At 62.6% G+C, this 42,663-nt stretch carries 37 protein-coding genes; 18 read left to right on the top strand and 19 right to left on the bottom strand.

The window, feature by feature from the left end; translation table 11 throughout:
• Nucleotides 1-164: 164 nt before the first annotated feature.
• From sucD to sdhC, 8 genes are all read right to left on the bottom strand, one after another.
• Nucleotides 165-1,037: a succinate--CoA ligase subunit alpha gene (gene sucD, locus PG896_RS11605; protein ID WP_005300222.1), complete on the bottom strand. Its 873-nt coding sequence runs from the start codon at nucleotides 1,035-1,037 to the stop codon at nucleotides 165-167.
• The gene (gene sucC / locus PG896_RS11600) at nucleotides 1,037-2,203 is read right to left on the bottom strand and encodes an ADP-forming succinate--CoA ligase subunit beta (protein ID WP_005300220.1); all 1,167 of its coding nucleotides are present in this window, start codon (nucleotides 2,201-2,203) and stop codon (nucleotides 1,037-1,039) included. Before sucC ends, sucD begins: the two co-directional genes overlap by 1 nt.
• A gap of 106 nt (nucleotides 2,204-2,309) precedes the next feature.
• Nucleotides 2,310-3,503 carry a 2-oxoglutarate dehydrogenase complex dihydrolipoyllysine-residue succinyltransferase gene (gene odhB, locus PG896_RS11595; RefSeq protein ID WP_221366465.1) on the bottom strand — a complete coding sequence of 398 codons (1,194 nt, stop codon included), beginning with the start codon at nucleotides 3,501-3,503 and terminating at the stop codon, nucleotides 2,310-2,312.
• 87 nt (nucleotides 3,504-3,590) lie between these two features.
• The gene (gene sucA / locus PG896_RS11590) at nucleotides 3,591-6,401 is read right to left on the bottom strand and encodes a 2-oxoglutarate dehydrogenase E1 component (protein WP_039040079.1); all 2,811 of its coding nucleotides are present in this window, start codon (nucleotides 6,399-6,401) and stop codon (nucleotides 3,591-3,593) included.
• Between the two features lie 114 nt (nucleotides 6,402-6,515).
• Nucleotides 6,516-7,232: a succinate dehydrogenase iron-sulfur subunit gene (locus PG896_RS11585; protein ID WP_010674497.1), complete on the bottom strand. Its 717-nt coding sequence runs from the start codon at nucleotides 7,230-7,232 to the stop codon at nucleotides 6,516-6,518.
• Between the two features lie 17 nt (nucleotides 7,233-7,249).
• Nucleotides 7,250-9,016 (bottom strand): succinate dehydrogenase flavoprotein subunit, encoded by a 1,767-nt coding sequence (gene sdhA, locus PG896_RS11580; protein WP_029314421.1) that lies wholly within the window; start codon nucleotides 9,014-9,016, stop codon nucleotides 7,250-7,252.
• 1 nt (nucleotide 9,017) lies between these two features.
• Nucleotides 9,018-9,362: a succinate dehydrogenase, hydrophobic membrane anchor protein gene (sdhD, locus tag PG896_RS11575; RefSeq protein ID WP_010674495.1), complete on the bottom strand. Its 345-nt coding sequence runs from the start codon at nucleotides 9,360-9,362 to the stop codon at nucleotides 9,018-9,020.
• Nucleotides 9,356-9,745 carry a succinate dehydrogenase cytochrome b556 subunit gene (gene sdhC / locus PG896_RS11570; protein WP_029314418.1) on the bottom strand — a complete coding sequence of 130 codons (390 nt, stop codon included), beginning with the start codon at nucleotides 9,743-9,745 and terminating at the stop codon, nucleotides 9,356-9,358. The genes sdhD and sdhC overlap by 7 nt, the downstream gene beginning before the upstream one ends.
• A 423-nt stretch (nucleotides 9,746-10,168) precedes the next feature.
• Here sdhC and PG896_RS11565 point away from each other — a divergent pair, with 423 nt between their 5' ends.
• The 3 genes from PG896_RS11565 to PG896_RS11555 all read left to right on the top strand — a co-directional run bounded on the left by PG896_RS11565 (nucleotide 10,169) and on the right by PG896_RS11555 (nucleotide 12,485).
• Nucleotides 10,169-11,455, top strand: coding sequence for a citrate synthase (locus PG896_RS11565; RefSeq protein WP_010674492.1), 1,287 nt, complete (start codon nucleotides 10,169-10,171; stop codon nucleotides 11,453-11,455).
• A gap of 93 nt (nucleotides 11,456-11,548) precedes the next feature.
• Nucleotides 11,549-11,863 (top strand): DUF4377 domain-containing protein, encoded by a 315-nt coding sequence (locus tag PG896_RS11560; RefSeq protein WP_045524724.1) that lies wholly within the window; start codon nucleotides 11,549-11,551, stop codon nucleotides 11,861-11,863.
• Between the two features lie 97 nt (nucleotides 11,864-11,960).
• Nucleotides 11,961-12,485, top strand: a complete 525-nt coding sequence (locus PG896_RS11555; RefSeq protein ID WP_161470006.1) for a GNAT family N-acetyltransferase — start codon at nucleotides 11,961-11,963, stop codon at nucleotides 12,483-12,485.
• Between the two features lie 83 nt (nucleotides 12,486-12,568).
• On the opposite strand, the gene fabB is transcribed toward PG896_RS11555, so the two are convergent.
• The gene (fabB, locus tag PG896_RS11550) at nucleotides 12,569-13,780 is read right to left on the bottom strand and encodes a beta-ketoacyl-ACP synthase I (protein ID WP_161470007.1); all 1,212 of its coding nucleotides are present in this window, start codon (nucleotides 13,778-13,780) and stop codon (nucleotides 12,569-12,571) included.
• Between the two features lie 90 nt (nucleotides 13,781-13,870).
• On the opposite strand from fabB, the gene mnmC reads away from it, so the two are divergent.
• The gene (mnmC, locus tag PG896_RS11545) at nucleotides 13,871-15,886 is read left to right on the top strand and encodes a bifunctional tRNA (5-methylaminomethyl-2-thiouridine)(34)-methyltransferase MnmD/FAD-dependent 5-carboxymethylaminomethyl-2-thiouridine(34) oxidoreductase MnmC (RefSeq protein WP_270835738.1); all 2,016 of its coding nucleotides are present in this window, start codon (nucleotides 13,871-13,873) and stop codon (nucleotides 15,884-15,886) included.
• Nucleotides 15,887-16,004: 118 nt separating this feature from the next.
• On the opposite strand, the gene PG896_RS11540 is transcribed toward mnmC, so the two are convergent.
• Nucleotides 16,005-16,610, bottom strand: a complete 606-nt coding sequence (locus PG896_RS11540; RefSeq protein WP_045524720.1) for a DUF922 domain-containing protein — start codon at nucleotides 16,608-16,610, stop codon at nucleotides 16,005-16,007.
• Nucleotides 16,611-16,933: 323 nt separating this feature from the next.
• On the opposite strand from PG896_RS11540, the gene dcuC reads away from it, so the two are divergent.
• The 5 genes from dcuC to PG896_RS11515 all read left to right on the top strand — a co-directional run bounded on the left by dcuC (nucleotide 16,934) and on the right by PG896_RS11515 (nucleotide 23,417).
• Entirely contained in the window at nucleotides 16,934-18,286 is a 1,353-nt protein-coding gene (gene dcuC, locus PG896_RS11535) for an anaerobic C4-dicarboxylate transporter DcuC (RefSeq protein ID WP_010674486.1), read from the top strand.
• Nucleotides 18,287-18,376: 90 nt separating this feature from the next.
• Complete coding sequence (locus PG896_RS11530; RefSeq protein ID WP_270835737.1) at nucleotides 18,377-20,026, top strand: bifunctional metallophosphatase/5'-nucleotidase; 1,650 nt, start codon at nucleotides 18,377-18,379, stop codon at nucleotides 20,024-20,026.
• A gap of 279 nt (nucleotides 20,027-20,305) precedes the next feature.
• Nucleotides 20,306-21,949, top strand: a complete 1,644-nt coding sequence (locus tag PG896_RS11525) for a hypothetical protein (RefSeq protein WP_270835736.1) — start codon at nucleotides 20,306-20,308, stop codon at nucleotides 21,947-21,949.
• A 131-nt stretch (nucleotides 21,950-22,080) separates the two neighbouring features.
• Nucleotides 22,081-22,584 (top strand): M48 family metallopeptidase, encoded by a 504-nt coding sequence (locus PG896_RS11520; protein WP_010674483.1) that lies wholly within the window; start codon nucleotides 22,081-22,083, stop codon nucleotides 22,582-22,584.
• 83 nt (nucleotides 22,585-22,667) lie between these two features.
• Nucleotides 22,668-23,417, top strand: coding sequence for a DUF2927 domain-containing protein (locus tag PG896_RS11515; protein WP_010674482.1), 750 nt, complete (start codon nucleotides 22,668-22,670; stop codon nucleotides 23,415-23,417).
• Between the two features lie 216 nt (nucleotides 23,418-23,633).
• Here PG896_RS11515 and PG896_RS11510 read toward each other — a convergent pair whose 3' ends face one another.
• Complete coding sequence (locus PG896_RS11510; RefSeq protein WP_010674481.1) at nucleotides 23,634-23,888, bottom strand: DinI family protein; 255 nt, start codon at nucleotides 23,886-23,888, stop codon at nucleotides 23,634-23,636.
• A 225-nt stretch (nucleotides 23,889-24,113) separates the two neighbouring features.
• On the opposite strand from PG896_RS11510, the gene PG896_RS11505 reads away from it, so the two are divergent.
• The gene (locus tag PG896_RS11505; RefSeq protein WP_010674480.1) at nucleotides 24,114-24,383 is read left to right on the top strand and encodes a type B 50S ribosomal protein L31; all 270 of its coding nucleotides are present in this window, start codon (nucleotides 24,114-24,116) and stop codon (nucleotides 24,381-24,383) included.
• Nucleotides 24,380-24,505: a type B 50S ribosomal protein L36 gene (gene ykgO / locus PG896_RS11500; protein ID WP_010674479.1), complete on the top strand. Its 126-nt coding sequence runs from the start codon at nucleotides 24,380-24,382 to the stop codon at nucleotides 24,503-24,505. The genes PG896_RS11505 and ykgO overlap by 4 nt, the downstream gene beginning before the upstream one ends.
• Before the next feature lie 68 nt (nucleotides 24,506-24,573).
• Here ykgO and araC read toward each other — a convergent pair whose 3' ends face one another.
• From araC to PG896_RS11475, 5 genes are all read right to left on the bottom strand, one after another.
• Complete coding sequence (gene araC / locus PG896_RS11495) at nucleotides 24,574-25,485, bottom strand: arabinose operon transcriptional regulator AraC (RefSeq protein WP_010674478.1); 912 nt, start codon at nucleotides 25,483-25,485, stop codon at nucleotides 24,574-24,576.
• A 132-nt stretch (nucleotides 25,486-25,617) separates the two neighbouring features.
• A complete protein-coding gene (locus tag PG896_RS11490) occupies nucleotides 25,618-26,052 on the bottom strand; it encodes an ABC transporter permease subunit (RefSeq protein ID WP_270835735.1) in 435 nt (144 codons plus the stop codon).
• On the bottom strand, nucleotides 25,988-26,626 hold the full coding sequence (locus PG896_RS11485) for an ABC transporter permease subunit (protein ID WP_270835734.1): 639 nt from the start codon (nucleotides 26,624-26,626) through the stop codon (nucleotides 25,988-25,990). Before PG896_RS11485 ends, PG896_RS11490 begins: the two co-directional genes overlap by 65 nt.
• A 48-nt stretch (nucleotides 26,627-26,674) precedes the next feature.
• Complete coding sequence (gene araG, locus PG896_RS11480) at nucleotides 26,675-28,171, bottom strand: L-arabinose ABC transporter ATP-binding protein AraG (RefSeq protein WP_201956142.1); 1,497 nt, start codon at nucleotides 28,169-28,171, stop codon at nucleotides 26,675-26,677.
• A 66-nt stretch (nucleotides 28,172-28,237) separates the two neighbouring features.
• On the bottom strand, nucleotides 28,238-29,221 hold the full coding sequence (locus PG896_RS11475; RefSeq protein WP_045524711.1) for an arabinose ABC transporter substrate-binding protein: 984 nt from the start codon (nucleotides 29,219-29,221) through the stop codon (nucleotides 28,238-28,240).
• 360 nt (nucleotides 29,222-29,581) lie between these two features.
• Between PG896_RS11475 and PG896_RS11470 the strand changes: the two genes are divergently transcribed.
• The 3 genes from PG896_RS11470 to araA are packed head-to-tail and all read left to right on the top strand — an operon-like array spanning nucleotide 29,582 to nucleotide 33,467.
• On the top strand, nucleotides 29,582-31,258 hold the full coding sequence (locus PG896_RS11470) for a ribulokinase (RefSeq protein ID WP_103858737.1): 1,677 nt from the start codon (nucleotides 29,582-29,584) through the stop codon (nucleotides 31,256-31,258).
• Entirely contained in the window at nucleotides 31,255-31,953 is a 699-nt protein-coding gene (locus PG896_RS11465; protein ID WP_045524707.1) for an L-ribulose-5-phosphate 4-epimerase, read from the top strand. The genes PG896_RS11470 and PG896_RS11465 overlap by 4 nt, the downstream gene beginning before the upstream one ends.
• A 14-nt stretch (nucleotides 31,954-31,967) precedes the next feature.
• On the top strand, nucleotides 31,968-33,467 hold the full coding sequence (gene araA / locus PG896_RS11460; protein WP_010674472.1) for an L-arabinose isomerase: 1,500 nt from the start codon (nucleotides 31,968-31,970) through the stop codon (nucleotides 33,465-33,467).
• Nucleotides 33,468-33,562: 95 nt separating this feature from the next.
• Here the strand turns inward: araA and PG896_RS11455 are convergent, their stop codons facing one another.
• Nucleotides 33,563-34,453 carry a LysR family transcriptional regulator gene (locus PG896_RS11455; protein ID WP_010674471.1) on the bottom strand — a complete coding sequence of 297 codons (891 nt, stop codon included), beginning with the start codon at nucleotides 34,451-34,453 and terminating at the stop codon, nucleotides 33,563-33,565.
• 115 nt (nucleotides 34,454-34,568) lie between these two features.
• On the opposite strand from PG896_RS11455, the gene PG896_RS11450 reads away from it, so the two are divergent.
• The 3 genes from PG896_RS11450 to PG896_RS11440 are packed head-to-tail and all read left to right on the top strand — an operon-like array spanning nucleotide 34,569 to nucleotide 37,368.
• A complete protein-coding gene (locus PG896_RS11450; RefSeq protein WP_270835733.1) occupies nucleotides 34,569-35,720 on the top strand; it encodes a methionine aminotransferase in 1,152 nt (383 codons plus the stop codon).
• A gap of 8 nt (nucleotides 35,721-35,728) precedes the next feature.
• Nucleotides 35,729-36,544 (top strand): carbon-nitrogen hydrolase family protein, encoded by an 816-nt coding sequence (locus PG896_RS11445; RefSeq protein ID WP_270835732.1) that lies wholly within the window; start codon nucleotides 35,729-35,731, stop codon nucleotides 36,542-36,544.
• A gap of 53 nt (nucleotides 36,545-36,597) precedes the next feature.
• Nucleotides 36,598-37,368, top strand: a complete 771-nt coding sequence (locus tag PG896_RS11440) for an ABC transporter substrate-binding protein (RefSeq protein ID WP_139737327.1) — start codon at nucleotides 36,598-36,600, stop codon at nucleotides 37,366-37,368.
• A gap of 92 nt (nucleotides 37,369-37,460) precedes the next feature.
• Here the strand turns inward: PG896_RS11440 and PG896_RS11435 are convergent, their stop codons facing one another.
• Nucleotides 37,461-38,174: an AcvB/VirJ family lysyl-phosphatidylglycerol hydrolase gene (locus PG896_RS11435; protein WP_113070404.1), complete on the bottom strand. Its 714-nt coding sequence runs from the start codon at nucleotides 38,172-38,174 to the stop codon at nucleotides 37,461-37,463.
• Between the two features lie 10 nt (nucleotides 38,175-38,184).
• Complete coding sequence (gene mprF / locus PG896_RS11430; protein WP_270835730.1) at nucleotides 38,185-40,740, bottom strand: bifunctional lysylphosphatidylglycerol flippase/synthetase MprF; 2,556 nt, start codon at nucleotides 40,738-40,740, stop codon at nucleotides 38,185-38,187.
• A gap of 219 nt (nucleotides 40,741-40,959) precedes the next feature.
• On the opposite strand from mprF, the gene PG896_RS11425 reads away from it, so the two are divergent.
• On the top strand, nucleotides 40,960-41,670 hold the full coding sequence (locus PG896_RS11425; protein WP_270835729.1) for a metallophosphoesterase: 711 nt from the start codon (nucleotides 40,960-40,962) through the stop codon (nucleotides 41,668-41,670).
• Nucleotides 41,671-42,663: the final 993 nt, after the last annotated feature.

The raw sequence follows: 42,663 nt of genomic DNA, 5'->3' as shown, positions 1-42,663 counted from the left end.
TGCCGATGTGGAGCGGGTGATGTCACTTTGTAGCCGAGATTGGATAAAACTGACCTAATGTTTAATCCGATTGGTATTACGCAGGCGAAAAAGCAAACTATCCCCATAAAAAATGCCGCCCCAAAGGGCGGCATTTTGCTATCCGAGATAACAGGCTAAAGAACTTACCAGCCAGTTACTTCACGCAGGGCCTTGCCGATATCGGCCAGGGAGCGCACGGTTTTCACGCCGGCATCTTCCAGGGCGGCAAATTTCTCTGCGGCAGTGCCTTTACCACCGGCGATGATGGCGCCCGCATGCCCCATGCGCTTGCCAGCCGGGGCGGTGACACCCGCGATGTAGGAGACCACCGGCTTGGTGACGTGAGCCTTGATGTAGGCCGCCGCGTCTTCCTCGGCGTTGCCGCCGATCTCGCCGATCATCACGATGGCTTCGGTCTGCGGATCGTTCTGGAACATCTCCAGAATGTCGATGAAGTTGGAACCCGGGATGGGGTCGCCACCGATACCGACGCAGGTGGACTGGCCGAAGCCCTCGTCCGTGGTCTGCTTGACCGCTTCGTAGGTCAGGGTGCCGGAGCGGGAGACGATGCCCACCTTGCCCGGCTTGTGGATGTGGCCCGGCATGATGCCAATCTTGCACTCACCCGGGGTGATGACACCCGGGCAGTTGGGGCCGATCATGCGCACGCCGGTTTCCTGCAGCTTCACCTTGACGTCCAGCATGTCCAGGGTAGGGATGCCTTCGGTGATGGTGACGATGAGCTTGATACCGGCATCGATGGCTTCCAGGATGGCGTCCTTGCAGAACGGGGCCGGTACATAGATGACGGAGGCGGTGGCGCCGGTGGCTTCCACGGCGTCACGGACGGTGTTGAACACCGGCAGGCCCAGGTGGGTGGTGCCACCCTTGCCCGGGGACACGCCACCAACCATCTGGGTACCGTAGGCAATGGCCTGTTCGGAGTGGAAGGTACCCTGACCGCCGGTAAAGCCCTGGCAGATCACCTTGGTGTCTTTGTTGATCAGAACGCTCATTATTTGGCCTCCGCTGCTTTTACCACTTGCTGAGCTGCGTCAGTCAGACTCGTTGCGGCGATGATATTGAGGCCGCTGTCGGCCAGTTTACGGGCACCCAGTTCGGCGTTGTTGCCTTCCAGACGCACCACCACGGGCACTTTCACACCCACTTCCTTGACGGCGCCGATGATGCCTTCCGCGATCATGTCGCAGCGCACGATGCCACCGAAGATGTTGACCAGCACGGCTTGTACCTTGCTGTCGGAGAGGATGATCTTGAAGGCCTCGGTCACGCGCTCCTTGGTGGCGCCGCCGCCGACGTCCAGGAAGTTGGCCGGGGAACCGCCGTGCAGGTTGACGATGTCCATGGTGCCCATGGCCAGGCCCGCGCCGTTGACCATGCAGCCGATGTTGCCATCGAGGGCCACATAGTTCAGCTCCCACTGGGCGGCGTGCGCTTCGCGGGGGTCATCCTGGGACGGATCGTGCATCTCGCGCAGTTTGGGCTGACGGTACAGGGCGTTGGCGTCGATGTTGATCTTGCCGTCCAGGCAGTGCAGGTTGCCCTTGTCGGTGATGACCAGAGGGTTGATCTCCAGCAGGGCGAAGTCGCAGTCCAGGAACATCTGGCCCAGGCCCATGAAGATCTTGGTGAACTGCTTGATCTGATCGCCGACCAGACCCAGCTTGAAGGCCAGCTCGCGGGCCTGATAAGGCTGCGGGCCTACCAGGGGATCGATGGCAGCCTTGTGAATGAGTTCCGGGGTTTCGTGGGCGACTTTCTCAATCTCCACACCACCTTCGGTGGAAGCCATGAAGACCACGCGGCGAGAGCCACGGTCGACCACGGCGCCCAGGTACAGTTCCTTGGCGATGTCGGTGCAGGACTCCACCAGGATCTTGGTAACCGGCTGACCATTGGCGTCAGTCTGATAGGTCACCAGGTTCTTGCCGAGCCAGTTCTGGGCAAAGGCGCGGATCTCGTCCTTGCTCTTGGCCAGCTTGACGCCGCCCGCTTTACCGCGGCCACCGGCGTGGACCTGGCATTTGACGACCCAGGTGTTGCCGCCAATCTTGTCGGCCGCTTCGGCCGCTTCCTGCGGGGTGGCACAGGCATAACCTTCGGAGACCGGCAGGCCATACTCGGCAAACAGCTGTTTTGCCTGATATTCATGCAGATTCATAGATGCTCTATCCGTGTTGTAGGTATTTCCGTCCGGGGCTCGTGTTTCTCAATCCCCTGTGAATGGGGGCCTGGGCGGCCCCTCGTTATCTTTCAGTCACGCTTGCTCAGACATCCAGCAGCAGACGGGTCGGGTCTTCCAGGAGCTCCTTGATGGAGACCAGGAAGCCCACGGACTCGCGGCCGTCGATGATGCGGTGATCGTAGGAGAGCGCCAGGTACATCATCGGCAGGATCTCGACCTTGCCGTCGACGGCCATGGGGCGGTCCTGGATCTTGTGCATACCCAGAATGGCGCTCTGGGGCGGGTTGATGATGGGGGTGGACATCAGGGAGCCGAACACGCCACCGTTGGTGATGGTGAAGTTGCCGCCAGTCAGTTCATCCACGGTCAGCTTGCCGTCACGGCCCTTGCCGGCCAGATCCTTGATGGCCTTCTCGATGTCCGCCAGGCTCATGTTGTCGCAGTCGCGCAGCACCGGGGTCACCAGACCACGGGGGGTGGAGACGGCGATGCTGACGTCGAAGTAGTTGTGGTAGACGATGTCGTCACCGTCCAGCGCCGCGTTCACTTCCGGGTAGCGCTTGAGGGATTCGACCACGGCCTTGACGTAGAAGGACATGAAGCCGAGCTTGATGCCGTGCTTCTTCTCGAAGATCTCGCCGTACTGCTTGCGCAGCTTCATGATGGGCGCCATGTTGATCTCGTTGAAAGTGGTCAGCATGGCGGTGGTGTTCTTGGCCTCCAGCAGACGCTCGGCGATGCGCTTGCGCAGACGGGTCATGGGCACACGCTTCTCGGTGCGACCGGCCAGCGGGGCAACCGGTGCGGCAGCCACGGGAGCGGCAGCAGCCGGCGCAGCCACGGGAGCCTTGCCCAGATTCTTGATGAAGGCTTCCACGTCTTCCTTGGTGACACGACCCCCCTTGCCGGTGCCGGTCAGCTTGGCGACGTCGATGTCGTGCTCGGCCACCATGCGGCGCACGGACGGGCTCAGGCCATCGGCAGCGTCATCGGCCACGGCTTCCACCGGCTTCTCGCTGGTCGCTTCACCGGCAACGGGGGCCGGCTTGAGCATGGCGATCAGCTGGCGGGAGAGCACGGTGGCCCCTTCGCTCTGCAGGATGTCGCCCAGTACGCCGGCTTCCGGCGCGGGCACTTCCAGCACGACTTTATCGGTTTCGATGTCAACCAGCACTTCGTCACGGGCAACCAGATCACCCGGTTTCTTGTGCCAGGTCGCGATGGTGGCATCCGCCACTGATTCCGGCAGGTCCGGTACCTTGATCTCGATAGTCATGTAATCAGTTCCTTGTTACTTCTTGGCCAGCAGGCTTGTTCCAGGTCAGAGAGGGTCCCGACACGGGCCCTCTCATCCACAACTCGTTCATTCCAGGGTAAGGGCGTCTTCCACCAGGGCTTTTTGCTGCTTGGCGTGGACGGACATGTAACCGACGGCCGGTGAGGCCGACGCCGGGCGACCGGCATAACGCAGACGGGCATGGCTTGGCAGCACGCTGTCGTAGTGATGACGGGTGCTGTACCAGGCGCCCTGGTTCTGCGGCTCCTCTTGACACCAGACGAAGTCGGTGACGTGGGCATAGTCGGCCAGAATGGCGCGCACTTCCTCTTCCGGGAAGGGGTAGAGCTGCTCGATCCGTACCAGGGCCACGTCCTGCTGCTCGGCCTTGCGACGGGCATCGAGCAGGTCGTAGTAGACCTTGCCGGAGCAGAAGACCACGCGCTTGACGCCTTTGGGATCCAGCGCATCGATTTCGCCGATGGCGTTCTGGAAGGTGCCCTCTGCCAGCTCTTCGAGCTTGCTCACCGCCAGCGGGTGGCGCAGCAGGGATTTGGGCGTCATCACGATGAGCGGACGGCGCATGGGGCGCACTACCTGACGACGCAGCATGTGGAACACCTGCGCCGGGGTGGAGGGCACGCACACCTGCATGTTGTGCTGGGCGCACATCTGCAGGTAACGCTCCAGACGGGCGGAGGAGTGCTCCGGGCCCTGGCCCTCGTAACCGTGGGGCAGCAGCATGGTCAGGCCGCACATCCGGCCCCACTTCTGCTCGCCGGAGGAGAGGAACTGATCCACCACCACCTGGGCGCAGTTGGCGAAGTCACCGAACTGGGCTTCCCAGATGGTGAGGCCGGCCGGTTCCGCGCTGGCGTAGCCATATTCAAACGCCAGGACCGCGTTCTCGGTCAGCACGGAGTCATAGACTTCAAACGGACCCTGCTCGTCATGCAGGTTGCACAGCGGGGTGTAGGTGCTGGCATCGGTCTGGCTGTGCAGCACGGCGTGGCGATGGAAGAAGGTACCACGCCCGGAGTCTTCCCCGGTGAAGCGGATGCGGGAGCCCTTGTCCACCAGGGTGGCGTAGGCCAGAGTCTCGGCAAAGCCCCAGTCCACCAGCTTCTCACCGGCGGCCATCAGGCGACGGTCTTCGTAGATCTTCTCGACCTGGCGTTGCAGCACATGGGTGGCCGGGTACTGGCTGATGCGTTCACCCAGGGCCTTCAGATGATCCATGGGCACAGTGCTGTCATAGGCCATGGCCCAGTCGTGACCCAGATACGGCGTCCAGTCCACGGAGTGCAGCTCCATGGGGCGCCACTCCTTGCTCACCCGCTCGCCCCGATCCAGGGTATCGCGATAGTCGTTGACTAGCGTGGTGGCCAGCTCCGGCGCGATGGCTCCTTCGGCGATCAGCTGATCGGCGTAGATCTTGCGCGGGGTCGGGTGCTGCTTGATCTTCTGGTACATCAGGGGCTGGGTCGCGCTCGGCTCGTCGGCCTCGTTGTGACCGTGACGACGGTAGCAGACCAGCTCGATCACCACGTCGCGCTTGAAGGTGTTGCGGTAATCCAGGGCAATCTGGGTCACCAGCACCACGGCTTCCGGGTCATCCCCGTTGACGTGCAGCACAGGGGCCTGCACCGCCTTGGCGATGTCGGTGCAATATTCGGTGGAGCGCAGGTCACGGATATAGGAGGTGGTGAAGCCTACCTGGTTGTTGATGACGATGCGCACCGTGCCACCCACGCCATAGGCACGGGTCTGGGACATGTTGAAGGTCTCGGCAACGACCCCCTGCCCCGCGATGGCGGAGTCACCGTGGATGGTGATGGGCAGGACGCTGGAGCCGTCCTTGTCACCGCGGCGGTCCATACGGGCACGCACGGAGCCGATGACCACGGGGTTGACGATCTCGAGGTGCGACGGGTTGAACGCCAGCGCCAGGTGGACGTTGCCGCCCGGGGTGGCGAAATCGGAGGAGAAGCCCATGTGGTACTTCACGTCCCCTGTGCCCCAGGATTCGCCGTGCTTGCCGGCGAACTCGTCGAACAGGTCCTGGGCGCGCTTGCCCAGTACGTTGATGAGCACGTTGAGGCGACCGCGGTGGGCCATGCCGATGACGGCTTCCTTGCAACCCTGCTCACCTGCGCGGCGAATAAGCTCTTTGAGCATGGGCACCATGGCATCGCCCCCTTCCAGGGAGAAACGCTTGGCCCCCGGGAACTTGGCACCCAGGTATTTTTCCAGCCCTTCGGCGGCGGTCAGGCTCTCGAGGAAGCGGGTCTTCTCTTCGAGGGTATAGTTGCCCTTCCCTTCGATGGATTCCAGCCTGTCTTGCAGCCAGCGCTTCTCCTCGGTGGAGGTAAGGTGCATGTAGTCGGCGCCGATGCTGCCGCAATAGGTTTTCTTCAGCGAGGCATACAGATCGGAGAGCACCATGGTCTCGCGACCGATGGCGTAGGAGCCCACATTGAAGGTGGCCTCCATGTCTGCACCTTGCAGGTTGTGGAAGGCCGGATCCAGCTCGGCGACCGGCTCGCGCTGCCACAGACCCAGAGGGTCCAGGTTGGCGTTCTGGTGACCGCGGAAGCGGAAGGCGTTGATCAGTTGCAGTACGCGAACCTGTTTGGCATCCACCTGGGGATCGGAGACGGGAGCGCTGTAACGGGAGGAGTCCTTGGCCAGGCGGCGGAAATAGTCGCGAACCTGGGAGTGGGGTTGTTCTACTGCATGTCCGTTGACCTGGGGCAGCGACTGGAACAGGCTGCGCCATTCGTCGGCAACGGAGTCGGGGTTTTCCAGGAAGGATTCGTACAAATCCTCAATGTAGCTTGCATTCGCACCAGCCAGGTGAGATGACTCCAACCAGGCCTTCATCACGCCGTTATGCATTTCTATCCCTTGTACATCTTGTTCGCTGCACTGCAGCTTGTAGGGTCATAGCCATCCCGGGGCGGGATGGCTATCCAGAGGTCGGGCCCGGCGCAAGGCGCCCTGGCCCCGATACTACACGGCCCGGTTGAGCAACATCGACTTGATCTGACCGATGGCCTTGGTCGGGTTCAAGCCCTTGGGACAGACGTTCACGCAGTTCATGATGCCGTGGCAGCGGAACACGCTGAAGGCGTCATCCAGGTTGCCCAGTCGCTCACTGGCCGCAGTGTCGCGGCTGTCCGCCAGCCAGCGATAGGCGGCGAGCAGGCCGGCCGGACCGATGAACTTGTCCGGGTTCCACCAGAAGGAGGGGCAAGAGGTGGAGCAGCAGGCACAGAGTATGCACTCGTACAGGCCATCCAGCTTGGCGCGCTCTTCGGGGGATTGCAGGTGCTCACGCACGGGCGGCAGTTTTTCGTCGTTGATGAGGAAGGGTTTGACCTTCTCCCACTGGGTGTAGAACTGGGTCATGTCGATCACCAGATCCCGGATCACCGGCAGACCGGGCAAGGGTCGAATGACGACCTTGCTGCCCTTCTTCAAGAGATCGGAGAGCGGCGTGATGCAGGCCAGACCGTTCTTGCCATTCATGTTGAGACCGTCAGATCCACAGACCCCTTCGCGGCAGGAGCGGCGGAAGGCGAGCGTGGGATCCAGCTCCTTGAGCTGGATCAGTGCGTCGAGCACCATCATGTCGGAACCTTCAGGAATATCAAGACGATAATCCTTCATATACGGGACGTTATCAACGTCCGGATTGTATCTGTAGACAGAGAATGTGACGTTCATTGTGCTTGGCTCCGCAATCAGTAAGTCCGGACCTTGGGCGGGAACGCCTCACGGGTCTTGGGTGACATGTTGACAGCGCGACGGGTCATGGACTCGGTGTCCGGATGATAGAGGCTGTGGCACAGCCAGCTCTCATCGTCACGCTCCGGGAAGTCGAAGCGGCTGTGGGCGCCACGACTCTCGGTACGGAAGTTCGCCGCCACCGCGGTGGCATAGGCGGTCTCCATCAGGTTGTCCAGCTCCAGGCACTCGATGCGCTGGGTATTGAACTCCTTGGAGGTGTCGTCCAGACGGGCGTTCTTGAGACGCTCGCGGATGAGTTTCAGCTCGGCCAGCCCTTCTGCCATGGCATCCCCTTCCCGGAACACGGAGAAGTTGTTCTGCATGCAGCGCTGCAGATCCTTGCGGATCTGGGCCGGGTCTTCCCCGTCACGGTTGTTTTCCCAGCGGTTGAAGCGCTCCAGCGCCTTGGCGATGTCGGCGTCGGTGGCTTCCACACCGTGCTCCATCGAACCAAGGGTCTCCACCAGGTGCATGCCGGCAGCACGACCGAACACCACCAGATCCAGCAGGGAGTTGCCGCCCAGACGGTTGGCACCGTGCACGGAGACGCAGGCGATCTCGCCCACCGCGAACAGACCGACCACCGGCACGTCGTTGCCATCCTTGTCCTGGGTCAGGCACTGGCCGTTCACGCTGGTCGGCACGCCGCCCATCATGTAGTGGCAGGTCGGGATGATGGGGATGGGCTCTTTGACCGGATCCACGTGGGCGAAGGTGCGAGAGAGCTCGCAGATGCCCGGCAGGCGGGATTCCAGCACCTCTTTGCCCAGATGATCCAGCTTGAGCTTGATGTGCGGGCCCCAGGGACCGTCACAGCCACGGCCTTCGCGGATCTCGATCATGATGGAACGGGCCACCACGTCGCGACCGGCCAGATCCTTGGCGTTTGGTGCATAACGCTCCATGAAGCGCTCGCCGTCCTTGTTCAGCAGGTAGCCGCCTTCACCACGGCAACCTTCGGTGACCAGTACCCCTGCCCCGGCGATACCGGTGGGGTGGAACTGCCAGAACTCCATGTCCTGCACGCCGACCCCGGCACGCAGCGCCATGCCGACGCCGTCACCGGTGTTGATGTGGGCGTTGGTGGTGGACTGGTAGATGCGACCGGCGCCGCCGGTGGCGAGCACGGTGGCCTTGGCCTTGAAGTAGACGACCTCGCCGCTCTCCATGTCGATGGCGGTACAGCCGACGATATGGCCATCCTGGTTCTTCACCAGATCTAGGGCATACCACTCGGAGAAGACGGTGGTCTTGTTCTTGACGTTTTGTTGATACAGGGTGTGCAGCAGGGCGTGACCGGTACGGTCGGCTGCCGCCGCGGTGCGGGCAGCCTGCTCGCCGCCGAAGTTTTTGGACTGACCGCCGAACGGACGCTGGTAGACGGTACCGTTGTCAAAGCGGGAGAAAGGCAAGCCCATGTTCTCCAGCTCATAGATGGCCTCGGGGCCGGTCTTGCACATGTACTCGATGGCTTCCTGATCACCGATATAATCGGAGCCCTTGACGGTGTCATACATGTGCCACTGCCAGTTGTCGTCGTGGGCATTGCCCAGGGCGACCGTGATCCCGCCCTGGGCGGAGACCGTGTGGGAACGGGTCGGGAAAACCTTGGATAACAGGGCGCAGCTCTTGCCGGACTGGGCAATCTGCAGCGCGGCGCGCATACCGGCGCCACCGGCACCGATCACGACCGCATCAAATTCACGAGTTGGAATAGTCACCTTACACACCCCACAGCACGACGAAACCAGTCATCACATAGACAAACAGCACCACCACCAGCACAAACTGCAGCGCACCGCGCAGTCCGACCGGCTTGATATAGTCGGTCAGCACCTGCCACAGACCGATCCAGGCGTGGATCAAGACGCATACGAGCGTCAGCAGGGTGAAGACCTTGGTGAAGGTGTTGGAGAAGAAGCCGGTCCACACCTCGTAGGTGATGTCGTTGAACGCGACAAAGCCAACCAGATAGAGGACGTAGCACGTCATGATGAGGGCGGTGGCGCGGATCAGGATGTAATCATGAACACCGCTGCGCCCGAAAGTTGCAGAATTGGTTACCATACCAGCACCCCCGCCAATACCGCCAAAACCGCGGTGATCACGAAGGCCACACGGGCACTCTGATTACCGGATTCCAGCTCTTCCCAATAGCCCATGTCCATGACCAGGTGCCGCAGACCGCCCACGATGTGGTAAGCCAGCGCGGTCAGGATCCCCCACAGCACGAACTTGACCAGGAAGTTGTCCATGATGGCAACGACCGATTCAAATCCTTCGGGAGAGGCGAGTGAAGTACCAAGCATCCACAGCAAGATGGCCAATGCCACAAAGGTGATGACCCCTGAGACACGATGCAAGATGGAAGCGATGGCGGTGACAGGAAAGCTGATCGTCTGTAGGTCGAGGTTTACAGGTCTCTGTTTGTTTTTCACGGCTTTGCCCACTCAGCTCCATTGAGCACGTTAGTTATTGTTTTCACACGCTTTGAGGGCGAGGAGTGGCATTTGTTAGGTTTTTGTTACCAAAACAACTCAGGAAAGCCAAAAATAACATTTTCGATATCACATCTGGCTTTGCGAAAGCGTTTCAAACACCGACGACCATCACCCACGTGGCGCAGTATATCGGCGGCCTTAACCAATGACAATCAAATAGCTACACAGAAAATCCAAAACCGTAAACCAGATCTCACAACAGCTTTAACAAGTCATTAATGATCATCCAGCAAAATTGACAAAGACATGGTTCTCTGGTTCAAATAAGGCGCTCCAGCCGCCGTGGTACGGGTAAGAACCTTTGCCAGCGTCATAACAGTCGTAATAAAGTAGGGCTGGAACCAAATTATAAAAGAGCAAAGGAGACGTGCTATGGCTGATAAGATAGCCACCCTACATCTGCCCGGAAAAGAGCCGGTTGAATTGCCGATCCTCTCCGGTACCGTTGGACCCGATGTGATCGATGTCAGAAAGCTGGGCACGCAAGGATATTTCACCTTCGACCCCGGTTTCATGGCCACCGGTTCTTGCAAATCATCTATCACCTACATCGATGGCGACCAGGGTGTCTTGCTGCACCGCGGTTACCCCATCGCCCAGTTGGCCACCCAGGCCAGCTACCTCGAAGTCTGCTACATCCTGCTGTACGGCGAGGCCCCCACCAAGACCCAATATGCGGAATTTGAACGTCTGGTCACCCGCCACACCATGGTGCACGAGCAGATCGCCTTCTTCTTCCGCGGCTTCCGCCGCGACGCCCACCCCATGGCCGTCATGTGCGGCGTGGTCAGCGCGCTGTCCGCTTTCTATCACGACGCCCTCGACATCAACAACGAGGAGCATCGCGAGATCTGTGCCTTCCGTCTGCTCTCCAAGATGCCGACCCTGGCCGCCATGTGTTACAAGTACTCCATCGGTCAGCCCTTCATGCAGCCGCGCAACGCCCTCTCCTATGCAGGCAACTTCCTGCACATGATGTTTGGCGTGCCGACCGAAGAGTACAAGGTCAACCCCATCGTCGAGCGCGCCATGGACCGCATTTTCACCCTGCATGCGGACCATGAGCAAAACGCCTCCACCTCCACCGTGCGTCTGGCCGGTTCTTCCGGTGCCAACCCGTTTGCCTGTATCGCCGCGGGGATCGCCTCCCTGTGGGGCCCGGCCCACGGTGGTGCCAACGAAGCCTGCCTCAAGATGCTCGAAGAGATTGGCTCCGTGGATCGCATCCCCGAGTACATCGGCCGCGCCAAGGACAAGAACGATCCGTTCCGTCTGATGGGCTTCGGTCACCGGGTCTACAAGAACCACGATCCCCGTGCCACCGTGATGCGTGAAACCTGCCACGAGGTACTGACCGAGCTGCAGATCAAGGATCCGCTGCTGGACGTGGCCATGGAGCTGGAGCGCATCGCGCTGTCCGACCCCTACTTCATCGAGAAGAAGCTCTACCCGAACGTGGACTTCTACTCCGGCATCATCATGAAGGCCATCGGCATCCCCATGTCCATGTTCACCGTGATCTTCGCCATTTCCCGCACCATCGGCTGGATTGCCCACTGGAACGAGATGCACTCGGACCCGGATCAGAAGATCGGCCGTCCCCGTCAGCTTTACACCGGTCAGCCCCTGCGCGAATTCGTGCCCCTCGACCAGCGCTGAGCCCGATCTGTCATGGTTTGTTACAAAGGCGGTCATTGACCGCCTTTTCTTTTGCAGGTTTAATCGCGCCCTTTTACGCCAAGGACATTCATCATGAAATCTCCCCTGCTCCTCAGCTCCGCCCTCCTGCTCAGCGCCTGCCAGAGCGCCCCGACCACCGAAACCCTCTATATCCAGGACAAGCTGGCAGACTGCGTCGGTGTCGCCCCCATGAAGTGCATGCAGGTACGCAGTCAGCCGGGCGAGAGCTGGAGCCTCTTCTATCAGCAGATCGAAGGCTTCACCTTCGAGCCGGGCTACCGCTACCAGCTGGAAGTGACCAGGGAGCAACTTGCCGATGTGCCGGCCGATGCCCCTTCCTTGCGCTACCAGCTGGTCAAGATCGTGAGCAAGGAACCGGTTCGCTGACGAGTCGCTGACAGGTGACCCGGTTTCGTTTGTGTGCTCTCTGGGGTATGCTGTCACCCCTTTTTGCCACGGTTTGAGTACGGACCCGACCCGCATCATGATCACGATCCGCACCATCCGCACGCCAGACTGGCCCGCCATCATGGCCATCCAGCACGAGTGTTATCACCAGTTTGAACCCGAGTCCCTCGAGGTGATGCAGAGCAAGACCCAGCTGGCCCCCGCCTCCTGCTGGGTGGCCGAGCGTCAGGGCAAAGTGCTGGGTTACCTGCTCTGCCACCCCTGGCGTGCCCACCAGCCCCCGCCCCTCTCGGTGCCGATGAAGGCGCTGGCCGGCCACGACGAGTTCTATCTGCACGATCTCGCTGTCTCGAGCAAGGCACGCGGCCTGGGTGTCGGACAGCGGCTGCTGGCAAGGGCGCTCGCTTTCGCGAGCCATGCAGGATATCGCCATGCAGGCCTGGTGGCGGTTCAGGATGCCCCCGCCTTCTGGCGCAAGCAGGGGTTTGTGCCCGCCGACACCGGCAAATCGCTGGTGGAGTATGGTGACGGGGCTGTCTATATGCGGTTGCCCTTGGCAGACAGCGGTCCAGAACCGGGAACCATCAGCAGAGTTCAATAAAAAGAATTCAATAAAAAGAGTTCAATAAAAAAGGCGCCTTTCGGCGCCTTTTTCTATTTCGCGTTGCGCTCCCCACAGGGAGATCAAGCCTTGAACTTGCTGAACACCAGAGAGGCGTTGGTACCGCCGAAGCCGAAGCTGTTGGACATGACGGTATTGAGATCCGCGGTTTCGTACTCGCGTACGATGGGCAGGCCCACGGCCTTCTCGTCCAGGTTCTCGATGTTGATGCTGGGGGCGATGAAGCCGTGTTCCATCATCAGCAGGGAGTAGACGGCCTCGTGCACGCCGGCGGCGCCCAGGGCATGACCGGTCATCGCCTTGGTGGCGGAGAGCTTGGGTGCATTGCTGCCAAACAGGGTCTGAATGGCTTCCAGCTCCTTGGTGTCACCAACCGGAGTAGAGGTACCGTGAGTGTTGATGTAGTCCACCTTGTCGACACCCTGCATCGCCATCTTCATGCAACGCACGGCGCCTTCACCACTCGGGGCCACCATGTCGTAGCCGTCGGAGGTCGCACCGTAACCGGTGATTTCGGCGTAGATGTGGGCACCACGGGCCAGGGCGTGTTCCAGCTCCTCGACCACCAGGATGCCGCCGCCACCGGAGATGACGAAGCCGTCGCGGTCCGCATCATAGGTGCGGGACGCTTTTTCCGGGTTGTCGTTGTACTTGGTGGAGAGCGCGCCCATGGCGTCGAACTGGATGGTGGAAGACCAGTCCAGCTCCTCGCCGCCACCGGCAAAGATGATGTCCTGCTTGCCAAGCTGGATCAGTTCCAAGGCATGACCGATGCAGTGTGCAGAGGTCGCACAGGCGGAGCTGATGGTGTAGTTGACACCTTTTATCTTGAACGGGGTGGCAAGACAGGCGGAGGTGGTGGAAGACATGGTACGTGGCACCATGTAGGGACCCACCCGCTTGACGCCCTTTTCACGGGCGATATCGGCAGATTCGGAGGTGTTCTTGCCGGAGGCGCCGCCGGAACCGGTCACGATGCCGGTACGCTCGTTGGAGACCATCTCTTCCGGCAGGCCGGCATCTTCGATGGCCTGCTGCATGGAGAGGTAGGCGTAGGCCGCGGCGTCACCCATGAAACGCATGACTTTACGGTCGATCAGTTCAGACGGATCGAGTTTGATGTTACCCCAGACACGGCTGCGCAGGTTGTACTGCTCGAACTGCTCGGAATAGGTGATGCCGGATTTGCCTGCTTTCAGGGAGGCCAGCACCTCTTCCTTGTTGTTGCCGATACTGGAGATGACGCCGATACCGGTGATCACTGCTCTTCTCATTAATTCATCTCGTCTGGAAAAACTGGCACCGAGTCTACCCGCTTTCGGCTGCCAAACTGGTCTGCTTTCACGTAGAATGCCCGCGATTTTGTGACGCGAGCCGAGGAAAACGTGAGTCAAACATCCTTACATCATGCCCGATTGGACTGGAACGAAGCGGGAACTCCAGTCTCCAGTGAGTTCGGGGATGTGTACTTTTCCAATGATAACGGTCTAAGTGAAACCCGCTACGTCTTTTTGCAGCAAAATCGACTGCCAGAGCGATTTTCGCACCACGATAGTGACAGTTTCGTGATTGGTGAAACAGGTTTCGGTACAGGACTTAACTTTCTGGCCACAATGGCCGCCTTTCTGGAACAGGCCCCCCTGTCCGGCAACGGATCCCGGCTGCACTTCATCAGCGTCGAGAAATACCCTCTTACCCAGGCCGATCTGCGCAAGGCCCTGGCCGCCTGGCCCGAGCTTGCCCCCTTGAGCCAGCCTCTCATCGACCAGTGGCCGTTGCCGGTCTCCGGCTGCCATCGCCTGCTCTTTGCCGATGGCCGCATCCGCCTCGACCTCTGGTTTGGCGACATCAAGGAGATGCTGCCCCAGGTGCCCCATCCGGCAACCGGTCTGGTGGACGCCTGGTATCTGGACGGTTTCTCCCCTGCCAAGAACCCAGAGATGTGGACCCAGGATCTCTTCGACGATCTCGCTCGCCTCGCCCGCCCCGATGCCACCCTCTCGACCTTTACCTGCGCCGGTTTCGTGCGACGGGGGCTGATTGCCGCCGGCTTTGCCATGAAGAAGGTGAAGGGCCACGGCAGCAAGCGGGAGATGCTGGCGGGTGTTCGGGAAGGCAAAGTGCCGCAGCAGAGCATCGCACCCTGGTATGCCCGCCCCGCAGGGCGGGAGGGAGAGGTGCTCATCATCGGTGGTGGCATCGCTTCCGCCATGACGGCGCTCTCTCTGGTGGAGCGGGGTCGGCACGTCACCTTGCTGTGCGAAGATGGCGAACCGGCCAGCGGCGCCTCCGGCAATCGGCAGGGGGCGCTCTACCCCCTGCTCAACGGCGAGCACGATGCCCTGTCGCGCTTCTATTCGCTGGCCTTCGGCTTTGCCAGAAACCGGCTGCTGGCCCTGGCAAAGCACCACCCCGTCGCCTTTTCCCTGTGTGGCGTCACGCAACTCGGCTACGACGACAAATCCGCCGCCAAGCTTGCCAAGATGAGCCAGGGCCCCTTCCCCCCCGAGCTGATGCACCCACTCTCGGCAGCGGAGGTTGAGCAGGTGGTCGGCCTGCCCTGCGATGCGGATGGTGTGAGCTATCCCCTGGGGGGCTGGCTCTGTCCGGCGGATCTCACCCGCGCCGCCATCAGGGAGGCGCAGGCCAGCGGGCGGCTGGAAGTGGTGTTCAATGCCGCTGTAACGCGTATTGCCGAAGAGGCCGATGGCTGGCACCTGGAGAGCCGGGATGGCCGCCAGTGGCGTGCCCCCAATCTGGTGGTGGCAGCCGGGCATCAGTTGCCAGCCCTTCTCCCCTTTGCCGAGCTACCCCTCTACCCGGTGCGCGGCCAGGTGAGCCATGTGCCAACCACGGCTGGCTTGAGCCAGCTCAAGACCGTGCTCTGCTACGACGGCTACCTCACCCCGGCCCACAACGGTGCGCACTGCATCGGGGCCAGCTATGGCCGCAACCAGACCGATCTTGCCTACCGCGCCGACGAGCAGGAGCAGAACAGGGCGCGGCTGCAAGCCTGTGTGCCCCATCAGCGCTGGCCTGCCGAGGTGGATGTGAGCGGCAACCAGGCGCGGGTGGGGGTGCGCTGCGCCAGCCGGGATCACCTGCCGGTCGCCGGACCCGTCGTCCGGTTGGCGGCGCTGGTGGATCATGACGTCAACGCCCCCGCGGATCAGCAGAGCGCGCTGCCCCTGCACGCCGGCCTCTACGTGCTGGGGGCGCTCGGCTCCCGGGGTCTGTGCTCGGCGCCCCTGTGCGGCGAGCTGGTCGCCAGCGAGATCTGCGGCGATCCCCTGCCGCTGGCCGCCGATCTGCTGGAGGCGCTCCACCCCGCCCGCTACTGGGTGCGAAGACTGCGCAGGGGCAAACCGCTGCGCGACTAGCCACCCAGGAGCCGGGGCTGCCCGCCTCCACCCCATTGGCGCACCAACAAAAAAACGGGCTCAATCAGCCCGTTTTTTTATGTTTCCCATGAGTGGCCATGGGCCTGTACACGTGTTATCAGCCAGCCCTGGGCCAGACGACCCCCAGCTTGCGCCCCTGATCGGTCTGGCTGGCCAGGGTGTCGAACCGCGCCCGGGTTGCCTCCAGCACCGCCTGCCCTGCCTGCCAGCCCTGATGCTCCAGGGTTGGGCAATCCCGGGTCACCGGCAACTGGGCGAGGCGCGTGCCAAGCTGGCTCACGCTCTCCAGCAGAATATCCTTGTGACGGCTCTCGTAGTCAAACATGGCGGCCACCAGCTTGTCCCATTTCTGGCGCTCCTTCGCGGGCGCACGGGCCTTGTCCATCCAGTTGGGCACCCTGACCTGGATGCGGGCACGAACGCTGGCCTGCTCCAGCTCGCAGCGTGTCGCCGTCGCCTTCGTCTGCAACTGCCAGGAGAGCTGATAGCTGGCCTTGCCGATGTGCCCGTCCGCCTGGGTGGGCGACAAGGCGGTGATCTGGCGCATCACGGCCCCCACATCGGCCCCGGAGACCCGATAGAACTGGAAGTCGACCTTGATATCGGGGGCGACCTTCACACCGGCATAGTGGGAAGGTACAGCACCGATTGAGGCGGCATAAATGAGGGCCACCGTCACCCCTGTCTTGCTGAAGAGTCCCATCTGTCCGCGGCTTTGCTCCTTGTGAGTCCCGGCTTAATTTCAATTAATAATCAATGAATTAATAACCCGATAGGGAGATTACCCCTGATCCAGCCCCCTGTCATCCGCTCTTGGCACCCGGTTACTGCAAACGTGCGAGTCATCACCCCGGCTCAGGCGGGGATTTGCAGTCGAGATCACAAGCTGCCATCGAATGGATGGTGAAATACTCCTTAGTGGGTAATATCCGCAGTGTTTTTGTTGGCCAATGTCGGTTAGTCCAGCGCAACCCTCTGGTGAGCCCTGGCAGGCCACCCCCTCACTTCAACTCTTGGGAAGGTTTTATGATAGAACTCCTGATCGGCACCCTAGTCACCCTGGCCGTGGGTCGCTACATCTTCAAGGGCTACTCCGCCACCGGGGTACTGCTCAGCGGCGGCCTGCTGCTGCTGGCGATCACCGCCCTGATGGGCAAGGCGGTGCTGCCGGCGAGCGTCCCCTCCACCGGCCACATGGCCACCGACATCTTCGAATACGTGCGCTTCCTGCTGGTCGACAGGGGGGGTGGCCTCGGCATGCTCATCATGGTGCTGTGCGGCTTTGCTGGCTACATGAGCCACATCGGCGCCAACACCATACTGGTGAAGCTCGCGAGCAAGCCCCTCGGTGTCATCAAGTCCCCCTACATCCTGCTGGTGGCCGCCTATCTGGTCGCCTGCGCCATGTCGCTGGCGGTGAGCTCCGCGACCGGCCTCGGGGTTCTGCTGATGGCCACCCTCTTCCCGCTGATGGTCAACATGGGGATCTCCCGTGGCGCGGCAGCGGCGGTGTGCGCCTCGCCGGCCGCCATCATCCTCTCCCCCACCTCGGGGGACGTGGTGATGGCCGCCCAGGCCGCGAACATGGAGCTCATCGAGTTTGCCTTCAAGCTGACCCTGCCCATTTCCCTGGTGGCCATCGCCGCCATGGCGGTGACCCACTTCTTCTGGCAGCGTTATCTGGATCAGAAGGCCGGGGAGCACAACGCCGCGGTCGCCCCGAGCGATCTCGTCACCGACGCCCCCGGCTTCTACGCCATCCTGCCCTTCACCCCCATCATCGGTGTGCTGCTGTTTGACGGCAAACTGGGGCCCAAGCTCGACATCGTCACCATCATCGTCATCTGCCTGGTGCTGGCCGCCCTGCTGGAGCTGGTGCGCAAGCGCAACGGCCGCGAGCTGCTGGACGGACTGCAGGTGTGCTGGCGCAACATGGCCGACGCCTTCGCCGGCGTGGTGATGCTGCTGGTGGGTGCCGGGGTCTTTGCCCAGGGTCTGATGGGGCTTGGTTTCATCGCCAACCTCCTTGATCTGGCCCAGAGCTTCGGTACCGGCGGCATCGTCATCATGCTGGTGCTGGTGGTCATCACCACCCTGGCGGCCTTCACCACGGGTTCCGGCAACGCCCCCTTCTACGCCTTCGTGGAGCTCATCCCCCATTTGGCCACCAGCCTCGGCGTCAACCCGGCCTATCTGGTGATCCCCATGCTGCAGGCATCCAACCTCGGCCGCACCATCTCGCCGGTCTCCGGGGTGGTGGTCGCCTGTGCGGGGATGGGCAATCTCTCTCCGTTCGAGGTGGTCAAACGTACCTCGCTGCCGGTGGCCGTCGGCCTGCTGGTAGTGATCCTCGCCACCCAGATCATGGTTCCCGCCTGACTCTTTACCGGCCCGGCTGCCGCCGGGCTGGTATCCCCCCCACCCCATGCAGTAGACTCGGTGCTCTTTTTTCCTAAGGAGGACCGAGCCTTGAGTATGACGGTTCAACTTGCCCACTTCAGCGACTGCCACTCCCATTTCGATGGCGCCCCCATGCGCTTCTCCCCCGATGGCGAGTCCGAATGGCGCACCCAGTGCGGCGGCTATGGCCGCATCCTGACCCGGCTCACCGCCCTGCGCCAACAGGCCGAGGCAGCCGGCCAGACCTGCCTGCTGCTGCATGGCGGCGATACCTTCCAGGGGTCACTTTACTTCAATCGCTTCAAAGGGCGGGCCAATGCGGACCTGCTGGCCCTCTTGCGACCGGATGCCATGGTGATCGGCAACCACGAATTCGATCTGGGCAACGGGCCGCTGGTGGAGTTTTTGCGCCAGCTCGATTTCCCGGTGCTCGCCGCCAACATCGACAACCGTCAGGAGCCCGCCGATGCCCCGCTGCGGCTGCAGGGACTGCCGCAGCTGTTTGACGCAAGCCGCCCCTGGCACAAGCGCGTCATCGACGACGTGCCCTTCGCCCTGCTCGGCATCACGCTGCCGCAGATGGCCGCCATCGCGAGCCCCGATCCCCACACCCGTTTCCACGGTATCGAAGAGACCTTGAGCCGTGCCCTCGGCGAGATCAAGTCCGCCGGCATCCAGCACATTATCCTGCTCAGCCACCTGGGTCTGGCGCAGGACAAGCGACTGGCGACCCGCTTCCCCGAGCTCAGCCTCATCGTCGGCGGACACACCCACAGCCTGCTGGGGGATCTGGCGCCGCTCGGGCTCGACAGCGAAGGCAGCTATCCCCTCATGGTGAACGGGGTGGCCATCCTGCACGCCGCCCACAGCGCCCTCTGTCTCGGGGTGTGCGAACTCACCTTCGACGAGCAGGGACGCGTGTGCCAAAGCCGCGGCCAGCTGGAGTGGTTACCCTGGGATCCCTGGCCCTTTGCTTCCCAGCCTCCTGCGGGGCTGCACTTCTGCGAACCGGCCCCCGAGCTCGAGCAGCATCTGGCCAGACGCTATCGCCCCGAGCTCGAAACCATGACCCGGCGCGTGGTGACCCGGCTCGCTGATCCGCTCCATCACCAGCGCCTGCCCGATGACAGCCTGCCCGCCGGCAGCCAGGTCGCCCCCCTGGTAGCGAGTGCCATGCTGGCCAGTGCCCGCGAACAGGTGGGTCAGGTGGACTTTGCCCTGCACAATGCCGGGGGCGTACGCTGCTCCCTCGAGCCCGGCCCCCTGACCGAAGCAGACGTTGCCGGACGCCTGCTGCCCTTTGCCATTCCCCTTACCCTCTACCGGGTGCACGGCCATGAACTGGCCGAGGCACTGGAGGGGGCCATCGACAACGCCACCAACAACGGGGTGACGGGCAATGGCAGCGGCAGCTTCCCCTACACCGCCGGGGTGCGCTTCTGCTATCAGGCCGACAGGCCCAAAGGGGAGAGGATCACTCGCCTGGAATGGGAAGCCAGCCCGGGTCAGTGGCAGCACGTCGAGCCGGATGCCATCTATCGCGGGGTCTCCAGTGCCTATACCGCCTCCGGCAAGGAGGGCTACACGGCCCTTGCCCGCACCCTGACCCAGCACAATCAGGAGCTCGGCATTACCCTGGCGGATGCCTTCCTGCGCTGGGCACGCCACCTGCCGGAACTCAGCCCCCTGCCGGCCTTGGTGGAGTATCACGGCCAGTGAATCTGGCACCGGCCCATCCCGGGTCGGTGCCGCCTTTCCCCCGCATAGGGGAATCCTGGTCCGCTCCCAGGCGCAGGCCCCCTACCATGCAACCTCAGGCTGTGACGCCCGACTGCGCCTGCCCTGTCTTGTGATGGGGCCTGCCAATGCAGCCAGAGGCGTGAAAACGATACTTTTACGAATTATTTCAGGTGCCTACACTTCTTCCATTGCATCGTGCAGCCCGGCTCGGCAAGATAAGCCCGCTTTTTCAGTCTTTCCCGCAGGAACAGGTCACCCATGAATCATGCCATCCGCTTTACCCCGCACCGCCACAATCCCGGGATCAGGCCGTCGGTCATCTTGCTCACCGCCCTGATGGCTCTGCTGTTCTGTCTGCGCAATCCGCTGTTCCACGGCATGGCCCCGGGATTTGATGCCTCCCTGTTTGCGGTGATGGGCAAGATGTGGAGCGAGGGGGGCGTACTCTATCGGGACATGATCGACATCAAGGGTCCCATGATCTTCGCCCTCGATGCTCTGGGCTATGGCCTTGGTGGCTTCTTCGGGATCTGGCTGCTGGAGTGGGTGCTCTGCTGGCTGGGCCTCATGGCGAGCTGGCAGGCTTTTTCGCAGCTCGGGCTCTCGGTGCGGGCGCGACTTGGCAGCATGCTGGCCCTGCTGGCGCTCTACAGCACTCGCTACTACTACGGCAACATGACTGAGGACTGGACATTCCATCTGGCCCTCATCGCCCAGTGGGCTTTCATCACCATGCTGCTGAACAAGCGATTCAGCTGGGGACCGGCCCTGGTCGCCGCACTCACCTTCGCCATCGTGGCCTGGATGCGCACCAACAACGGCGCCTTCTGGGGTGCCTGGTATCTGGTGCTCTTCTGTCACTGGTGCCTGCGCGAGCAGTGGCGCTGCGCCTTTGCCCTGCTCTTTTCCAGCCTGCTTGGACTGGCTCTCGTCGGCGGCCCGCTCTATGCCTACTTCCAGCACCACGACGTGCTGGCAGAGTTCAAATACTACGCCTTCGGCATCTTCTTTGAAGGGAGCTACGGCAACGGTTTCTCTCCTGAGGTAGGCGCCGTCGGTCTGCTGCGCACCGGCCTCATCATGCTGCTGCCCGCCTTCCTCGTCCTGATGCTCGGGCGCCGCCAGGAGTGGTATCTCCCCGCGCTGTGCGCCACCCTGCTGGGGGTGCTGTTCACCCTGATCGCCAACTCGGTCTCCGGCCATGTGTTCGATCACTATGACGTGCTCTATCTGCAGCTTGGCCTGCTGCCGCTCGCCTGCCTGCTGGACAGAAGCGAGCAGCGATCCGATGCCCTGGGGCTACTTTGCATCTCCCTGGTGGTGCTGACCGCCAGCTGGTTGCTGGCCCAGCAGCTCGGCTATGGCTGGAGCACCAAGGAGTGGTCTCTGGAGCGGGTGCGCGAGGTGCTCGGCAACAGCCTGCTGTGGGCCTTGCCCGTGCTCATTCTGGTCCCGCTCTGGCGCGCCTGGGACGTGCGAAGCGCCACCCCCTGGCTCGCCTCGCTGGCCATGCTGGCGCTGCTGGTCAACAACGCCTGGGAAGGCAATCTCAAGGGCAGGCCGTTCAATCCCCCCGCCCAGGTCAGGGTCGATCGTATCCTGGCCGAGACGGCGCCCACCGACAAGATCTGGGTCGATGGCATCCAGCCGCAATACTACCTCTGGACCGATCGCCAGCCGGCCTCCGCCTATCTGTTCTTTGCCAACGTCAACCCGCCCTACGATGTGCGCGAGCGGGTGCTGGCTGACATCCAGCGCCAACAACCCAAATTCATCATCGCCAAACCGGAGCGGGTGGCACAGGAGCTCAAGACTCCGACCTCCCCCTCCCACCTTGCCTTCTACCAGTATCTGGCAGCCCAGTATGAAGAGGTGGACCCGGGCCTGTACCGGCGCCGCTAATCAGGCACACAGAAGGGGCCATCCTGGTGGTGGCCCCTTTTCGTTGTCGTCATAAAGAGGGGGGCCGACCATGTTCAAGGGGCCCCATCCTGACTACAATGGCGCTCTTTTTTGCGGCAGAGGGAAGAATCATGGCGGAGCTGACTTATCTGGGGGGCTATCCGGAGCCACTCAAGGCTCAGGTACAGCAGTTGATTGCGGCGGGCAAACTCGGCGAGATGCTGGCCAAGCGCTACCCGCAAACCCACCTCGTCCAGAGCGACAAGGCGCTGCTCGCCTATACCATGGAGCTGAAGAACCGCTACCTGAAAAGCTCCGCGCCGCTTTCCAAGGTGATCTTCGACGGCAAGATCAACGTGATCAAGGATGCCCTGGGACTGCACACCTATGTCAGCCGGGTGCAGGGCAGCAAGCTCAAGGCCAAGAACGAGATCCGCATCGCCGCCCTGTTCAAGGAGGCCCATCCCGCCTTTCTCAAGATGATAGTGGTGCATGAGCTGGCCCACCTGAAGGAGAAGGATCACAACAAGGCTTTCTACCAGCTCTGCCAGCACATGGAACCGGACTATCATCAACTGGAGTTCGATCTCAGGCTCTGGCTCACCTGGCGTGATATCGAGCGTACCGCCCGCTGATCCCCTTGCAAGGAGGCAAGATGCGCCCATGGCACACACCTGTCCAGCCCGTTCGCCATGGGCACTGGTTGCTCCCGGGGCTGATGCTCTGGCTCTTCTCCCTGCCGCTGTCGGCCACCGAACGCTGGCAACGTGATGACTACCTTGTCCAGAGCTTCATGGAAATCGCCATGAAACGGGAGTATGGCCATGAACAACAGGAGCACTTCTCCCGCTGGCCGGGCCCCGTGCGTCTCAAGCTCGTCAACGAATTCGGCGACAAGCCGCTACAGGCCGAGGTCGTCAAGGTACAGACCCGTCACCTGAGCAGGATCACCGGTCACCCCATCGAGATTGTCAGCGACAACCCCAATCTCACCCTCATCATGACCCGGCACAAACAGATGGCGAGCTGGGCTGCACGCACCATGCGCCAGGACGAGTCGGTGCGCATCGCCCTCAAGGAGGGGATCTGCCTGGCCAATTTCGCCACCAACGCTCGCTACGAGATCACCCGTGCCACCATCATCATTCCGGTGGATTACAGCCGGGCAAAGGGCCGTTTTCTGGATTGCGTGGTGGAAGAGCTGAGCCAGGTGATGGGGCTGCCCAACGACTCGGACAAGGTGTTCCCCTCCATCTTCAATGACAGCAGCATCGACAGCTTTCTGACCGGGCTCGATTACGTGTTGCTCAAGCTTGCCTACCACCCGGCATTGCAACCGGGCATGACGGCGGACGAGGTACGCACGGCGCTCCCCACCGCCCTCAAGGCACTGCGTGCCAATGGCGACATCGCACAGGCCACCCAACGAGTGCAAGTCGACAGCCTCAAGCGTTGGGCGGGACTCTGAGCGCAGCCAGAAACATTACTCTTTCGCCTTTCGCCTTTCGCCTTTCGCCTTTCGCCTTCATGGTCATGCGCTTACCCCATCAACGCAACACGCAGCCCATGGCTGCGTGTTTTGAAGAGCGGTTCGGCAAAGCCGGTACAGGGATCATCACCCGACTGGAGGTTCCTCCTCGCGCCCTGGTGGATCACGACGATGTTTGCCGCTGAGAGCTTATCTTCAGGCCTCCAGAGCCTCTTCTTCCGGCATCCAGCTATCGGCGTTTTCCCACACCTCCTGCACCATGGCTTCGGCCAGCTCCTTGTCTTCCTTGCTGGCGCGACTGACCGTCAGAGCCATGGCACTACCCGGTGCCACCCGCACATGCAGATCGGGAAAGCGCTCACCCAGTTGCTTGAGCAGCTCCTGGCGCAAGGCCTCCATGGTCGAGGTGGGGATCTGGTGTTTTCTGTCGATGATGATTTCCAGGCGCATAAGGTACGTCTCCATGATAGTTTACTGTATTTTTATACAGTATTTTTAAAAAGTAAAGATGGTGGCTGCACATAGGCCCTCACCGCTCACACCTTCTCGCTGACGATGTGCAGCCGAACGGCCCCGATTTTCCCCCATCGCTGTCATCATGGAAAAAACAGTTGATATTGATTCTCATCCATCGCATTATCCATCTCTTGTTATAACATAACAAAAGAGGCAATCATGCGCCCCCATATTCACCCTGAATACCGCAAGGTTCTGTTCCGCGATCTCGCCAGCAATACCTACTTTCTGATCGGCTCCACGCTGGCCACCGATCGCACCAGAGAGTGGGAAGATGGCAACACCTACCCCTATGTGACGCTGGATGTCTCCAGCGCGTCCCACCCCTTCTATACCGGCAAACAGAAGCAGGTCGGCAAGGAAGGTCAGGTCGCTCGCTTCGGCCAGCGATTCGGTCAGTTCTTCAGCAAAGGAAAAGAGAAACAATGAAAGTCCTCGCCTCCCTGAAATCCGCCAAGTCGCGTCACCCGGACTGCCAGATCGTGCGTCGGCGCGGCAAGTTGTTCGTCATCTGCAAGAGCAATCCCAGGTTCAAGGCTCGTCAGGGCTGATTGCGCATCCGCCCCTCATGGATAACAAAAGCCCTCGTCATGAGGGCTTTGTCATCTCTGGGCTCTGCTCACAGCGGGGTGGCGCACTTGCGGTACTCGGTGGGGCTGACCCCTACCCGCTTTCGGAACACCCGCGAGAAGTAGAGCTGATCGTCATAGCCCACCTGCTGGCCTATGGTGGCGACCGACAGCGGCGTGGTCTGCAGCAGCAGCTTGGCCCGCATGATGCGCTGATCCTCGCGCCAGCGCACTATGCTCACCCCCACCTGCTCGCGAAACAGGTGCGCGAGGCGCGAGGGAGACAAGAATACCTGCTCCGCCAGCGCTTCCACCGAGATCTCGGCCGAGAGGGACTCGCTCAGGATCTGGCACGCCTCGTGGACCCGGTGATCGATGGCGGGATAGGCATTCTGGGACGATGCCTCGTAGCAGCGGATGAGCAACCGCTCCAAGAGGTTCATGGCCAGTTGCTCCGACATGGGCCGCAGCTGCTTGTGGGTCTCCTCGATGTCGAGGAAGAGGGCGTCGAATTCGGTGAGCAGCTGGTTGTCCGCCAGTTGCAGTCGCCCCACCTGCTCCGTCACCTGGGGCCACTTGAGCCAGTCAGTCCAATAGGCCCGCGGCCGGAAATAGACCCAGCGGTGATACCACTCCCGGGCATCCGGCGCCCGGCCGTAATGGTGCACCGCCGCTGGTGGAAAGAGCAGCAGGTCGCCGGGTTCCACGGTGAAGGCCTTGTCCCCCTGAAAGATCTGCCCCTTGCCCTTGATGGTCAGATTGACGATGAACCCCTTCATGCCGTGGGGCCTGTCGATGGTGAAATCCAGCGCGCTCCCCTGCTCGATGGGAGTCATCCCCGAGACCAGGAAGACGTCGAAGGCGTAGCCAGGCAGCAGGGGATTGAGTTGTTTCGGCTTCTCTTTTTGCATCGAGGACATGGCGGAAAACAGGGTTTCGGTAAAAAAGTCGACATGGGCCATTGTAGAGATCCGGCGTAGGAACCCCCTATGTTCGCAAGCTGTTCGTTGTGAAATTGTTGAACTGGCTCACAGCTTGCCGGGGAAAACACCGGGCCGACGCGAGGCCGGCCCGGTGACGAGGAAACACATCGCTCAGATACGGGCTTTGCGCACCTGCTTGTAGCGGTCGAACAGCACGGCGGCGAGCAGGATGAGGCCACGCACCACGTACTGGGCAAACGGGGAGATGTTGAGCAGGTTCATGGCGTTCTCCATCAGCCCCAGGATCAGCACCCCGGCGATGATGTAGGAGATCTTGCCGATCCCCCCCTTCATGGAGACCCCACCCAGCACGCAGGCGGAGATCACCACCAGCTCGAAGCCGATGGAGGTCATGGGCTGACCCGAGGTCATGCGGGATGCGAGGATGATGCCGGCGAGCGAGGCGATGAGCCCGGTCATGGTGAAGATGATGATCTTGGTGCGCACCACGTTGACCCCGGCCAAACGTGCCGCCTCCTCGTTACCCCCCATGGCCAGGGTATTGCGCCCGAAGGTGGTCTTGTTGAGCAGCAGCCCGAACAGCACGAAGCAGACAGCCGTCAGCCGTCAGCCAGATGGGCGTCGGGATGCCGAACAGGGCGGAGTTGCCAAGCTCGAAGAAGCCCTCCTCCACGATGCCCACTGCCTTGCCGTCGGAGATGATGTAGCCCACCCCACGCGCCATCTGCATGGTGGCAAGGGTGGTGATGAGGGCGTTGATCTTGAATTTGGCCACGACGATGCCGTTGATGAGGCCAAAGACAAGGCCCACCGAGAGACCGGCCAGAATGCCGAGGGGGATGCTCTCGGTGGCGTTGATGCCCACCGCGCAGGCAACCCCGGAGCAGGCCACCACGGAGCCCACCGACATGTCGAACTCGCCGGAGGCGAGGCAGAACAGCATGCCGCAGGCCACCATGCCCGACATGGAGACGGCAAGCCCGAGCCCCCGCATGTTGATCAGGCTGGCGAAGTTGGGGACCAGCACGCAGGCGAGCAGGAACAGGATGGCGAAGATCACCAGCATGCCGTACTGATCCCAGATGCGGGTCAGTTGCAGGCAGGTACCGCTCGCCGCGGTGTCGTTGGCGGCTTGGCCGACCGAGGTCGTTGTTGTCATGGTATTTCTCCTGAAAATTCCGGGTGCTATCTCGTTGCGGTCAGCAGATCAACGGGCCGGCATGGCCAGATTGAGCGCCTTGACCTCGTTGGCCTCGTCGTGGGAAAGCTCGCCGGCGATCTCCCCCTCCCGCATGACCAGGATCCGGTCCGCGATGCCCAGCACCTCCGGCAGCTCGCTCGAGACCACCACCACGGCGATGCCCACCTTGGCCAGATCGTAAATCACGTTGTAAATCTCGTTCTTCGCCCCGACGTCGATGCCCCGGGTCGGTTCATCGAGCAGGATCACTTTCATGTCTTCCGACAGCCAGCGCCCCAGAATGGCCTTCTGCTGGTTGCCGCCGGAGAGGTTCATGATGGCCTGCTGGGGAGACGGGGTCTTGACCCGCATGTCGCGGATCCGCAGCCTCGCGTTCTCGTCCTCCCACTTCTGGTTGATCCAGAAGCCTCCCCACGCGTGGTGGCGGCGGGCGCTGATGTTGATGTTCTCCTGCACCGAATGGATGGGGATGATGCCGAGCGCCTTCCTGTCTTCGGTGCAGAGCATGATGCCGCTGCGAATGGCGTCGATGGGGCTCTGAATGACCACCTGTTTGCCAAACACCGCTATCTCGCCCCCTCGAGGTGTCTCGGCGCCGAAGATAAGCTTCATCAGCTCGCTGCGCCCGGCCCCCACCAGCCCGAAGATGCCGAGGATCTCCCCTCTCTTTACCTCGAGCGACACCGGCGCCTTGAGGCCGGGCCCCATCAGGTGCTCCACCTTGAGGCCCGCCTCGCCGAGCGGCCTTGGGCTGTAGCCATAGATGTCGGTCAGCTCGCGCCCCACCATGGTCTTCACCAGCAGATCCCGGTCCACCTCGGCCATGGAAGCGAAGGTGCGCACGAACTGGCCATCCTTGAACACCGTGATGGCATCGCACAGGGCGAAGATCTCATCCATGCGGTGGGAGACGTAGAGAATGACCTTGCCCTCGTCCCGCAACTGGCGGATGACCCGAAATAGCTGCTCAATCTCGCGGGACGACAGGCTGCTGGTCGGCTCGTCGAAGGCGATGACGCTGGCGTCCCGGGTCAGGGCCTTGGCGATCTCCACCATCTGCCACTGACCCAGGGACAGGTACTTGAGCGGCGTCTCGGGGGAGACGTCCATCCCGAGGCGCGCCAGCTGCCTGGCTGCATCCTGATAGAGCTTCTCCCGATCGATGACGCCGCGCCGGGTCGGCAACTGCCCCAGGTAGATGTTCTCCGCCACGCTCATTTCAGGGACCAGGTGCAGCTCCTGATAGATGATGGCAATCCCGCTCTCAAGGGCATCGACCGTGTTTTGGAACACTTTCTCCTGACCCGCCAGCTTCACCACCCCGCGGGTGGGCGCCTGAAAACCGCTCAGGATCTTGAGCAGGGTGGACTTGCCGGCCCCGTTCTCTCCCATCAGCGCGTGTACCGTGCCCTGCTGGCAGGCGAAGGAGACGTTCTGCAGCGCCTTGACGCCGGGAAACTCCTTGCTGATGCCGCAAAACTCCAGATATGGAACTTGATTCATGAGATGACTCCAGCCAGCCGGCACGGCGCACTCCGCCATGCCGGCATGGGTATCAAGGGATGGGGATCACAGCCCTTTCTTTTGCAGCTCGGCCTTGAAGTTGTCGCGGGTGATGAGCACCACGTCGGTCACCTCGGTGAACTTGGCAGGCTCGGCGCCGTTGACGACCCAGTCATGGAGCATCTGGATGCTCTTGTAGCCGTGTACGTCCGGGCTGGGCAGCAGGGAGCCGAGGAAGCCGGTGGCGCTGGACTTGGAGAGCTCGTTCACCGCATCCACCCCGTTGATGCCGATACCGATGACGTTCTCCGCCTTGAAGCCCTGCCCTTCGGTGGCGCGCACGCCGCCGAGCACCGTGTTGTCATTCATGCCGACGATGAGCCAGTTCTTGACCTCGGGGTGTTGCACCAGCATGGAGTTGGCGGCATCCAGCGCCCCCGGAATGTCATTGCTCTTGGTGGGCGCGCGGAAGATCTGGCCCTCGGGGAAACCGGCGGCCTTGAGCGCGCTCAAGGAGCCCTCGACCCGGCGACGGGCGGTGTCGAGCTCGTCGGCGGTGATGGCCAGCACCCCGGTCGCTTTCACGTCCCACTGGCGTTTTTGCATCTCCTTGTAGAGCTCCTGCCCCTGACGCTCGCCAATCTTGGTGGCGGCCATCATCACCAGCGGCACCTGCTCCATGGGCTGGCCCTTGGCGTTGACGAACTGGTCATCCACCGTGATGACCTTCAGATCCATGCTGTTGGCCTTGGCCATGATGGCGGCACCGAGTTTGGGATCCGGGGTACAGATGACGAAGCCCTTGGCGCCATTCGCCGCCAGACTGTCGATGGCATTGAGGGTCTTCTCCCCGTCGGGGACGGCTATCTTGATCACCTCGAAGCCCAGATCCTTGCCCGCCTTGTCGGCGAAGTTCCACTCGGTCTGGAACCAGGGCTCCTCGGGCTGCTTGACCAGGTAGCCCAGCTTCAGCGCTTCGGCCGAGAAAGCAGAATTTGCCATACCAAGGGCGAACCCCATCGCGATCATGCCTTTAACGATTTTGTTCATGCGAATGTCTCCAACGGTTCTATCAATCCATGTATCCACGCAGTGCTGCTCCTTGAGTCCATCAAGTCACAGCCATATAAAAACATGCTTAAACAGGACGTTATTGTTGTTGCTGGTTGAGCGAACCAAGTTGTAATCGTTTTCACAATTAAAAATGGAGAGCAGGATCACGCCATGAGATTGCAGCCATTTCGTCTATATAATTAGCAATTTAGTTACATATTGAATTTTAGAGAGCCGTCACCCTGTCGCACTGACAGCGTTAAAATCCATATTTCCAGCAGCCAATGGCTAACCGCCCCTCCTGCCCATCTCCTATGGTTCCCCCCAGTCACCCCTCATTGATGGTCAGGAGCACTTATGTCTGAGCACATCGTCATCGGACTCGATTTCGGCAGCGACTCGGTCAGGGCACTCGCCGTGCGCTGCCAGGACGGCGCCGAGCTGGCGACCCATGTCGTCTATTACCCGCGCTGGCAGGCAGGCCACTACTGCCAACCGGTCAACAACCAGTTCCGCCACCACCCCCTCGACTATCTGGAGTCCATGGAGCAGGCGGTGGTGGCGGTGGTGAGCCAGCTCACGCCGAGTCAGCGCACCGCCGTGCGCGGCATCGGGGTGGACAGCACCGGCTCCACCCCCGCCCCCATCGACAGAGAGGGGCGCGTGCTGGCCCTGCGTCCGGAGTTTGCCGACAACCCCAACGCCATGTTCGTGCTGTGGAAGGATCACACCGCCATCGAGGAGGCGGAGGCCATCACCGCCCTGTGCCACGGCGGCCAGTTCCCCGACTACAGCCGCTACATCGGCGGCATCTACTCCTCCGAGTGGTTCTGGGCCAAGATCCTGCACGTCTCCCGCGCCGATGCCGCCGTGCGCGCCGCCGCCTGCAACTGGGTCGAGCTGTGTGACTGGGTACCCGCCGTCCTGAGCGGCACCCAGGCCCCGGCCACCCTCAAGCGCGGGCGCTGTGCCGCCGGCCACAAGTCCCTCTGGCACCCGAGCTGGGGCGGCCTGCCCCCCGCCGACTTCCTCAATGCCCTGGATCCCCTGCTGACGGAGGATCTCGACTTCCCCCTCTTTACCGACAGCTGGACCGCCGATCTCCCGGTCGGCACCCTGACCCCGGAGTGGGCGGAGCGGCTGCACCTCTCCTGCGAGGTGGTGATTGCCGGCGGCGCCTTTGACTGCCACATGGGGGCGGTGGGAGCCGGGGCCGGCAACAATGCCCTGGTCAAGGTGATCGGCACCTCCACCTGCGACATCCTGATCGCCGACGAGGCCACCATCGGTGATCGGGCCATTGCCGGGATCTGCGGCCAGGTGGATGGCAGCGTGGTGCCGGGCATGGTGGGGCTGGAGGCGGGACAGTCCGCGTTCGGTGACATCTATGCCTGGTATCAGCGCCAGCTCGGCTGGCCCCTGGACAGCCTCGCCGCCCAGTATCCGGAGCTTCGCACCGCCATCGAGCGCCACAAGCAGGCCCTGTTACCCAGCCTTGCCGCCGCCTGGGATCAGCAGCGCGACCTGGCGCACCTGCCGGTGGTGCTCGACTGGTTCAACGGCCGGCGTACCCCCTATGCCAACCAGCGCCTGCAGGGCACCCTCACGGGGATCAACCTCGGCACCGATGCCCCCGATCTCTTCGGCGCCCTGGTGGCCTCCACCGCCTTCGGCGCCCGTAGCATCATGGAGTGCATGACCAGTCAGCAGGTGCCGGTGGAGCAGGTGATCGCCCTTGGCGGCATCGCCCGCAAGTCCACCACAGTGATGCAGACCTGCGCCGACGTGATGAACAGGCCTATCCAGGTGGTGGCCTCGGATCAGTGCTGCGCCCTGGGGGCGGCCATCTTTGCCGCCGTGGCGGCCGGGATCCATCCCGATGTGGCCAAGGCCCAGCACCACATGGCGAGCGCCGTGGAGCGCACCCACCAGCCACACCCCGAGCGGGTCGCCGAATACGAGCGCCTCTACCAGCGCTACCTCGCCTGGGGCGCCGCCGCCGAACCGCTCTACAACCGGGGGGTGCCGGCATGAACTTCAAGATCCTCAAGGAGCAGGTGCTCGCCGCCAATCTGGATCTGCCGCGCCATGGCCTGGTGACCTTCACCTGGGGCAACGTGAGCGGCATCGACCGAGAGCGCAATCTGGTGGTGATAAAGCCAAGCGGCGTCAGCTACGAGCGGATGCGGGTCGAGGACATGGTGGTGCTGGATCTGGCGGGCAAGCAGGTGGAGGGCGCCTTGCGCCCCTCCTCCGACACCGCCACCCACCTGGTGCTCTATCGCGCCTATCCGGAGCTTGGCGGCGTGGTGCACACCCACTCCACCCATGCCACCGCCTGGGCCCAGGCGGGGCGTCCCATCCCCATTTTCGGCACCACCCAGGCCGACTACTTCCACGGCGAGATCCCCTGCTCCCGCCTGCTCACCCCGGGCGAAGTGGAGGAGGATTACGAGGGGCTGACCGGTCATCTCATCGTCGAAACCCTCAAGCAGACCCCCATCCTCACCATGCCGGGGGTGCTGGTGGCCAACCACGGCCCCTTCAGCTGGGGCAAGAGCGCCGAGGATGCAGTGCACAACGCCGTGGTGCTGGAAGAGGTGGCCCGCATGGCCTGGCTCACCGGCCAGATCAACCCGGGGGCCCGCCCCCTGCCCGATTACCTGCTGGAGAAGCACTACCAGCGCAAGCATGGCAAACACGCCTATTACGGCCAGACAAAAGCCTAAAAGAGGACAAACTCATGGAATTGATGAAACAGCTGGAAGTGTGGTTCCTGGTCGGCAGCCAGCACCTGTATGGCGCCACCACATTGAAGCAGGTGGCCGATCACGCCCACACCATCGCCAGCCAGCTCAACGAGGGGGCGAACCTGCCCCTCAAGATAGTGCTCAAACCCACCGGTACCACCCTGGATGAAATCAGCGCGGTGGCCCGGGATGCCAACCACGACGAGCGCTGCGCCGGGCTCATGGTGTGGATGCACACCTTCTCCCCCGCCAAGATGTGGATCCCGGCGCTGAGCCAGTTGCAAAAGCCCCTGCTGCAATTTCACACCCAGTTCAACCGGGATCTCCCCTGGAGCGAGATCGACATGGACTTCATGAACCTGAACCAGACCGCCCACGGCGGGCGCGAGTTCGGCTTCATGGGGGCCCGCCTGCGGCTGCCGCGCACCGTGGTGGTGGGTCACTGGCAAGATGAAGAGGCCAGACAGAAGATTGGCAACTGGATGCGCATCGCCGCCGCCATCCACGACAGCCGCCACCTCAAGATCGCCCGTTTTGGCGACAACATGCGCAACGTGGCGGTCACCGAGGGCGACAAGATTGAGGCCCAGATCCAGTTCGGCTATCAGGTGAACTACCACCCGGTCGGCGATCTGGTCAAGGTGATCGATGCCGTGCCCGAGAGCGACATCGAGGCGCTGCTGGCCGAATATGAAGCGACCTACACCCTGACCGAGGCGGTGCTGGCGGGTGGGCCGCTGCGTGCCTCCTTGTACGAGGCGGCGCGCCAGGAGCTGGGGATGAAGAAGTTCCTCACCGACGGCGGCTTTGGCGCTTTCACCACCACCTTCGAAGATCTCTATGGTCTGCACCAGCTGCCGGGCCTCGCCTGCCAGCGTCTGATGGAGCAAGGCTTCGGATTTGGGGCAGAAGGGGACTGGAAGACAGCGGCCCTCTTGCGCACCCTGAAAGTGATGGGATATGGCCTTGCGGGGGGTGCCTCCTTCATGGAGGACTACACCTACCATCTGGAAGCGGGCAACAACCTGGTGCTGGGGGCCCACATGCTGGAGGTCTGCCCCTCCATCGCCGCAGGCAAACCCGTGCTGGACGCCCAGCACTTAGGCATAGGCAAGAAAGCCGATCCGGCCCGCCTGCTGTTCGCGGCCCCGGCGGGCAAGGCGGTCAACGCCAGCCTCATCGATCTCGGCAACCGCTTCCGCCTGGTGGTCAATCAGCTGGAAGTGGTGGACCTGCCAGAGGCCATGCCGAAACTCCCGGTGGCCAGCGCCCTGTGGAAACCCCTGCCGGACCTGCAGACCAGCGCCGAGGCCTGGATCCTGGCGGGCGCCGCCCACCACTCGGTGTTCACCCAGGCGGTGGACATCGAGCAGCTGCGCACCTTCGCCGACATCATGGGTATCGAGTTTGTGGTCATCGACGAGCACACCCGCATCCCCGCGCTCAAGGAGCAACTGCGCTGGAACGAGGTCTACTACAAGATCTGCCAGTGACCCTTTAATCGGCCAGCGGCCATCACCATGACTGTATGGAGATGGTATTCACCTGACAACAGCCCCGCCCGCGGGGCTGTTTCATTTCGCGTCCCTCAGGGATGACCCTCCCCCTCCAGCAGCCAGTGACAGACTCGCTGCACCCCGTGGCGCTGGCTGTCGGGCCGGGCGATCAGGGCGTATTCGTGATCCGTCTCCAGCACGGGGGCAAAGGGAGCGACCAGGGCGCCGCTCTCCAGCTCCTCGGCCACTATGGTGGGATCCCCGAGAGAGAGGCCAAACCCCTGCAAGGCGGCATTCATCGCCAAGTCCAGGGTATCGAACAGCTGCCCCCCCTGGGGCTGCCAGGGGATGTCGAGGAAGGCGGCGAACCAGTTGCGCCAGTCCCGCCTATCGGCGCTGGCATGGATGAGAGGCAGCAGGGGCAGCTCGTTCAGGTCGCGCTCGAACAGACGATGCTTGGCAGCAAACGCCGGGGCGCAGACCGGGGTCAGCCGTTCCCGAAACAGGGGCTGGCTGTGGGGATAGCGCCCCAGGCAGGGCTGGTAGACGATGGCGAGATCGAAGGGCTCCCGGGAGAAGTCGATGCCATGGCTATGGCTGCCACGCACCTCCACCGCCTCCCCCTCGAACGCCTGCAACCGCCGCAGCAGCCAGCGGCTGGCGCAGGAGGGCACCTTGATGCTGATCGCCTGTTCGTGGGGCAGGGTCTGCAAGGCGCTGAGCCCCTCCCCCATGCGGGCCAGCCCTTCACGAACGAAAGGCAGCAGCCGCTCGGCGGCGGGGGTCAAGGTGAGACAACGGGTGCCGCGCACGAACAGCAGGTGGCCCAGGCGCGCCTCCAGCTGGGCGATCTGCTTGCTCACCGCCCCCTGGCTCACGCACAGCTCGTCGGCAGCCAGGGTAAAACTCAGGTGGCGGGCAGAACACTCGAAGACCTGCAGACCATAGAGAGGCAACTGAGTACGCGGCTGGGTGGACAACATGACAAGCCTCCATGCTTGAGAAAAACTCATGCATACCATGCCGAATAATCCGTTGTCCGGCAAGCCTTGGGGGGGCTAAAAAGGGACCTCTTTCACACACGCAGGTGACGGCCCCATGTCCATCCCCCAGGTTTCCAGCAAACTGCCCCAGGTGGGCACCACCATCTTCACCGTGATCGGGGATCTGGCCGCCCGCCACCCCAGCATCAACCTCTCCCAGGGGGCGCCGAGCTTCCCCTGCGATCCCGAGCTCATCCGGGTGACCCACGAGGCCATGCTGGCCGGTGAAAACCAGTACGCCCCCATGACGGGGCTGCCTGCCCTGCGCGAACAACTGGCGGCCAAGATTGCAGCCAGCTACGGCCATCACTATGACGCGGGCGAGGAAATCACCATCACCGCCAGCGCCAGCGAAGCCCTGTTCTGCGCCATCACCGCCCTGGTTCACCCCGGCGACGAGGTGATCATGTTCGAGCCGGCGTTTGACAGCTACCGCCCCATGATCCAGTTGCAGGGAGCCACCCCTGTGGTGATCGCCCTCAAGGCGCCGGATTTCGCCATTCCCTGGGACGAGGTGGCCGCCCGCATCACCCCCCGCACCCGCATGATAGTGCTCAACACCCCCCACAACCCCACCGGCACCGTCTGGCAGGCAGGGGATCAGGAGCGCCTCGCCCGCCTGGTGCGCGGCACCGACATCCTGATCCTCTCGGACGAGGTGTACGAGCACGTGGTGTTCGACGGCGCCCTGCACCAGAGCGTCATCCGCTATCCGGAGCTGGTGGAGCGCTCCGTCGCCGTCTTCTCCTTCGGCAAGACCTTCCACGTCACCGGCTGGCGGGTGGGCTACTGCGTGGCTCCCCGTCCCCTGATGGAGGAGATCCGCAAGGTGCACCAGTTCGCCATGTTCGCCGCCGACACCCCCATGCAGTACGGCTTCGCCCACCTGTTGCAGCAACCGGCCCACTATCAGGGGCTGGCAGCCTTCTACCAGCGCAAGCGTGACCTGCTCGCCTCGGCCCTGGCAGATTCGCGCCTGACCCTGCTCCCCTCGGCGGGCAGCTTCTTCATGCTGGCGAGCTACGAGCGGGTAAGCGACGAGCCGGACAGCCTCTTCGTGCAGCGGCTCATCCGCGATCACGGGGTCGCCACCATTCCGGTCTCCGCCTTCTATCACGACGGCACGGATCAGCGGGTCATCCGCCTCTCCTTCTCCAAGGATGACGACACCCTGCTGGCGGGCGCCGAGCGCCTGTGCACCGTCTAGGGGGCACCATGAATTCACTGCGCGTTGCCGTCCTCCAGATGGTCTCTGGGGATGACCTTGACCACAACCTGGCCCAGGCCGAGGCGCTGCTGCGTCAGGCCGCGGCCGAGGGGGCCGAGCTGGCCCTGCTGCCCGAATATTTCTACCTGATGCCGGTCGATGAGCGGGCGCGGGTGGCCCTGGCCGCCCCCGTTGACGATCACCCCCTGCTTGCCTGGGTACAGGGGCTGGCCCGGGAGCTCGGCGTCTGGATCCTGGCCGGCACATTGCCGCTTGCCAGCCACGAGCCCGGCAAGATGCACAACAGCAGCCTGCTCATCGACCCCCAAGGGCAGCTCGCAAGCCGCTACGACAAGCTGCACCTGTTTGGCTTTTGCACCGGGCAGGAGCAGTATGACGAGGCCGCGACCATGACCCCGGGCCGGGAGGTGGTGAGCCATCCCCTGCCCTGGGGCGTGCTGCGCCTCGGGATCTGCTACGACCTGCGCTTCCCGGAGCTGTTTCGCCTGGGGCCCGCCCCCGATTTCATCGCCCTGCCCGCGGCCTTCACCCACACCACCGGGCTCGCGCACTGGGCGCTGCTGCTGCGGGCCCGGGCGGTGGAAAACCTGGCCTTCGTGTTTGCCAGTGCCCAGGGGGGGCACCACCCCGGTGGGCGGCGCACCTTCGGCCACAGCATGATCATCGATCCCTGGGGCCGGATACTGGCCCAGGTAGAGGAGGGTCAGGGCATGGCCATCGCCACCCTGGATCTGGCAGCACAGCGCACGGTGCGCAGCCAGTTGCCGGCCCTCACCCATCGCAAGATAGCCGTCGGCCCTTGAGGCCGGCACCCTTTAGCACGCTAGGAATGACACCACACTTCAAGGGACTGACCATGAAACTCAACACACTGATGATGCTGATGGCCCTGGCCACCGCCGGCCAGGCCGCCGCCAAACCCCTGGTGATCGCCACCGATGCCACCTATCCCCCCTTCGAAATGGTCGACAGCAGCGGCAAGCTCGGCGGCTTCGAGGTCGATCTCGCCTATGCCCTGTGCGCGGCCATGAAGACCGAGTGCGAGGTGATCAACCAGCCCTGGGATGCCCTGCTGCCCGGCCTGCAGGTGCGCAAGTACGACGCCATCATGTCCTCCATGAACATCACGGACGAGCGGCGCCAGAAAGTGGACTTCAGCCAGGTCTACTACATGATGCAGAACCGCTTCGTGGGGCGCAGCGACAAGGCCGCCGACTTTGCAGACGATCCGGCCCACTTCAAGGGCAAGGTGATCGCGGTGCAGGAGGGCACCCCCCAGGACAACTTCATCACCGCCCGCTACGGTGAGGTGGCCAAGATCAAGCGCTACGTCAATGCCCAGTCCCCCATGCTGGATCTGCAGTCCGGCCGCGCCGACTACACCTTCGGCAACATGGTGCAGTTGAAGGTGGGCTTCCTCGACAAGGAGATGGGCAAGCAGTTCGCCTTCGTCGGTCCCCAGTTCAACGGCACCCAGGACAAGATCCTGGGAGAAGGGGTGGCGGTGGCCCTTCGCAAGCACGATGACAAGCTCAAGGCCCGCTTCGATGCCGCCATCGAGAGCGTCAAGGCAGACGGCACCTTCAACACCCTGCTCAAGAAGTACCAGCTCGAAGATCTGCTCTGATCCCGGCATGCCGGCCCCCTGGACAGTTGCAAGGGGCCACGGCAACAGGGCGGCCATTGGCCGCCCTGTGTCGTTTTCCCGGCCTCTCGCCGTTATTGGGCCAGGCCCAGGTGCCCGGCAATCTCCTGATACAGGGTCTGGTAGTTGTCGTCGAAGTGGTGGGAGCCCGGCAGGGTCACCGTCGTCACGTTCGGCTGCTGCAAGCGCGGACAGAGTTTGACCGGGGAGTCGTCCTCCGCTCCCTGCACGCAGAGCAGCGGCAGAGTCTGGATCCGTGTCACCTCCGGCAGGGTGGGATAGCGGCCCCCCTTGTCGTGCACCACCATGTCGCTGACATGGATCTCGAAATCCGACGCCGTCGAGGGGGAGAGCATCACGGCCCCCGCCAGGCTGTCGCGATAGGCTGGCGGCAGACGATTGATGACGAAGGGCACTATCTCGGCACCAAAGGAGAAACCCACCAGCAACCAGCGCTGGCGCCCCCAACGGGACTGGTACTCGGTGAGGATGCGCACCAGATCCGCCGTCGCCTGCTCCGGCGTCTTCTTCTTCCAGTAATAGGAGAGCGAGCTCCAACCCACCACCGGCATGCCGTGGGCCTGCAACTGGGCGCTGAGCCCCTTGTCCAGCGCCGCCCAGCCGCCATCCCCGCTCATGAAGACCACCATGGGGGCAGACGAGGCTTGCGCCACCGGCAACTCCACCAGCCCCAGATCCGCGCCGACCCGCCCCGGCTGGGCGGCCACTGCCGGCAAGGTGAACGAAGAGACGAAACAGCAAATCAACAGCAACAACATGGCTCTCATGGGCCAACTCCTATTTCTTCATGAGCCCGAAGGGGCCGCGACTGATGAGGGAGACGAGATGGGTCAAGGTGCGGGGCAGCACCAGATGACCGGTACAGAGCAGGTAGCGGGGCTCCCACCTTGGGCCGAACTTCTCCTTGTAACGCCGCAATCCCTGGAAGTTGTAGAAACGGCTGCCCCAGGTGAACAGGGTGTTGCCGAGGCGGGCCCAGTAACCGCCGAGGGGGTTGTCGTTGAAGCCCGACATGGGTGCCATCCCCAGGTTGAAGCTGGCATACCCCTCCTGCTTGCCCCACAGCAGGAGCTCGACAAACAGGAAATCCATGACAGGCGCCGCCCCCGTGTCCAGGCTGTAGCGCATCAGATCGATGGAGAGGCTCTCCTTGTTGTCGCTGGTCCAGAGGTTGGCAAACCCGACGATCTGCCCCTCACGCCGCACCAGCGCCATCGGGTTGAGGGTGAGGTAGGCGGGATCGAAACTGCCCACGGAGAAGCCCTTCTCCCTGCCCTGCTTGCTGTGCAGCCAGCTGTCGGAGATCCCCTTCAACTCGGGCAGCAGGGGGGCAATCTCACCGGGGACCACCACCTCGAAGCGCAGCCCTTCCCGCTTGCCCTTGGCGTGGCTCTGGCGCAGGTTGCGCAGGCGACTGCCGGCGAGATCGAAGCTCGGCAGATCCACGATGGCCTCCTCCCCCAGCTTGAAGGGGATGAGCCCGAGATCCAGATAGACAGGGAGATAGCGGGCCGACACCTGGTAGAAGACCGGGCTGACGTCGTGCTCGTCACAGCGCTCGCGAAACTGCCAGAGCAGCTCCTCCACGAGGGAGGGCTGACCGACGGGATCCCCCATCACTATCCAGCTGCTGCCCTCGGCCCCGTACATGAGGAAGGCCTCGCCGCTGGGGTGGAACAGCAGGGACTTGTCCCCGAGCTGGGCCAGGTAGCCGTGGCCTCCCCCTGCCCGCATCACCAGCCCATGGGCACGGGAGAGCGCCTCGGCATCCGGCTTGCCGGCGGCCAGGCGCAAGGGGGCCAGCAGATGGGCCACCCCGACCACCGCCAGCACGCCGATGACGCTCCCCATGGCGCGCAGGGCGCGGGAGGCGGCCCCGGGTCCGTGGGCCGAGACGTGCAGCCAGAGGGAAGGGTCGTACTCCACATGGCGGTAGGAGAAGAGCAGCAACCACAAGGCCCCCAGCAGCACGGCTCCCACCGACATCAGCCAGGAAGGGGTGAACCGGGCGTGAAGCAGGGAACCCTTGCGATAAAAGAGAGGGCGGCAGGGGGTGATGATGAGCAAGAAGCCCCCGAGCAGCAGGGCCGACTCCCAGTCAAACCCCTTGAACAGGGAGAACAGCATGCCAAGCCCCAGCAGCCACTGGGTGATCCTGAATGCTCCGTCATGACGGCGGTAGAGGCTGTGGGCCAGCAACAGCAGCAACACGCCGCTGACGCTGCCGAGCACATGGGAGAGCTCCAGCAGGTGCAGGGGCAACACCTGCAGGAAGGCTTCGATGCGCCCCTTCATGGTGGGGATCATCCCGGAGCAGAGCAGCAGGGTGCCCGCCGCGAAGGTGCCCATGCTCACCAGGGCGGGCACAAACTCCCGGGTCGCCATCATCACTCCTTGCAACCGGTGCAGGCGGGCCCGCTGTTGCAGCAGCTCCTGACCTGCGAACAGCAGCAGGGCACAGAGGAAGGGCAGGAAGTAGTAGGCGCAGCGGTAGATAAGCAGGGAGGCGAGCAGCTTGTCCACCGGCAGATAGTGGGTGAGCAGCAGGCTCATGCTCGCCTCGAAGACCCCGATGCCCCCCGGCACATGGGCCAGCACCCCGAGCAGGCTGGAGAGCACGAAGGCACTGAGCAGCACCGGATAGGGCACGCTGCCCGATGGCAGCAGCACATAGAGCACGGCGGCGGCGGCCATCCAGTCGAGCAGGGCGATGAGCAGTTGCAGCAGGCGGTATCTGATGCGCGGCAGCAACAGCGGGTGCCCGCGCCAGACCAGGGCTGTCCCCGGCCACACCAGATATGCCAGCACCGTCAGCAGGGCCAGGCCCCCCGCCAGTTGCAACAACACGGTCGCCCAGCGGGGCCAGTCCACCAGCAGGGCCGCCCCCTGCCCCAGCAGCAGGGCACTGCCTCCCCAGCCCAGCAGACCGAGGAAGAAGGTGATGGAGCAAAAGAGGATCACCCTGGCCACCTCCCCGGTGCCAAGCCCCAGGGAGGAGTAGAGCCGGTAGCGTACCGAGGAGCCGGTGAGCAGCGCAAAGCCCAGGGTGTTGGAGAAGGTGTAGGCGATGAAGGAGGTCATCCCCACCTGCTGCCAGGGCAGTCGCTTGTCCAGCACCTTCAGGGCCAGCAGATCGTAGCAGCAGAGGCAGCCATAGCTGAGCAGGGTGAGCAGCAGGGCGCCCCCCAACTGCGGCAAGGGTTGTGACCAGATGGCCTGGCGGATGTCGTGCCAGTGCCACAGGTGGGTCAAATGATAGAGGACGGTCAAGGCCGCCCCCAGCAGCAGCAGGCTGCACAGGGGGCCTATCCAGATCAACAGCTGACGCCGCATTCAAGATTCCTGTCAAAAAGCGTGGAGAAAGAGAGGCTCCGAAAGCGGGCGGACAAGGCGCCCTCCCGGAGTGACTCCCCCAGAGGCGGCGCGTGACGCCGCACGTTCACGGGGGCAATCCCATGATTTACCAGGCCCTGCCCGCTCGCCACTTTTCTTCTGTAACCTTATGTACAGGCAGACAAAACATCCCCGTCCGGGATAGAGGCAGGAGACGCCATGACCCCCTCCCCCCTGATAAGACGCTTCCCCCAAAACGCCCAGGGGCGCGATCTGGCCGTCGGCGACATCCACGGCCACTTCGCCCTGTTGCAGCATGCCCTCGACACCCTGGATTTTGATCCCGCCCGGGACCGTCTCTTCAGCGTCGGGGATCTGGCGGATCGCGGGCCCGAGTACAGCGAGGTGATCCACTGGTTGGCCAGGCCCTGGTTTCACCCGGTCTGCGGCAATCACGACGACTACGTCTGCCGTTACGAGAGCTGCGATCGGGAGAACTGGATCCGAAACGGCGGCGGCTGGTTTCAGCAGCTGACCCCTGCCGAGCAGGCGGCGTTCGCCGTCCACTACCGCAGCCTGCCCCTGGCCATCGAGGTGCAGACCAACCAGGGACCCGTCGGGCTGCTTCACGCCGATTGCCCCTTCTCCTCCTGGCAGGGGCTGCTGGACCAACTCGATGCCGGAGTGAGCGGCGGACGACTTCGGGCCATCAAGAACGTCTGCCTCTGGTCAAGGCGCCGTATAGAACGGCTGGACGAGGACGGGGTCGCGGATCTCGCCGCCCTGGTGGTGGGCCACACTCCGGTGAGGGTGCCGGTGCGCCTTGGCAACGTCCACTTCATCGACACCGGCGGCTGGTATCCCGAGGAGGGCGGCTACTTCACCCAGCTGGACCTCAATACCCTGACCCCTCACTTTCCCCTGCCCTGAGCCGGACCGATGGGATGACCAGGCTCACGGACAACGCCCACTGCCCATTAAAGCGCCAGGCGAACGCCCCGGACTTCGCTCTGCCAGCGCGATGGTTTACCATGCAGGCAATTACGGTGCATGGCACCCCCACCCAGGCGCCAGTCGCCGCCGTCATCGGATACTCCTTTCGAGCAACATGAGCACATCAGCGCACCCGGCCAGCGGGCCCACGTTCTATTTCCACGTTTTGCAATACCTCTTTTTTAATGCTTTGATTTGCATGGGCTTATGGCTTTAATGCCGGTGAGCTTGGTACACAATTGGGACATGGTGAAATTTGAGGGCATTGCTACAGATAGCAACGCTGTTCGTGTGAGTAACTGAAGGGTCAGGACTTCATCCGCTTTGGCCGCAAAAAAACCAGTAAAGCCAGTCCGCTGTTTCATATGTGAAACACAACATGCAGAAGTTCGTGACCATAAACAGCAGAAGTTCAATTTGTAGTTATATTTCAATGCATTGCAGTAGAATTCAAACAAAACCAAACGAGTCCTCAATGCTCATCTCTGTAGAAAGCACCAATCAACAGCCCATAGACCAACCGCATTCGGCCATCCCGGCCCAGCAATAGACCGAACAATATCTCGCCGCTTGCCAAATCGTCACCATGCCAGAAGCACCAGAGGGCTGCCTCTACTACATCCAGCCAGCTGGCATGGCCCAGCTGATTGCGTGACTTGCGCCGCCAGCGCCCGCTGTTCCATCACGCTTACCGTGAGTCCATCCAGCTTGGCTGACGACTGCCCCCTCTCCCCGCAGTAACTTGTCTAGCAGTAACGCCAACAGGCGAAATACATCCTGATCTTCAAAGCGGGCAGCCTCCCCCAGCAAATCGGCTGCACCGGTCATCAGTTGCTCACGCCCCAAATAGATGGGTTCTTCGCGGGATCTTGGGGAAGTGGAAGTTGACAGACAGGGTGCTGGTAAACTGGCTGTCTCCAAACACACCAC

It is taken from the genome of Aeromonas sp. QDB30 (assembly GCF_027707645.1).
GTDB classification, from domain to species: domain Bacteria; phylum Pseudomonadota; class Gammaproteobacteria; order Enterobacterales; family Aeromonadaceae; genus Aeromonas; species Aeromonas caviae.
Note: the sequence above shows the minus strand (reverse complement) of the source record. Positions and strands in the feature narration are given on the sequence as shown.

Coding starts and splice junctions, on each gene's coding strand:
- PG896_RS11425 (WP_270835729.1), top strand. CDS start 40,960: ATGACCCCCTCCCCCCTGATAAGACGCTTCCCCCAAAACGCCCAGGGG.
- PG896_RS11485 (WP_270835734.1), bottom strand. CDS start 26,626: ATGACAACAACGACCTCGGTCGGCCAAGCCGCCAACGACACCGCGGCG.
- PG896_RS11445 (WP_270835732.1), top strand. CDS start 35,729: ATGAATTCACTGCGCGTTGCCGTCCTCCAGATGGTCTCTGGGGATGAC.
- PG896_RS11525 (WP_270835736.1), top strand. CDS start 20,306: ATGAATCATGCCATCCGCTTTACCCCGCACCGCCACAATCCCGGGATC.
- sucC (WP_005300220.1), bottom strand. CDS start 2,203: ATGAATCTGCATGAATATCAGGCAAAACAGCTGTTTGCCGAGTATGGC.
- PG896_RS11510 (WP_010674481.1), bottom strand. CDS start 23,888: ATGCGCCTGGAAATCATCATCGACAGAAAACACCAGATCCCCACCTCG.
- PG896_RS11585 (WP_010674497.1), bottom strand. CDS start 7,232: ATGAACGTCACATTCTCTGTCTACAGATACAATCCGGACGTTGATAAC.
- sucD (WP_005300222.1), bottom strand. CDS start 1,037: ATGAGCGTTCTGATCAACAAAGACACCAAGGTGATCTGCCAGGGCTTT.
- PG896_RS11520 (WP_010674483.1), top strand. CDS start 22,081: ATGGCGGAGCTGACTTATCTGGGGGGCTATCCGGAGCCACTCAAGGCT.
- PG896_RS11555 (WP_161470006.1), top strand. CDS start 11,961: ATGATCACGATCCGCACCATCCGCACGCCAGACTGGCCCGCCATCATG.
- sdhD (WP_010674495.1), bottom strand. CDS start 9,362: ATGGTAACCAATTCTGCAACTTTCGGGCGCAGCGGTGTTCATGATTAC.
- ykgO (WP_010674479.1), top strand. CDS start 24,380: ATGAAAGTCCTCGCCTCCCTGAAATCCGCCAAGTCGCGTCACCCGGAC.
- araA (WP_010674472.1), top strand. CDS start 31,968: ATGGAATTGATGAAACAGCTGGAAGTGTGGTTCCTGGTCGGCAGCCAG.
- PG896_RS11475 (WP_045524711.1), bottom strand. CDS start 29,221: ATGAACAAAATCGTTAAAGGCATGATCGCGATGGGGTTCGCCCTTGGT.
- PG896_RS11465 (WP_045524707.1), top strand. CDS start 31,255: ATGAACTTCAAGATCCTCAAGGAGCAGGTGCTCGCCGCCAATCTGGAT.
- PG896_RS11505 (WP_010674480.1), top strand. CDS start 24,114: ATGCGCCCCCATATTCACCCTGAATACCGCAAGGTTCTGTTCCGCGAT.
- odhB (WP_221366465.1), bottom strand. CDS start 3,503: ATGACTATCGAGATCAAGGTACCGGACCTGCCGGAATCAGTGGCGGAT.
- araG (WP_201956142.1), bottom strand. CDS start 28,171: ATGAATCAAGTTCCATATCTGGAGTTTTGCGGCATCAGCAAGGAGTTT.
- PG896_RS11450 (WP_270835733.1), top strand. CDS start 34,569: ATGTCCATCCCCCAGGTTTCCAGCAAACTGCCCCAGGTGGGCACCACC.
- sucA (WP_039040079.1), bottom strand. CDS start 6,401: ATGCATAACGGCGTGATGAAGGCCTGGTTGGAGTCATCTCACCTGGCT.
- mprF (WP_270835730.1), bottom strand. CDS start 40,740: ATGCGGCGTCAGCTGTTGATCTGGATAGGCCCCCTGTGCAGCCTGCTG.
- PG896_RS11565 (WP_010674492.1), top strand. CDS start 10,169: ATGGCTGATAAGATAGCCACCCTACATCTGCCCGGAAAAGAGCCGGTT.
- PG896_RS11435 (WP_113070404.1), bottom strand. CDS start 38,174: ATGAGAGCCATGTTGTTGCTGTTGATTTGCTGTTTCGTCTCTTCGTTC.
- PG896_RS11455 (WP_010674471.1), bottom strand. CDS start 34,453: ATGTTGTCCACCCAGCCGCGTACTCAGTTGCCTCTCTATGGTCTGCAG.
- PG896_RS11440 (WP_139737327.1), top strand. CDS start 36,598: ATGAAACTCAACACACTGATGATGCTGATGGCCCTGGCCACCGCCGGC.
- dcuC (WP_010674486.1), top strand. CDS start 16,934: ATGATAGAACTCCTGATCGGCACCCTAGTCACCCTGGCCGTGGGTCGC.
- PG896_RS11515 (WP_010674482.1), top strand. CDS start 22,668: ATGCTCTGGCTCTTCTCCCTGCCGCTGTCGGCCACCGAACGCTGGCAA.
- PG896_RS11560 (WP_045524724.1), top strand. CDS start 11,549: ATGAAATCTCCCCTGCTCCTCAGCTCCGCCCTCCTGCTCAGCGCCTGC.
- araC (WP_010674478.1), bottom strand. CDS start 25,485: ATGGCCCATGTCGACTTTTTTACCGAAACCCTGTTTTCCGCCATGTCC.
- PG896_RS11540 (WP_045524720.1), bottom strand. CDS start 16,610: ATGGGACTCTTCAGCAAGACAGGGGTGACGGTGGCCCTCATTTATGCC.
- PG896_RS11470 (WP_103858737.1), top strand. CDS start 29,582: ATGTCTGAGCACATCGTCATCGGACTCGATTTCGGCAGCGACTCGGTC.
- fabB (WP_161470007.1), bottom strand. CDS start 13,780: ATGAGAAGAGCAGTGATCACCGGTATCGGCGTCATCTCCAGTATCGGC.